Genomic DNA, 57671 nt, shown 5'->3' with positions numbered 1-57671 from the left:
CTAAAACATACCGTTATTTTCCACTCGTTATTATATACCATTCTTATTTAACTTTCTATACTCACTAATAGCATCTTGCAATTCATCTGTACCAGCAAACTGCCAGAACTTGTTGTGAGTACGCTCATGATAAGCTGTGCAAACGTAATCAATATTCTTCTGGAATTTTAGAAACTTAAACAGTTCCAAGCTATAGCAATAGAAGAAGTCATGCTTATTTAAAGTATTCATATATAATCCAACTCCTAATTATTAATCTTTTTCTGTAACTGGATTTCGTTTTAAGCTTCTTGAAGTTCAGGTGTAATCTCATACAACCTAAACTTTCAGGGCTGTATTATTGTTTTTTTATCCAAACGTCGCTGTAATCCCAGTAATACTACTACAGGCAAAATGGAGAGTATCTGCTGAAATCGTCATAGCATCACTTTTACATGTGATACCAGATGAATTTGTAAACTTAATTGATTTCAAACTTTGATCTAATGACTTTCCTACCGTTATTGTATTCCCAACTTTAATTCCATTCTCAACATCGATGTCTACTCCACTGATTATTCCGCCCTTGATGTAATTAGCACTAATCTTCCCAGCTCTAATCTGATCTGCTGTAAGGGATCCAGTATATATCCCATTAGCATCTATGTATGTCAACTTGGGCGAATTGTCCATTAATCCACCCAAATCAGATGCTCTCGGTTGACTGGTTACTTGCCCCCAGCTGATCGTTGCGTTCGGCCCCATTTTAACATTCTTACTCATTAACAATTTAAATCACCGCCTGATAAATACTAGTTCCTTGATTACTAATGACGTGCATTTTCATAACGCCACCAACAGAATTGTCTGATTCACTAACATACTTAAATGCGTCATACATCGGTTCACATGGTTCAGATCCATTGAAATGATCTAAGAAATAGCTCATCGCAAGATCTTGAGAGTATCCACTCGTCTGAACTGAGGAATCGATTATCTTATGTGGTGTGTAGCCATCAGATCTGCACAATTTAATGTAGCCGCTCTCATTTCTGTGTATGTCAAAGAAACCAATAATAGTTGCCATATCTGTGCGGTTATTCCCTTCAAAGTAATTAGGATACTTGAAATGGAAATCATTATTTATTCTTATACTTTCTTCTTGTGCGATCATCGCAATCTCATCTATGTTCTTATCTTTTGATTTTGAAGTTACAACTGTTCTTAATTCCTCTGCACACGTAACAATGCCTGACGTAAAGATCGATACATGTTCATTGATGAGCGTTAACTTTTTGAAGTCATCTCCAGCCACCTCACCATATTTAGTTATTCTTCCATCAGATGCTATCACTAAGTATTTCATATAAGGATTATTTGCTACAATACATAAGCTCATGATTGCCACTCCTCACATAACTCAATATATTTAATGAGCCGTTTCTTTGAAAAGTTGACTTTTCCATTCTCCCACCTGCTGACGTGTTCAAGCTCACACCCCAGATGGTCAGCTACTTCTCTCAGCTTGATCCGCATCTTAAGCCTTATCATCCGACATTCTTCCCGTACTAAACTCGTTTGTTCAAATTTCTTTTCATGTCTCACAGTTAAATCTCCTTTGTAAACAGCAGAAAAAGCCTGCTACAGATGTAGCAAGCTCACGCTATATTATTTGTCGTGGTTTCAATGTGACCTCTTTCACCACTATTATAGTATAACACAAAAAGTTATTTATGTCAAAAAATAGATATATTCAGTAAAGTATTATATTTCTGGACCCTCGTACTCACACAACCTAATTCAATCAACATCCAACCACTCAAAGCCGTTCACATAACAGCCAATACTTTTAATCCTATGTATGTTGAAGTTAAGTTTATTCCTTTTGACACTAGATCATGTAACACTCCATCATCAAACGGTCTATAACGACTTATATTACTCCTCTGCATCCTAATTATACATTTCCTCATTAAGTTCGTTACAAGAGCTTAAAATGCATACTAGAAGTTGCTATAAGCTATTATAGTGTTGCGTCCTCCTCAATAGCCAACCACTCACCTATCAACGACCTATTTCAGGTATTGGGGTTAGCATTTTGCTTTATCTTCAAAAGTTTTAATGGGCTATGAATACGTCCAATCTCTAGTATATCCTCTTGCTCTAATCCCCTTAAATACTTGGAAGTTATTTGCGTATCATAATGTCCCATCAGTCTACTCAAGCTGTAAATATCAATCCCATTCTTTAACTGCTTTTGTGCGAAAAAATGCCGACAATCATGAGGTGAGCATCTAACTTCTTTTCGTACTCCAGCATTAATACAATGCTCCTTTAAAATCTTATTGATACGTGAGCGGGATAACCTTACAGCCGATTGATCTAGGAAGTAGTAACCCTCTATTTCATCCTGTAGTCTTTTTTTGAATCGCTCCTTCTTTAATACCTCGTATTTCCTCATGTACTTCCGCATGATATTACTAATGTACACCAGACGCTGTTTAGAGCCTTTCCCATGAATTAATATATGTCGCCTAGCTATGTCACTGTCTTTAATGTCACACAGTTCAGAAACCCTTATACCTGTGTCAAAGAGCATAATAAGAATGAGTTTGTCTCGAACATTTGAATACGTCTCTTCTTTCAGATCATTAATGATACGTGATACTTCATCGTCATTGAACGTAACAATAACTGTCTTCTCTTCCTTGAGGTTACGAATCCTCCGCATTGGGTTATCCTGCTCATCAATAAACTCTTCGCTTACCAAGTATTGAAAAAACACCTTCAAAGTAGCGATAGTGTTGTTAATTGTTCTGTTAACTTCACTTCCGACACGTTGACGTTCCTGTATATATCTTTTGATATGAAGTGGTGTCACATCCTCAGTTTCTACAATACTTAACACATTTACTGTGAACTCTTCCCATCTCCACAATCGGAATAGACAAAGATCGATGTACTTCTTTTCTCTACCTAGAATTTCTTGGTTCAGCCTAAAGTCCTCGATTAGTTCATTTATTTTAGTCATAAAAAATACTCCCTTCTATTCGCTAAATAACGCAAATAAAAGAGAGTAATTTTTTGCACTCAATTGTTGCAGGTGTAAGTGGAATATCTCCGATGTCAACGCCGCTACGCCTTATGTAGCAAGGATTAACAAGCGTAGAACATCGTCAATATTTAAAGTCTATTCCCACTCAATCGTTGCAGGTGGTTTCGAAGTAACGTCGTAGACGATACGGTTTACGTTTTCTACTTCGTTTACGATACGAACAGAAATTTTCTCAAGCACATCCCATGGGATACGTGCCCAGTCAGCTGTCATACCGTCGATGGAAGTTACTGCGCGGATACCTACTGTGTAAGAATAGGTTCTAGCATCACCCATAACGCCTACACTCTTCATGTTCGGCAATGCGGTGAAATACTGCCAGATCTCACGATCAAGTCCTGCCTTAGCGATTTCTTCACGCAAAATGAAGTCAGAATCACGAACAATCGTAAGTTTCTCCTCTGTCACTTCGCCGAGTACACGAATCGCAAGTCCTGGACCTGGGAATGGTTGTCTCCAGACGATCGCATGTGGCATACCAAGCTCTTCGCCGACTTTACGTACTTCGTCTTTAAAGAGTGTGTTCAACGGCTCGATTAGACTGAATTTCATATCTTCAGGTAATCCGCCAACATTATGATGCGATTTGATCGTTTGTGCTGTCGCTGTTCCGCTCTCTACGATATCCGTATACAACGTACCTTGCGCTAGGAAATCAAAATCACCGATCTTAGCTGATTCTTCGTCGAAACAGTAAATGAATTCATTACCAATAATTTTACGTTTCTGCTCGGGATCATCCACACCTGCCAGCTTGCTGAGGAAACGCTCGCGTGCATCAATCTTCACGACATGGATATCAAACTTCCCAACAAATGTCTCCATGACACTCTCTGCTTCGCCTTTGCGTAGCAAACCATGATCAATAAACATACATGTCAACTGATCGCCAATCGCGCGGTGAATAAGCATCGCCACTACGGAGGAATCGACACCACCACTTAGTGCGCAAAGTACTTTTTTGTCGCCAACCTTATTACGAATATCTTGAATCGCATCCTCGATAAACGTCTCCATACTCCAGTCGCCTTTACAGCCACATACTTCAAACAGGAAATTAGAGATAATCTCATTACCATGCACTGAGTGCCGCACTTCAGGGTGGAACTGTAAACCAAACATCCGCCGTTCTTCATTAGCAAAACCTGCGATAGGTGCATGCTCAGTCGAAGCATCAATGCGAAATCCTGTCGGAAGTTCCACAACATGATCTCCGTGACTCATCCAGACAGTTTGTTTAGCATCCAGGCCTTTTGTCAGCACAGAATGATCTGCAAAATCCACATCAGCCTTTCCGTACTCACGCTTCGCTGCACGTTCTACCTTGCCGCCCAAATCCTGAGCCATTAGCTGCATACCGTAGCAAATCCCAAAGATAGGTACTCCAAGATCATAGATAGCTGGATCGATCTTCGGAGCATCCTCCGCATAAACGCTTGATGGTCCTCCAGAGAATACAATTCCTTTCGGAGCCAATTCACGCAGACGATCTGCTGTTGTGTTATATGGCAATAATTCGCTGTAAACCCCTAAATCCCGAATTCTTCTTGCAATTAGTTGATTGTATTGTCCACCAAAATCTAGGACAACAATAATTTCACTTGGCTTTTTCATTACCGAGCCTCCCTTAATTCATGACACTAATTATACGAAACGACAAAAGAGATCGTCAAGGAAGATCCATTTGAGATGTTATTCCTGCTGAATTGCCAAATTCCAACACTCTTTCAGGAAGGTCCTACTCCCCTTCCGATCTAGTCCATTTCCGCCATAATAAAGGGATTCCCAGACGGTTACAAAGCGTTCCAATGCTTCTCCTCTTTCACTATTTTCCCGAATGATGGATTGGGCATATTCCCTTGCAGTTATCATAAGTGGCTTTGGTCCATGGATCAAATACACTTCTCGCCATACTCGTTCCGCTGCGTATAGCAGCTCCATTCGATTGGGAAAGCGACGATAAGGCTTGATTACCAGCAACCATAAGAACACGATATTTTTGCGAAACATCATCTCCCTACGCATGAGTGAAACAAACCCAACTCCTAATACTATTGTAATCCCAGTTACCCCATATTTATGTAGCCACATCTGAAGTTTTGGGACAAACTCACTTATCCCATGATATATAGTCAATCCAATGTTTCTTATAAACGGAACCAGAGTCGATAACCAGGTGGTCTTTCCGTCATTATACGATGTATCAGACTCAGTAGGATCGTTATTATACCCAGGTGTAGGATCAAATGGCACCCACCCTTTCTCGGGAAAATACACCTCAACCCATGCATGCGCATCCGCATAACTTACATTGTATTGATGGTTATACTGCTCACTCGGTTCGCCTGGAGAGAATCCTTTTACCCACCGGCTCGGGATGCCTGCACTCCTCAGTAGTACAGCCATGGCAGTGGAGAAATGATCACAGTATCCAATACGATCTTCGAAGAGAAATTGATCTACGAAGTCATTGCCCTGCGGCGGTACCTCAGAAGTGAGGTTGTAGGTATAATGAGTCTTCAAATAGTCCATCACGGCTAGGACAGATTCATAACGGTTCTCTTTATCCTTGACCAAGCTGATACCAAGACTCCGCACCCGTTCTGGTAAAGTCTCAGGAATTTGTAAGTAACTCTGTGAAATTTCATCGGGATCCGTCCCTTGAATATTACGAAGTTGGTCACTTGGAACCGTCTGCAGTTCCACCGTCAGTTCATAACCATGAATGGGTTGTGAAGCTGGGACAGAATCAAGCAAAAAGGCATCCGCTCCATCGTCAAACTGAGGTATTATCTGGGATGATCCAGCCTGAACACTCCCCATATCAATCCCACCTACACTCACCGGGAGTCCGCCCCCCATAAGTACTACCTCGCCGCTCATAGGTTCAGCAAATGTAATACTTTGTTGGATTAATTCATTCCCAGTAGGGGAAATACTCCTAGGTAAAGTTGAAGCGATTCTCTCACCGTGGGCACTCCTCATTGATGGTGACTGTGTCCAACCACGTCCGTTGTACGTACTCTTACTCTCTCCGCGCCAATAAGTTGGAACGGGAGAGATCGCCGTGAAAAAAGGCTCCTGTCGCAAAGTCAAAGGAGCACCTAGTACAGTATCGTCACGACTATAGCCTGATACAGCAGAATTTGAACGCTGTTCCCCGCTTAAAGTCGTGCCACTCCACCCCTCAACAGCTTGGATTGCTTTGTACCACGGAATGTTCGCCATGGGACGAACGGGGATCACTGAACCGAGCAATACAGCACCGAGAACACAACCTATTGCAGTTGCACTCCCAACCATAATCCACGTTCTACGGGCACGAGATGCGGTAGCTATAAGTTTATTCTCCCCCTCCAGAAAAGGGGTCTCTGCAGGAATCATAAAGACTAAAACTTGTAAAACCAACCCCCAACAGGTCGCGCGGATTAATCCTTCATATATGGGCAACTCCAAAGCCAGATCAAGAGCTAACAAGTATAATAAGGTGGCTGAAAAGAATAACAGAATACTTCCCTTACTTATAGCTAACATCTGCACAGAGACAACCAGCAACGTCCAACCGATCAGTAATAGGAGCGCACGTGATTCCATACTAATTCCATACAATCTTCCTGACTGAAATATCTCAGCTACATCGTTAATCCCAACCTTTAAATAACCAGTAAACCAGGACAACCCCTTCTCTTGCCCGTAGAGGTAAAACATCGTTGCTATAATGAGCAGCGGTGGAAATGATACATGTACAACTACAGGGAGTCGTAAACAACCAATACACAATAAGACCCCCGTTAATACGAAGAAGGTGTTAATAATTATAGTTTCACCTTCTTCTATAAATGAATACAGCGGATAAAGCCATTCACTGAATAACCCAAATAGCAGTAGTGATACTACCATCCGTAGCCCCCACTTCTTCAGGGCACCATATTTATCTCTGCTAGTCTGGACATTTATAAGCGAGCGATCAGGGAATCCTTGCATCTTAGGCTTAGGCGCTAACATAACTTGTCCCTCCTGCCGTCCTAGAATGAGTCCCTCTACTTGGCGAAAGGTACCGAATGACTACGCCTGACTCCCGAAGCCGAGTACTCCACTCATTTACCTCCGTGCTGGCTGCTGCACTATAGACACACCATACTTCAGGTTGAACTCCGCTATACGTAAGCTTCAAAAGGCATTCAGCCAGTTCAGTGGTCATGATCCCAGTGACGACTGTCAGTAATGGATACCCTCCTGATCGATGTAGATTAACCCTCTGAAACATTTCAGAGATTGGTCTTAAGCCTTTACTATCCTGCAGAACGTCAGCTAGCATGTCCAATCCTTCGCTCAGTCCCCGGTTACCTGACAGCTGTAATGGATCTTCCATACCTCCGTGGCAGAAATAAATGTCTCCCTTCTCGGAAGCAACTTCCCTCTTAAGCCAGGCGGCCGCTGCTGATACAGCTAATTCAAACATCCGGTTTGTCCCTTGCAGATTTGACATTTCAGGAGTTCCATTCTCATTCGGAGGCTGGGTGTAAGATCGACTTCTTGTATCGAGAAGTAAGTAGTGCGGTGCTCTTCCTGTTTCATCTGGAATACGGGTCATTAATGTCCCCCGCTTGGCGGAACTCTTCCAATTTATGCGACGTAATGGATCTCCTGCTTCATACTCCCTTAAGCCTCCCCCCACCTGGGAAGAAGCTTTAGGTAAGGATGATATTTCTGCGTCATCATTTCCCTCTTCCATCCCCTCTACCAAGGAGGAGACAAACTTCAAAGAAGAAGGGTGGACAATAAGTACGTCTTGCCCTTCTATGTACAGACTTCTTTTAAACCAACCGAATGCATCTCCCCACGTTACTAATATAGGACCATCCACATAAATTCCACGAGGCAATTCCTTTAGGGAGTATGTACCGGTATATTCCCTTCTAAATCCAGCAAACCATAATAATCCTCTTTGCCCTTCTGAAATGCTCTTGCCACTACGCGAAGAGGATACAGCAAAGTTATCCCTAACTTCTAGCCATAAAGGTGGAAAACCACCTGAGACAGTAATAGATAAAGTAACTTCAACATCATCACCCACCGAGGGGGTGACTGGAGACCATGATCTCGTCACAACAGCTTCTTTGGGTCCACCAAGCTGGACTACTGCTCCTTGAAGAACAACAAAGAACAATGACAGCACTAAGAACAGCGAGGAATTTCCTCCCCGCCATCCATACAATGCCACTAGAAATCCCAAGCAAGCTCCAGCAATTATCCATATCCGAATACTACTTCTCATGAGGTCAATCCTTTGGCTCGACTGAACATCGGAACGGAAGTCTGGTTCAGTAGATCCATAACAACTTTATCCCCACTGGCACCCGACATTCTGGCTTCCGTTCTTGGCACAATCCGATGCGACAGAACAGCTTCCGCTACCGCCTTTACATCATCAGGAATCACATACATGCGTCCTTTGATATAAGCCATAGCCTGAGAGGCCCCCATCCATGCCAACGTTCCGCGCGGACTGATTCCAAGCAAAGTTTGTGGATGATTTCGCGAGACTTGCGCTACTTCAACCAAATACTTCTTGATAACCTCGTCCACAAATACCGACCTAACCTGGCGTTGCATCTGAACCATCTCTTCGGGTAGTAACACCGGTCTCAATTCCTCAACGGGCCGCGACTCTTGCAAACGTCCCAGCATTTCAACCTCCTGATCCGGCCCGGGATACCCAAGTGTAATCCGCATCAAGAAGCGGTCAAGCTGTGCTTCGGGCAATCGGTAGGTTCCCTCATACTCCAACGGATTCTGTGTCGCCAGTAATAGAAAAGGTTTAGGTAAAGTATGTGTTTCACCATCAACAGTGACTTTACGCTCTTCCATAGCTTCTAGTAGCGCCGACTGCGTTCGTGGAGCAGCACGGTTAATCTCGTCTGCTAGAACGATATTAGATATAATTGGTCCCGGTCGGAATTGAAATTGTCCATTATGATTATGGTACACCGTTACTCCTGTCACATCGGAAGGCATTAAGTCAGAAGTAAATTGAATCCGTCCAAACGTCCCCCCAAGACATGCAGCTAACGTGCGAACTAGTAGTGTTTTCCCCACACCAGGTACATCTTCCAATAATATATGACCACCATAAAGCATCGCTACGACGGCGAGCTCTATTTCTTTCCTCTTTCCTACGATCACAGTGTCCACTCTATTTACGAGTCGCTCTAGTAAATCACAAGCTTGATCGTGATTCATTTCATTTCCCCTCCATCTCCGCGTACTAATCTATTAATAGTTTCGCCAGAAGCTATCGAAAATAGACGTACAAGAGAGAGGATTTTTTCGGAAATATTTCTCTTACAATGCTTGGACTCGGTTCTCCTCCACACCAGAAATCACGGAGACTACATCATGACCCGTCGTCTCCAGTAGGGTCCGTAGTGGTAACCATAACGAGCCATTCTTCACTTCAAGCTTAACCCCATTCTGTTCCAGAAGTTGTCCTTGTACTTCTACGGCGAGTGTGTTCTTCTCTGTATCGAGAGTTACTGTAGCCTTCCCCCAACTTATTACAGCACTTCGTCCCTTGTGATTCCAGCTTACTTTAGCACCCAGTCGCTCCATCGTCGCACGTAGGGGAACTAGATACTGTCCATTACGAAGTTCATATTCTCCAGAATTAAGTTTCATTTCCACACCACCCGCTTCGACATATAGAGCTTTTGGTGGACCAAATAGAGCTGAATTCGGAACAATATGACTCTCCACCCATGCAACAGAAGGGTTGGTACGTCCTTTAGATTTCACCTTTGAATCAATCGTAAATTGCACAGGTTTCACTTCATCCGTTAAAGCACGAAACTCATACCCCTTATCTTTATAGAAGGCAATAATTTCGGGGAGAGCCTTCACCGTCTCACCATGCCCTGCACCATCATGCATAAGTACGATGACTTTATCTTTCTGTTTAGCTGAAGTAATATTTCGGATAATCTCTGCAGCCGGAACTCCTTTTCGTTTGGAATCTCCCGTATCGAGATCCCAATCGAACACTTTGTAGCCTCCTTGCTCCAAAAGATTGAAGTATGTGTCATCAAAATGACCGTAAGTTCCACCCGGTGCACGCACCAATTGTGGGCGGAAACCCGTAATCTCATTTACTACTTCCTCGGTCTGCTTGATTTGTCTCCAAAATTCGGTAAAATTGTGGTATAACTTATCGTATTCATGGTTGTATGTATGATTACCAAGGGCATGTCCTGCCTCTACAATCCTATTAATAATTTCAGGGGAGCGTTTGGCTTGTGCTCCTAGTACAAAGAAGGTCGATGGAGCTTTCGCTTCTTTCAGAATATCCAGCACCTGATCAGTTAAATCACTAGGTCCATCGTCAAAAGTGAGATATACTACCTTTTTCTTATCCTCTACTTTGGCTAATTCTTGTTTTATTGGCAAAGCTGTTAAAGAGACTCCAACAGAATCCCTTGTACCTGCTGTGTCTACTTTCTTTACTTTGTTCAACACTGCTTGAGACCCTATCCCAGAACGGGCGGTAGCTTCCGGCAAGATCACCTTCTCACTGTGAAACTGGGTAATCACGATCATTACCGCGATCAAGACCGCAGTGATCCGAAGTATCATTAAACCGGAAATCCCTTTTCTGCTCATATCACTTCTACCTCCACCGTTTATACGATTCATTTGGCTTTCTGGTAGATTGTATGAAGATAGAGAATGAAATAGACTAGCGTTACGAAGATGATTTGGAGCGTGATTGGATTAATGGAAGTTCTTGAGAGAATAGAAGCATTATTTAATGATTACGGATATTGGGTTGTTTTCGTAGGTTTATTGCTCGAATTCATTGCACTCCCTTTTCCAGGCGAGACATCAATGGCTTATGCGGGGTTTCTATCCTATAAAGGGGTATTGGACATACAATGGCTCATTCCGCTGTCCTTTTTGGGTACTACACTTGGTATGACCATCACCTATTGGATTGGACGGAAGGTAGGTCTTCCCTTCATCACAAAATACGGCAAATGGGTATTCCTCTCCCCTCAGAAGTTAGACAAAACGAAGTTTTGGTTTGAAAAATATGGCTATTCACTGATCTCCCTCGGTTATTTCATTCCGGGTATTCGTCACTTTACTGGCTATTTCTCCGGAATTATCGTTGTCCCTTTTCGTAAATTTGCGGCATATGCATACAGTGGTGCTTTAATATGGACGATTCTATTCCTTAGTATCGGCAAGGTATTTGGACCAGCATGGACTAAAGTATTCGAACTAGCAATCAAGTATTTATTATTGACATCACTTGCCATTGTAGCGCTTCTCCTTGGCTATATTTTGCTTCGCTATCGTAAGGGTATTTATACCTTCTACCTTAAACGCTTTAAGAAGCCACAAGCCGAACCTTCAAAATCACGGCGAAACTAAAAAAGAAGGAAATCAGATTCCTCCTTTTACTGCCTCCAGCACTTCATCTGTATGCCCCTTAACTCTCACACCTCGCCACTCTCTGAGCAGCCTTCCTTCCTCATCAATCAGAAAAGTGGAACGAACAATTCCTTCATATTCTCGTCCATATAACTTCTTGATCTGCCAGACACCGAACATGCGACATACCTCATGATCTACATCAGATAGTAGTGGAAAAGTTAACTCTTTCTTCATAATGAATTTATCATGCGAGGTTACTGTGTCACCGCTAATTCCAAATACCACGGTATTGTGCTCGGCAAATACACTACTCAGATCACGAAAGTCACAAGCTTCCTGCGTACAAGCCGGGGTCATATTTTTGGGATAAAAATAAATGACGACCTTTTGCCCACGGAATTGACTCAGCGAAATCTCTCCCCCTCCACTAGCGGGTAACTTAAATTCTGGTACAGGTTGTCCTATTTTAACTTGAATTTCTGACATGTCATATTCCTCCTCTTGGTTTGTGTAAAATAGAAAATTGATTGTATTTACAAAAGAAATTATAATGTAATGATATAATGCACTACATACTAAAACAAAACTTATCGTTTTTTGGTGAAAGGAACGAACATAATGACGAAACGCACAAAGCGAGCGATCATCTGGTCTGTTGTTGGAGTCTTGATCGCTATAGCCGGGCTCGCGGCTTATTATTTTATCGCCGTTTACAACCAGGTGGATAATTTCCAAAAGGAAGGTGAAAATTCTCCCTTTTATAATGTCCAGCCTCCTGAAGCCCAAATACCAGAGCCCCCTAAATGGGAAGGTACAGAGCGGGTTAACATCCTGCTAATGGGCGTTGATGCCCGTGGTTTGAAGAAAGGTGAGGTCCCTCGTTCGGATACAATGCTAGTTGCTTCTATTGATCCAGTATCCAAAAAAGGATATCTCTTCTCCATTATGCGTGATACTTATACTAAGATACCAGAGTACGGTAAAGATCGCATTAATACAGCGATAACACACGGTCCAAATACAGCGATGCAAGCTGTATCCGACTTACTCGGAATCCCCATCCAGTATTACGTGTACACTGATTTCCAAGGTTTCATCGCTTTGGTTGATGCTGTAGGTGGTGTTGATTTCTACGTTGAGAAAGACATGAAGTATAGTAGTAAAGCAGATAACCATGAATATGATATCGATTTGAAAGAGGGACAACAGCATTTGGACGGAACTACGGCTCTTCAATATGTAAGGTTCCGCCATGATGCCATGTCCGACTTTACACGAACAGAACGACAACGTAATTTCCTTAAAGCTTTTGCTTCAAAAATGAAGTCTACTACAGCTATCATGAGTTTGCCTTCTATACTTGAAAAAGTTAATCCTTACATCGACACCAATCTTTCCGTCAATGACATGTGGAAGCTTGCCACGGTGGGCTATGACAGCCAAATTATCGCCAGTGAGCAAATCCCACCCATGTCACTGCTAATTGAGCAGAATATCGGAGGATCCGATGTGCTTGGCGTTCGTAGTGAAGAGGAATTGAAGGCTTACGTACAGGAAGTACTTAATAAGACAACAGAAGTTCCAGAAGATAGCAGCACAAATACAACCAATACCGACACTGGGAATAGTTCAGAAAAGACGAGTACTGACACTCCTTCCTCCTCAGAGCCTTAAGCTCTGGGGAGCTTGTTTTGTCCCTCACCCTCATCTCTTTTGAACCTACTATCGAAAGGAAGTTTTAATTCATGAACCGTACCAAATCTGAATATTTATATGAAGAAGCACTCAAACATATTGTCGGTGGTGTCAATAGTCCCTCTCGCTCATTTAAAGCGGTCGGTGGCGGGGCACCTGTTTTTATGAGTAAAGGTCAAGGCGCACATTTCTGGGATGTTGATGGCAATAAATATGTCGACTACTTAGCTGCCTATGGGCCAATCATTACTGGACATGCACATCCGCATATTACACAAGCTATAACTGAAGCCGCTGCAAACGGTACTCTATACGGAACACCTACGGAGCTTGAAATCAAGCTTGCCAAGATGCTGAAGGAAGCTATTCCTTCCATGGACAAGGTGCGTTTCGTCAATTCAGGAACCGAAGCTGTTATGACGACGATTCGTGTGGCACGTGCTTATACGAAACGTAATAAAATCATCAAATTTGCGGGTTGTTATCATGGTCATTCGGACCTGGTTCTAGTCGCTGCAGGTTCAGGTCCCTCCACGCTTGGGATTCCAGATAGCGCTGGAATTCCTGCCAGTCTAGCGCAGGAGGTTATCACCGTACCATTTAACAATGCTGAAGCACTACATGCAGCTCTTGAGAAATGGGGAGACGACGTGGCAGCCGTCATGGTTGAACCGATCGTAGGTAACTTTGGTATGGTTATGCCCAAAGCAGGATTCCTCGAGGATCTCTGCCGTCTGGCTCGCCAATACGGAGCACTCGTCATTTATGATGAGGTCATCACCGCTTTCCGTTTCCATTATGGTTCAGCACAAACCTATGAAGGTCTTGCTAACCATGAGGCTATCAAGCCTGATCTTACTGCACTTGGCAAAATCATTGGTGGCGGCCTGCCGATTGGCGCTTATGGTGGTAGCAAAGAAGTTATGGAGCAGGTTGCTCCACTCGGCCCAACTTATCAAGCGGGTACGATGGCAGGTAATCCGGCTTCCATCTCCGCTGGTATCGCTTGCTTAGAAGTACTGCAGGGCGAAGGCGTATATGAAGAGATGGAACGCCTTACTATACGATTGACTGATGGTATCGCTGATTCAGCCAAGCGCCATGGAATCCCACTTACGATCAATCGCATCCGCGGCTCTTTCTCCACTCATTTCTGTGATCATCCTGTCACCGATTATGACGAGGCACAAGACACAGACGGTGAAGTGTTTGGCGCATTCTTCCGCAACATGCTGAACCGAGGTGTCAACCTGGCACCTTCAAAATATGAAGCCTGGTTCTTAACTACAGCCCATACGGATGAAGATATTGACTTCACGTTGGAAGCTGTTGAGGCATCGTTTAAAGAAATGGCATCTAAATAAGACATTTCAGAATAATATGATATACGCTATAACGAACAAGCCTTACAAGCGGGCGACCACTTGTAAGGCTTGTTTTTCGTATCCATTGATATCACTACATATTCGGATCCCAATTATTTTACGCTATAGGATAGGTTCTCAACCTCAAGCTCAAACCCATAAGAGAAGTACAAATTTTTAGCAACTGAGTTTGGATCATCCACAATTAAATACACAGATTTAATAGACTCATCACTAAATGCTTGCTTTAATGAATTGCTTAACAGCGCTTTACCGTAACCTTTACCACGGAATTGTTCATCCACAGCAAGAATCTCTACGCAGAGGTTGGAGCTCCCCTCATCGAGTCTTAGCACACCATACCCAACCATAACACCCTGTTCAAAGATGCAGTATGCTTGCCTATTTCTCCCTAGGGACTTAATAATATCCGTACCCGAGACATATGTGCCAGGGAATATGTTATCGTGCAGTTTTATTAATTCATCGCTATTCTCAGCAGAGATTAATTCAATATTCACTTCGATACTTTTAGGTATGTAATTTATACGTTCTAACTTAAGAGAGCACTCATTACCATTGTAATTTGCATTCAATAATTTCATTAGTTTTAAACAATCTGTGTTCCTTTGATCAAAATAAAAATTAAAGCGGGTGGATTCATTTAGGAGTGTTTTTGCAAAATCCAGTATATCTTTTGCTATATCAAGAAAACTAGCATCATCAATAAACGGTCCAACACAATCTGCCGTATGTTTGTCTACATCTACAAAAAAGCCCATAACACCAACTAACTTATCTGCTTCATAATAACCTACAACGGCATGTTCTTCATCACTTATCATATGTTCGAAATCTTTGCAGATAGAATCATATTTTTTACTGCAATAAGCTGAGCTACTTTCTGGTTTGCTGTTAAGCTTAAAGGCTAAATCGGCACAAGATTTAATTTCTTCTAGATTACATTCTTTTATCATTTGTTTACTCTTCTCCTTCCCTTTAGTTCTCTTCATCAACTGATCTAGATTTCCATAAATATACTACATGCCTACTAGCATAGGTATGACATACATCCCACAACAAAAAGACTGCCGATTCCTTAACAGGATCGGCAGTCTTCCTCACTACGGCTTTATTATTACTTTAAATAGTTCAGGATAAATTGAGCCGCTTCCGCTCTTGTTGCCAAATCATTTGGAGCAAATTGATTTCCAATACGTCCTTTTACCAACCCTAGAGCTACTGCTCTTTGAACGCTATCTTTTGCCCATGAAGCTATTTGCGCCTCATCGCTAAACTCAGTTGAACTATTATGAGGTTCATTACCATGTTCCATTGCATAAGCACGCATTAGAATCATAACGATCTCTTGTCGACTAATGTTAGCATTGGGTTCAAAATGATCAGATGTCCGTCCGCTTACAAGCCCGTATTTGACCATTTTGGCTAAATCCTCTTCGTACCAAGCACCCACAGCTACATCGCTAAACGCTAGTGTTGCTTTGTCTTTCAAGTTCAGTGCATTTGCTACAATCTTGATAAATTCTGCTCTCGTTATAGTACGGTTTGGTTGATATTGTCCCTCTGAAGCACCTTGAATCAAATGCTTCGCAGCCAATATCCGAATGCTATTCGCTGCCCAATGGCTCTCAGGAACATCTTCAAAATTCATTGTGTATTCAAGTAGAACATAAGTACCTAAGGTATCAACCTCTACTTCCATTGAATTAGCAACACGACTACCACCAAGATAAATTAATGAACCATTGTCTGCAATTTTATAAATGCCTAGTAAATCAGCATTCATGGTAGCATCAATTGGCAAACTCAATTTTACAGGCTTCACTAAGTTTGAAATACGGTGTACTGTACCATCTGTCGCTACAATGCTGATATCAAGCTCAACAGCGTTACCTTGAAGTGAAGTATGCGGTCCGCCATTTATAACATCTTCTTCTATCGATTTTTTAGGAGTCACTTTGACCTGAATCTTACCCCCAGCAAGTTGCTCCGTAGTTAATGTATCTCTCAATTGCTGTAACAATTCAGGTGCAATCCCTAGAGTTGCCCCCTCGAATTGAATCGTTAGTTGATTCTCTCCCAGTAGGTTTCCAGTATCAGCTGGAAGTTCCACTTCTATAACTTCAGAACCAATAGAAATAACTACGACTCCGTTATCTGACAATTTTCTTAACTCTCCAGCCGATACCACCACTTTATTCGGGTTAGATGGAACCGGAACTGGTGTTGGTGCAGGTGTCTCAACCGAAGCAGAGCCAGAGCCAGAACCTGTGTCTGTGTCTGAACCAGAGTCAGGAGGTGTTACAGGAACGAATACAACTAGAATCTCCTGTTTGGCATTAACCAAGTTAACATAAGCTTGTTTAATCAGTTCGATCGAAGAGTCTGGTGTTAATGATTTAGCCTCTGTATACGCATTGTGGGCTTTCAAGTCTGCGATAGATTTTGCGGTATACTGGTCATTATTCACCAAAGCATCGATACCGGTTAGAAGCCCAGATAAACGATTCCATTCCGATAAATCAGCTTTTGGGGTTACCGTAAGAGTCATTTCCGTACTCGTTCTTGTAGCAGGTTCGACTCCCTCTTTTCCTTGCAGTACCACACGGAACCCTTTACCGTTATCTTCAGATGTAGCCGTAAATGTATATACTGCTGAAGTCACTGTTTGTGCATTCCACGTTTCCTCATCCTGGGATTTCACTTCCCAAGTGATAGATTCTACATCTCCACTAGTAACAATAAACAGATTTGCCTCTTCACCTTCATTAACGATTTTACTAGCTTCGAGATCAGTCACGAAATCAGGTGCCACCCACTCTGTATCCGCAGGGAGTATGTTCAATGAAATCTCCGACTCACCTGTTAATCCTGTTTCATTAGTGACGACCACTTTGTATTTATAACCATTCATGTTTTCATCAACTACAGGTATTGTATAGCTGGACTCAGTTCCAAGCGAATCACCATAACCGCTACCATCATCCAAGTACCAAGCATAAGTTAATTCTCCTGTACCTGTAACTACAGTTGTAAGATTGGCAGTCGTTCCTGCTCGAAAAGTCCCATCTTCTAATATACTGACTGTTGGGGCATCAGTTGCCTTCTCAACCCACTGCGCTTTAAGTGTCATTCCACCTGTTACTGTATCTTCAGCGAAATTCCACTTTACATTATTGTTATACCAGCCCTCAAGCTCGTATCCATCCTTAACCACACCGGTTGGCTCTTCAATTTTTGCTCCAGCAATTGCCTTGATTACTGCTGGTACTGGCGTCCCTCCATCAGAATCAAATGAAATATTATAACTCTTCACTAGATCTACTTGTTCAGATAAATTTCCTGCATAGTCTTCCATTACAACATGTACATTGCTAGCAGTCGATTTGAAACTCAAGCTCGCTTTTGTTGTGCGTCCACGAAAAATTTTCTCGAAGTTTCCAGAACTATACGTAGTCGCAAATGATCTAGGTTTGCCGTCTTCATAGACATATAGATATCGCCAGTCTCTCGTATTAGGCATAGGCAAATTAAGTGTGTCGCCGTCCCATGACCATGCTTCAGCATAGGGTTCAACGATCTTGTCAATAAAGTTGCCGCTCATGCTTACCGAATTCGTATTGCCTGACGAGATCGTCACGATATAATCATCACCGTTTGCAGGCATTCCTGTGAATGTAGCTGTTCCTGAACCCGCAGGGACCACAACTTCCTCTGATACCGGTACTGGAGTTGTTATTTTGTTCACAGAGCGAACTTGTACTTTGATATCACCGGATGCAGCTTGACCATTACTCCAAGACACAGTGAAATCTCCGTTTTCTTCGGAATTAACACTAATATTTGATACAGCAGCAGTCAGATCAAAGTTTAGCGTTGCTGCATCACCCTCAAGACCGTCAGCACCTACAGGAACTACCTTCAATACTCCTGATTGTGCAGGAAGATTTTTGATATAAAATACTTCGTCATATTTGCCACCAACAAAGATGTCATTTACATATACATTGTATTGCTTCACTTTGGAATAATCCGTATCCATATTCCATTTAATGTTCATCTCATTTGTATCCGTAAAGGCTTCTGTAATACCTAAGCCTGTTGGAGCAGATGGTTTGACAGCAGAACCGTCATATACTCTGATCTGTCCAATATTCATTTGATAGTTTGCAACTTTGTCTTGTCCCGGGTCAAATACTAAGCCAAAAGCAGCTATGGATTTGCCGTCATATTGTCCTAATTCCACTTCTTTTGTTAACCAGCCTGCCGTTTTGTTTCCACTATCTGAGATAGGAAGTTTAACAACCTCAGTCGGATTATCTTCGAAAACTAATCCGATAGACATATTGGATTGATCATCTACAGAAGGTTTATTATAGGAAATCGACAATTTAGAATTTCCGTTAACTTGTAGATCAGTCTTGTACAAACGCAGGAAGTTTTCCGCATCCAATTCTCCATTCACTACAAGTGAGCTACCACCATTAAATCCACCGATTTGCTCATAGTTATAACGGGCAGTGTCCGCAATACTATATTTTGAACCATAATCAAAATCAACGGTAAGCTGTTTACCTGCTGTCTCCTGCCACCACTGCCAAGTTACAGGTATATCTTGTAAACTCATATTTGACCATTCGCTAGTACTAGATTCAGTACCGTTCACATAGTAAGACAAACCATGACCAGTGTTGAAGTTCGTATAAAAGTTTGAGTCTCCCACTACTGATCGTTCCGTAATAACCGAGGCAATCCCTGGCCAGTATCTGTTATCAGCGTATACGTCACTAACCGTGTTTGTAGCGCTCACTGATACATTTGCAGGGTTTACATTCGGTCCAGACCACCACAATTGATCACGCAAGTTAGTCATCCATTGATAATCATTGTCTGATCTGTTACTAATAGGCCAAGATTTATTCATATCCTCATCAAGACCAGCATGAACAAAATCTGCCCCTAATGTAGCAACGCTTAATTGTGGTACTCCATTACTAAGTAATTTGTTGATAGCAGTTCCATTTGCTTGTTTAAATCTGTCTCGCCCCCCTTCAAGTCCTGCGAAACCGATATCATAAATGTTATAGTTTGTTCCATAAGTACTATTCAAATTATTAATGTAGGTTTTTGCGCTGTTAATTTGAGTACTCCCCACACCATAATCAAAGAAAAAGGATTGCGATACTTTCTCACCGGTATTCTTGTCATACAAGAATGAAATATTATTATCATTAAAGGTTCTGGCAAATGTATTGGCGCCATTCGCGATACTTAGTGAATCGTACCATTGTACATATAACCCTGACTTTTGTAGCGCTTTCATAAATGCGATGTAATCTGGGATATCCCCTACCGCAACGTTAGGACTAACTTCCTCTTGGTTGATGAAATATCCATCGTAGCCAAAGTAGTTGGCCATCTCGGCCATTTTTTCCGCTACAGGAAAGTTACCATTCTCATCCTTAACGATCATTTGTTTATACGTTTGTTGTCCACGGTCATTGTTAGAGAAGAAAATTCCCGCTAAAGACAATACACCATTTTTATGAGCTGCGTCCGTATAGGTCGGGTTCGGGATATTCAACATACCGAATTCGAACCATTTCTGCTGCCAATTACTTTGAGCCAAGTCGTCGTAATATTCTGCTGGTGTATAAGCCGTAGCTGTACCATGCCAAGGAGAATAATAATCAACATATTGCCAGAAATTGAAATGATACTGTGCAAATTTATTTGTATAGGCTGCATTCTCGATAAAAGCGTTTCCATAATCGCCCGAGACATTAGTCATTTTCACATCTGGAGATAAATTAGGATTTGCTTGTGTCGCTGTAAATGCATCAATTCGATTTTGTAGAGGTACGTGGGCTCTTAACTTTTCAGCATCCGGATCAGTTTCTGGACTCCATTCCATAATTTGTCCACTGGTGTATCCATGTACATTTGGCTGGTTCTGCCCATGCGCACTTTCTTCCTTAAATGGCCATGTATCACCTGCATACACAGTAAGTGGCAAACCCGAAACCACCAATGTAACTACCAACACTATAGCTGTAAGCCTTGGATATGATTTTCTCATAGTGTGAATATTCAAGTTAAATTCTCCCCTTTAAGTTATAGAATGAATTGCAAATCACCATGAACTTGTACAGGCGTAAGTCCGTCTTCAGATCACCCGTTAACTTGATCCTCCCCTCATACTAAATTCTTCCACTATAACTCAATTTACCTGATGAAAGCCCTTACTTATAGTGGTGAAAATAAAGATTAACTAGACTAACTAAAGATACAAATTTTCAATAAATACATAACTAAATGTTTTTGTTTCAAGAACATTCCATTATCTAACTCATATATCCTAGTGTTAACAAGCAAAAAAACACCCCCTAGAATGAGCATGATCGAGAAGTAGATTCTCAATATGCATTCTAAGGGGTGCTTTTCAATTTATATTATTTCTGTGCCACTTTATCAAAGAAAGTCTCTTGTACATATTTCGCTGCTACGTCCAATTGAGATTTAGAATCCGTTCCTTTTTTGGAGAACGATTCTTGTACCACGTTGGACATTGTTGCATAGTAATCTTGAGTATTATATTGTGCTTCAATCTTACCCTCTAGCAATGTGAAAAGTTGTGGATCATATTTGTATACATTATCGTATTTAGCTTGAATGGCTTCAACTTTCTTACCGTATTCGGAATCCCAACTGAAGTATTCCATTGGGTTAGGAATATAGTATTTGTTATCGGCTTTTCGAGCAGCAATTGTATCCTCTACCGCTTTCAATGCATCATCGCTGAAGTAATCAAAAGTGATGTAACGGAATGCCATTTCTTGCTCATCTTTTGTTGAGTTAGGGTTGATAACCAAGTAGTTACCGCCAAGGATACCGTAGTGTTTACCGCCCTTTTCTGCAGCAGGCATCGGATATGCAACTACGTCTTCAGGCTTCATTCCGCCTTCGTTCAATGCAGCGTTAATTACATCAAATGCTCCTGCAATAACCATTGCTGTACGTCCTTGTTGGAATGAACCAACCGCGTCCGACCATCCCAATGCCCAGTCTTGCGGGATTGCTTCTGCTTCCCATCTTAATTTCTTGTAGAAATCCAGCGCCTTCACGCCAGCCTCAGAGTTAAATACTGCTGTAACTTTTCCATTTTCGTTAGATTGGATTTCACCGCCAGCTTCGAACAAGAAGTTCGTCCAGTTCCATCCTGATTCGTTACCTTTACCCATTGGCGCGATCCCCGAAATACCTTTTTTCGCATCCGCAGATGCTTTAGCCGTATTCAGCATATCATCCCAAGTCCAATCAAGGGATGGTGCTTCTACTCCTTTGTCAGCCAACAACTTCTTGTTAACAACGGTGGAAGTAATATAACCATTTTGAGTTACCCCGTAAACTTTACCATCTCTAATAAATTGCTGTTGAATGACAGGATTGATCTCATCTTTGTATTCCCAATTGTTCCACAGATCCGTAATGTCTGCTACCCAACCGCGTTCAATCAGAAGGCTAGCTTCAGTAGCCCAAGTGTTATAGAAAGTAGGGGCTTCGTTGGAAGCCATTTTTACTCCGATCTCATCAACGGAATATCTCCAGTCGTCTTTCACGATGGTTACATTCGGATATTTCTTTTGGAAACGAGCGATTTTATCATCTTCTGTTGCCTTAAGTGTAGTTTCGTCTGGAAGTGGGTAGTGAATTTTGAGTGTAATTTTTTTGTCGGCAATATCTTCTGGTGCGGCAGCATCCGTGGAAGTATTTCCTCCGGCACTAGCATTATTTGTTGCTTTGTTTCCTTCATTCTTTGTGTTGTCTGCTGCTTTTTCCTTACCACCACATGCTGCGAGCAGCGAACCGAACAGCAAGATACACATCATTACTGCTGAGAACTTACGCATTGAAACTCCCCTTTTCCATAAATGTTGTTTTTGCTTACATTTCCATCTTAAAAGAGGAACCGTCAAGAGACGATGTGCATTCTTATGGCGATCATGTGCAAGGCTACGATAAATGAAAACGCTATCCTTTAACTGCCGATAAGTTAACACTACGCATAATAAACTTTTGGAAGCCCAAGAATACGAAAATTGGCGGAATCATGACCATAAACAAAATACTGAATTTTACGCTGCTATCCAGATAACGTGCTTGAATTACATATTTGTAGATGGCTGTAGCCAAAGTGAACTTATCCTCAGTATGCATAACCAGAGAAGGCCAAAACCAGTCATTCCAGGCCGTTGAGAAAATAAAGATCGCTAGGGTCGCAAAGATCGGAACCGACAATGGTATCGCAATACGAATATAGCTGGTTAATTCGGAAGCCCCATCAATTCTGGCAGCTTCGAATATTTCTGGATGAATACCATCAAAGAAGTTTTTCATTAATAGGAAATAGTAAGCATTAGCCCCCGCTGGAAGCCAGAAAGCCCAGTACGAATTTAACAATCCTAATTCCTTCAGATTCACAAAGTTCGGAATCATGTAGCTAGAAGCCGGAATAAACAATGTCATCAGAATGAAGAAATAAACTACCTTGCTGTAAGGAACTCGAATACGCGATATACTGAACGAAGCTAGTCCAAGTACTACAATAGTTACAACAAGATTACCTACGAAAATAAGCAGTGTATTCTTCAAAAACATAGGTAAGTTAATGTAATTCCAACCTTCCTTGAAATTCTCCCAATGTAATACCGTAGGGAAAAAGGTAGGCGGGAATGTATTCACTTCTTGATTGCTCTTAAATCCGTTAAACATCGTCATTAGAATCGGATATAACATAGTACAGGCCATAACCCCAAGACATAAAACCATAACACCATAAACAATTTTATTTAACGGTTTATTCAAATCAGAATCCGACAATATACCTCTTTCTTTCATATCAGTATTCCTCCCTGTTCATTCTGAATTGAAGTATTCCCAGTACACTCAGCACAATGAACATGAGCACCCCGAGTGCCGTACCGGCTCCATAATTCAATTGAGTAAACGCATATTTTACAGTGAGGAGAGCATAGGTCATAGTGACTTTGTTCGGACCACCATCAAGCATGGCTAGTTGCGATTGGTAAGCTTGAGAAGTTCCGATAATTTGGAGTATTAACATTAATATAATCAAGCTTTTTAATGAAGGAATGGTTATATAGCGAATACGATTCCATACACCCGCACCATCGATTTCAGCAGCTTCATACCAATCCTTTGGAATACTTAATACACCCGCCAGATAAATTAGCATCGCCGAACCAAACTGCTGCCACGTCTCCATAGTAACCAAGGAAATCATAGAGAACCTGCTGTCTGAAACAAAGGACACCGACTCCACTCCAAACAATCCCAAAAAGGCATTGATCGGACCCACGGGATCGTACATCCATCTCCACAATCCATACAAAACTACGCCCGGAACTACATAAGGCAAGTAGGCGGCAATCCGGACAAAGCCTTGGAAAAATCGCAGTTCAGATATGGCAATAGAAGCAGCAATTGGTACCCAGAACCCAATGATCAACGCTAATAACATGTAGTATAAAGTGTTCTTTATGGAAAGCATCAAATCCGGATTACTAAGAATGGTTTTATAGTTTTCTAATCCGACAAACGTGTTGCCCTTTACAAAATCAATGTTATAAAAGCTGTATACGATCCCTTTGAAGATAGGAACCCACAAAAATATGATAAAAATAACGACCACCGGAACTAGAAAAAGATAACCCCACATATACTTTTTAAAGTTTGATGTTCTTTTAAGACTGTTACCTGCTTTCCTTTTAGGTTCCTTTTGTATCTTCCCCACTGAAACCATCGTTTCTTCCATCAGTTTCCCTCATTCCTCTTAGTGTCTATATAACATTTTAAGAAAGTAAAGGATCTGCGAACATGTCTAAAACTATTTGAAGTATAGTCGTTCTTACTTCTTCAGTTCACTAGGGCTGACACCGAAATATTTCTTGAAAATTTTACTGAAATGTTCTGGTGATTCGTATCCTACTCGTTCAGCTATTTCGTATCTGCGCATATCCGTATTCAGAATGAGAGATTTACTCTCCTCCATGCGGAGTTTAATCACATATTCCCATAAGTTATAACCTGTGTTTTTCTTAAATAAATAACTTAAATAATTGGGGCTGACATGATTCTTCTTAGCAACGTCATGAATGGTGAGCCCTTTTTGGTTATAATTCATATCGATGTATTGTCTAGTGTTCTCGACAATCTGATTGCTTTGCTTCGTCAGTTCTTCTGGAGAAGGATCCTGCGAATAATTATGCCAATTGAAATCTCCGTAATAGAACACATGATAATCTCCTTGCTCTTCGCCCCACTGCATGGCTTTGTCCGCTTGCCGACTTAAAACATTCAGAAATTCTACACCTTTCAAAATCTGACTAAATCCAACGATAGTAGAAATACCTAAGTATTTGGAGACATGATAGTGTAGACTTCGTCCGATCATTTCTAGTTGGTTAATCTTGTTCATGTCGAGTTCCGCATACTCCTCCTCATTCCATTGGATTAGAATGTTAATCTCACCTTTTGCAGAATAGAAGGCAAGAGCGTTCCAATCCTCATGTAACAGTTCTTTAGCCACGTTCAGTGCAGCATAACGAAGCAACCGGTTATCTCGGTCAGTAATGACCTTATTTCTATCTTCAAATTGAGTTCCAAGTTTCATTCTCATCAAGGAGAAGTAGCAGCCCGTGATCCCCAACTCTTCAAGCAATCCCACGAGCTCGTCTTCACTCATAGTTGGGGTAAAGGGATCTTCCAACAAACGGTTTAACCGTTCATTCTTCTCAGGACGGAGCTCTTCCATATGGAAGTGTTCTGGACTTCGGGTCAAAAAATCATCCATTTGTGTTACTGGCTTATCCATTTTCAACAATGCATTACGTACCGAATCAAGGAACTGCTCGCTGTTCAGCGGCTTGATTAAATAATCCTTAGCACCCAGCCTTATAGCCATCTGGGCATATTGAAACGTCTCATGCGCCGAAATAATAATCGTCTGCACCCACGGTTTGATCATTTTGGCTTGTTGCATCAATTCCATTCCATTCATCTCACCCATCTGGATGTCCGTAACGAGTAGGTCAATGTCCTCTATCCGAACATAATCCAAGGCTTCGTGCCCACTATAAGCCGTATAAATCTGTCCAATTCCTAGGCCAGAAGATGTCAACAGTCCTGCCAAACCTTTACATATCAACGGCTCATCATCAACAACCAATATATTGTACATAGAAAACTCCCCCTGCCTTCTTATTCGTATGTCTGTACAGATTTAGGAAGATTAATGATTACCTTGGTCCCGCCTTCCGGACGCTCTGCATAAACAAGACCATATTCATGTCCAAAATGAAGCCGGATCCGCTGTTGAATATTTCTTATTCCATATCCAAACTGCGGATTATGCTTCTCATCGTTCAGTAGTTTGTCGATCGCTTCATAATCCACTGGTTTGTATCCGTTATCCTCGATCTGAATATATATCCGTTCTTCATCCTGGGTTGCGCTAATGCAGATTTCACCGTCTTCTCCCATATGCTTGACCCCGTGGATTATGGCATTTTCTATTAATGGCTGTAATGTGATCTTAGGAATAATGATTGAGAGTAATTCATCAGGTATATTCCTGGAAACTTGGAATAAGTAATCGTACCTATGTTGCTGCAATTTGATATAAGCACTGGCATGTTCTAGCTCTTCCTCTAAAGTAATTAACTCTCTTCCCCGGCTAAGACTGATTTTCATCAATTTAGACAATTCCTTGATCATCTCGGCAGAAGCGGTATTCCCCTCCATCGTGCTCTTCCAATAAATACTTTCCAGCGTGTTGTATAGTAAATGTGGATTAATTTGCTGATACAAAATTTGCAATTGAGACTCTTTTTGTTTCAGATCCATATGGTACTTATAATGGATCAATCCATTCAGTCTCCTGGCCATATCATATATCGTAAAGATTAGGACACTGACCTCGTCTTTTCTCCCTCGATGCGGGGTCTCAGGCACTACATTACCGGGTTCATACCTTCTGACGAAATACACCAGCTTTTGCAGTGGAGTCATTAAAGACCTCCAAAAATACAGCATAACCAGAAGTCCTACCACAAGATAAACAACCGTCATTAGCTGTATGACTCGTTTAATTTCATTCTGCTGCGCTAGAAGGGCTTGAACCGGTACTCTATATATAAGTTTCTGCTGAAGAACATGGTTATAATTAATGACATAAATAAAGTCATTCGTGATGACATCCTTAACTCCGATCATTGATTCTCCGAGATCCGCTTCTGGTGGTAGATCTAGGAAAGGACCATGTTCTGGTGCTCTAGCCGTAAGAATCCGGTTATTCCAATCTGTAAAATACAATTCACCTTCTGGAAGTGATACTGTTTGCATTGATTCGCCTATTCGAGCGTCCATGTTAGAAACGACAAGAACTCCTATTGTCCCATTCTTATAGATGTTGTTGATCGCCCTAACGTAGGCTAGTGTACTCTGATTTCCTTGGCCTTTGGACTCAGGGGCTAGATGTTCAATTAACTTTAAGTACCCGTTTCCTTTTCTAGATACCACTTCGTCAAACCATTCCGGCTTCTCATCACTAGAAAAAAAATAGACTCCTGCTTTCTTCGGGTTGGGATAGAATGGAGCGAAAAAATAAGTGTTCTCCGGATCATATACATATAGAGAATAATAAAGTGGCTCTCGCTGATCCGTTTCCTGAGAGTATGTACCTAGCAGAATCTCCAGCTTTTCATAGCTTTTGACCCGCGTAAAGACGGTCTCTTCCGAAGAAACAGGATTGAGTCCCTGTACTAACGAATTCTGAAACACCGTTGATGTCACCTTGTTGATCGATTCTATATCGCGATTAATCAGTCTGAAATTTTGTTTGTTCAATTCAATATAAGCATTGGTCACATGTCGCTTTAGAATTTGCCCAGCTTTGTAATTGCCATAAGAGTTTAATATGAACATAGGAATAACTAGTACGAGAAATAACAGGACCATCTGTTGCTTCACATTTAATTTATTCAGTGGATTCTTCAAACCTAACTTCAATTGTCATGCACCCCCGGCACTTTAAATATATCAGTAAAAAAAAACTATCAGTATGTGCATTTCTACTAACATCATGAGCATTTCTACAATTGCTACTCTGCGCATACTGCCCCTACCGTAAGACAACTATTACTTTATCGTCATTATATAGGGAGATGTAGATACCAGTACAGAAACTAAAAAAAGGCCTCAATCCTGCAAATTAGCCAGGATCGAGACCCATCTTCAATTTCTATTGTGCTAACAGTTCATATAAACCTGCGATAACAATATCCGCTTCTTTCAAGATATCAGGACTGCCAATCCCGACGACTTTGGAACCCGCCGCTTTACCTGCCTGAACACCTGCTTCCGCATCTTCAAACACAACGCAATCTAAAGGATTTAACTGCAATGCCGCACTCGCAGCAAGGAACACTTCTGGATCTGGCTTAGCCTTAGATACTTTAGTGCCGTCAATTACGGCATCGAATAAATCGGTAATGCTCAATCTCGACAGAATAAATTCTGCATTTTTACTTGCGGATCCCAAGGCGATCTTTACTCCCTGGCTTCTAAGTAGTTCTAAGTACTCTTTAGCTCCGGGAAGAATCTCTGAGGGGTCTAACTGTGATATATAGTTTATATATTCCTTATTCTTGGTATCTGCCATTTCCAGACGCTCTTCTTCCGTAGCTTCTACCCCGCCAACCTCTAGCAGAATCCGTAGTGATTCAACCCGGCTAACTCCTTTTAAACGTTCATTATGTGCTTCTGTAAATTCGAAACCAAGTCTTTCAGCCAATGACCTCCAGGCTAAGTAATGATATTTCGCTGTATCAACGATTACTCCATCTAAATCAAATATCGCACCTTTCATTCCACTTAGCATGTCTTCTCTCCTTCTTCAGAATCATTTCGCTCTCTCCGCTATGTCGCTTTGTTTACCTAGGTTTGAATTATACAATTGTAAGGGGCGGTAATTTCTTGTCCGCCTGGGACGGTGATTGATTGTCCACAGATTGTGAACAGCATCGTATTTGTGTTATTTATATGCGATGTAATGTGGACTTCTTCCTTACTTACACATACTTTATAACTCTGACCTCGGACGCACAGCGGGAACTCAATCGCTGTCCATTTCTCTGGTAGTGCTGGTGAGATGATAACATCATCTCCTTGATAACGTAGACCCGCGAAGCCAAGCACTGCAGCCATCCATGCCCCGCCATTTGCTGCTGGATGTGTTCCACCGATATACAAATCTCCGACGTACTGCTTGGATTCACCCGTCAGGTCAATCGTCGCCGTACGCATGAAGTATGGATAAGCCCAATCCGGTGATCCAATATCTGAAGCCACCAATGCATAAATACATGAGCTCAAACTGGATCCATGTTCTGTACGTGGCTCGTAAAATTTCCAATTGGCCTGCTTCGTCTCTTGATCAAAACGATCTTTGAATAGATGCAGCATGAGGATGACATCGGCTTGCTTCAATATTTGGGTAGTCGTTGCGAGACCATTTCCCCCGCCAAGATATTCATTCTTGTTCATTATTCTTGATTTCAACTCGGTTAACGAGACGTCCTCCAATTTAAAATATCCGTCAAATTGTGAAATCAGTTTATTATCTTGATCTGGTTGCGGCACGTATAGATGGTCGTACATATGGGAGATTTGTTCTAAGGTTATTCCATCCTGTTCCTTGCTTAGTATGATTTCATAACGTTCAGGATTTTTATTCTGTAAATACTTCATCACTTCTATCGTAACAAATAGCGTCTGTTTCACTAGCATATTTGTGAATGCATTGTTGTTCACCCGTTCGTGATACTCATCGGGCCCAGTCACATCTAGTACCTCATATCGTTCTTTACGCGAGTTGTAGTATGCATAAGAATAGAAGAACTTTGCACATTCCCAGATTACTTCTGCACCTCCGTCTAACAAGATGCTCTCATCACCTGTGAAGGTATAGTACTGCCAAATTCCGTGTACTACATCCGCGCTAATATGAACTTGCTTGTCACGGAAATAGGTACGCATCGGACGACCTGTAAACACATCATTGACGTTAAATAGCGTACAGGCATCATCTCCTGTCTCTTGGCTCTCCCATGCATAAAATGCACCCTCAAAACCATATTCAGCAGCCTTTCTACGAGCTCCGTCTAGCGTATGAACCCTATACATCATCAGGTTACGAGCTACTTCAGGCTGAGTATACAGAAAGAAAGGAAGCATGAACATTTCGGTATCCCAGAATACCGCACCCTTGTAAACCTGTCCCGATAATCCCCTAGCAGGGATCGATACCTTCTCCGACTGTTCTGGAGCGATAATATGCAATTGATACATACTGTAACGCAGTGCATGTTGTGCTTCCTTGTCACCTTCAATGGTGACATCCGACATTTCCCATTTACGATTCCAAATCACAGCTTGCTCTAAAAAAAGTTGGGCATATCCGACTCTTAAAGCTTCCAAGCTAGATTGCACAGCTGCTAAGCTTATATTCTCTACTTCATCCATTCCTGTGTATACCGAAACATATTTAGTGAAGGTATACTTTTCCCCCGCTCGGTACTGAACTACAATTTGTCTGTAGATGGATTGTTCCTCAGTAATGATCGTCTTCTCACCAAAATTACATTCAATTGCTTCTACTACTGATACGGGTTGGTTCAATTCATGCGTCCAGCCTTTCATTACCAAGCAGTTGTCTTCCACTTGACCAACCATACGCTCCAAATGAGGACCATTAATATCCCAGACATCCCCATCGATCCCTGTAGTAATCAGCAACTCACAATCCTTACTACAATGAATCGTGATTCTATTTACGATCAAATGCAGTCGTTCTGCACTACAGAATCGTTCTGATAATACCGTTACTCGGTTATCTCCCTTTGCACTAAAAGTTGTCTTACGACGATGGAGCCCATGCTGCATATCTAATTCCTGCTCATGCTCCAGCGGCTCGGCCTCTAATACACTTAGTACGCTTCCATCACATTGTATCCTCGTAAACAAGCCATTCGGGGCATTTACCGGCTCACGCCACTTATCCCCTACTTTGTCATACAAACCAGCCAGTGTCGTTGCCGTTAATTCCGACTTCGTAAATTCCTCCATCGTTCCTCGATAACCCATGTATCCGTTACCGATCATGAATTTGTTGCTATTCGTCGTTATCCGTTCCTTACGGAACCCATCCTCTCGTACGATCCAGCTCACTTATCGTCCCACCTCTTCCAGAGCAATCTCAATGCCGGAATGATCCACGTTATAAGTGTGATTGTATATCACAAGTTCTACAGCTTCCCCAGACAATGCCCGAATGAAAGCACGGCTTTTGTTTACCTCGACTACTAATTTCGTCCCCTTAAAAGTGATAGGGAAGCTGTATCCTTCCCAACGTTCAGGAATACTTGGACTGAATACTAGTCGATCCCCGTCTGAACGCATCCCGCCGAATCCATAAACGATATTCATCCAAGCAGCCGAAATAGATGTCGTATGGAGTCCCTCACGAGTATTGCGGTTATAGTTGTCGAGATCCAGTCTTGTAGCAAATTCAAAAAATTTGTAAGCCTCTTCCGGTTTGCCGATTTCCGCTGCAATGATCGAGTGAATCGACGGAGAGAGTGAAGATTCGTGAATACATCTCGGTTCGTAGTAATCATAGTTGGCGCGTTTCTCTTCCACGGAAAATTGCCCGCTATATAAGAACATGAACATCAGCACATCAGGTTGTTTAATCATGTCATACCGGTATAACCGATCGTAAGACCAATGGGAATAGAGCGGAAATTCTGTAACAGGAATAGAATGAATATCGAGATGCGGCATATCGAAGAACCCATCATGTTCTTCATAAATACTCGTCTCATCATCTTTTGGAATCCGCATATGCTCAGCACAATTTCTCCAATTAGCCTGTTCTTGCTCAGTAAGATTGAGGCGCTGAACCAACTCACTGAACGACGTACCCTCCGCTTCATGCATATTGTCGATTACATCCAACGTATATTCGAACAATTTTTTCGCCATGAGATTAATGTAGCAATTATTGTTAACCATGAGTTGGAACTCATCCGGACCCATGACTCCATAGTATCCAAATTGCCCTGTCTTCTGCCCCCATTGACCCCGAGTAGCGTAGAAACGACTAATTTGAATGAGCATCTCCAGACCTTTTTCATATAGAAAAGATTTGTCTCCGGTTATATTGACATAATGGCGAATGCCATAAGCAACCGCCGTACCCACATGCAATTGCAAGTTAGAGTGCTGCCATAGATCACAACTCTCCGTCCCGTCAATGGTCGCAATCGGATAGAACGCTCCTTCACAATCTAACTCTCGCGCACGTTGTAACGCGTAAGGTAGTGATTTATATCTGAATTCAAGCAAGCTCTTTGCTGCCTTCGGATTGTTAAAAATATAAAACGGCAAGCAATACGATTCCGTATCCCAGAATGCTAGTCCTCGATAGGCTTCACCAGTCAAACCTTTAGCCCCGATGTTAAACCCAGGATTATCACCGTGATAGGTCTGATACATTTGAAAAATACAAAAACGGATTCCCTGTTGATTCTCAGGATCCCCTTCAATCTTGATATCAGAGTCCGCCCACACACCACTCCAGTAGTTAACTTGCTCTCTAGCTAATGAATCAAAGCTTACACTCGGGTGAATGTGTTGTGCCGCTAACTCAAGCCCCTTATTCCACAGAGTATCCTGATCTGTTGCCACATCTTTCTCTGCATAGTTAATCACAAATTTATCGAAAGTTGACTTCACGCCTTGTTCCAAGGGTAATCTTACGTCCAACCCTATGAATCGATCACCTTCTATGGCCGTTGTCTCCAACGCCTTTGGGGCATCAATCTGGAAACCAGAGAATAGGCGATTCTTCGTATGAGTAGTTTCCCCGAGGATTCCTATCACCCCATTCTCTTGCCCTTGCTGAAGGACCTCCCAATAACAACGACCCTGGTCTTCATGGATCACTGAGAAATCCAGTCCAGTCCGTACCTCAACTGTGCCAGAGAAATTCAGTGGTTCAAACACGATACGCTGACAACCAAGATTAGATACATCCATACTAACGAACCGTTCAAATGATAACTTTAACGATTTTCCATTCTTTAATTTCCATATGAATTCTCGGCTGTAACTGCCACTCTTGAAATCTAGTTCTCTTCGATAATCGCTGAATTGGCATTGCGCCATATCTAACGTTTCACCATCAACTGTAATCCGTGTATACAACCAATCCACTGCATTCACCATGAATCGCAGCGACTTAATAATACCTTTGTAGTGTGCGTTGACTTTGCTCTCTTCGAACAAACCGTTGAAATAACTACCCAGCAGCGTATCCCCACCATACCCTTCCTCAGGATATCCTCTGACTCCCATATATTCATTACCTAGTGAGAAAATAGATTCGGACACTCGATTACGTTCTGGATCGAACCCCTCTTCAACAATCTTCCATGGATCCACTTTTAGGTATTTGTCAGCAATTTTCGCCATGGTCCGCCCTCTCCTTATGTATATTTAATAGGTTCTCATAACACGCTTCCAACTGTTCCTATCCAGATTATCCAAAACATGACCTCCTTGAAATGTCCAACTCTAATTACCTTATGTGCGTTTGTACGAATTTCTATTTACGGACCTGGTGTGGATAGGAATAACCTATAATCTCTATTCAATCTATATATTTAAACAATCGATATTCTTATGCCACAATAGACTCAATCTAAATGTAGAAGGAGTGATTGGAAGATGGGATCAAGTCATGTTTGGAAGCCAACATTGTATGATGAGAAATTGGGGTTTGTTTCTAAGTACGGTAAAGGTGTAGTGGAACTGCTGAATGCACAGCAGGGAGAACAAATTCTCGATTTGGGATGTGGAACGGGGGATCTAAGTCATGAAATTGCCCAATCAGGAGCCTATGTTCTGGGGATGGATTATTCAGCACAAATGATTGAACAGGCGAGTAACAAATATCCTGAGAATGATTTCAGAGTTGGCAACGCTGAACAGTTTACGCTTGATCAACCCGTGGATTCCGTCTTCTCAAATGCTGCCTTACATTGGGTGAAGAATGCCTCGAGTGTGGTAGCTTCTATATGGAATGCACTAAAGCCTGGTGGACGTTTTGTAGCTGAATTCGGAGGTCAGGGAAACTGTGATACCATCGTTAAGTCCATCTATGGGGTACTAGGAGAGTACGGGGTCGATGCGGAAGGGTTGAATCCGTGGTATTTCCCAAGTATTGGTGAGTACAGTAGCTTATTAGAACAACAAGGATTTCGTGTAACCTACGCGGTTCATTTTGATCGTCCAACATTACTACAAGACGGAGAAAATGGTCTCTTGCACTGGCTCTCAGGATTAGCAGCTGATGAGTTCTTTCAGGGATTCAATGCAACGGAGAAAGCGTTCATTTTTGATAAAATAAGCCATGCATGCCGAACCTCGTTATTCCGAGACGGAGCTTGGTATGCAGATTACAAACGGTTAAGGATCGTAGCGATAAAATAAAAAACGCCCCGAAAATTCGGGACGCCTTCATGCTAGTGGGACTATGGGCCTCGACTATTCGGAGCCCTTGTCCTCATGTTTGGTTTTCTTTAAATAGTTATCATAGCGATCGTCTATTTCTTTCGCCATGCTTCGATATTTGAGTGTTTCTTCTACAATAGGATCCAACTGCGTCTGGATCCGTATCTCATATTTAGGAGATAAGAGCCTCCGCTCTTCCTCCCGGCGTTCTTCCACACTACGGTTATCCCCATCCGCCAGCATCTCGCTGAGCTCTCTTTCCAGTTCTTTCTCTTCGCTCATCTTATCTGCCACTCCTTCTGGTTCTAATCTTTTCATGTGTCACTTGCCTAAATACTTATAATCCCGTTGCGTCTGCTGCGCTTAGAGTTTCCAGCAATTCCGCATGAATTTTACCATTGGTAGCTACCAAGTTACGTACCCCAAGATGATACGGATTACCAGCAGTATCACTTACGACGCCTCCTGATTCTGTAACAAGCAGTACACCTGCCGCTACATCCCAAGAGTTCAGTCCTACTTCATAATAGCCACTAACGCGCCCTGTCGCTACATAAGCGAGATGTAGAGCCGCGGAACCAACTGCGCGAAGGCTACGAACTTCCCCTGACAACGCCGTGATTCCTTTCATATTTACCGGAAGTGCAAAATCCCGGTCAGGATTAAACCCAATCGCAAGGATACTATCGCTTAGGCTGCCATCGTTAGATACTTCGGACTTTTTACCATGAATATAGGCGCCTTTGCCCTTCTCTGCTACGAATAGTTCGTCCCGAATCGGGTCATAAATTACTCCAACTATGACTTCCCCTTTATATGCCAACGCGATCGATACACAGAAATATGGGAATCCGTGAACGAAATTGGTTGTCCCGTCAATCGGATCTACAATCCATAAATATTCAGAATCTCTCACCTCAGACAATGCCTTCACCGCAGCCGCAGCTCCTGGTGCTACATCTTCCTCTCCCAGAATATCGTGATCTGGAAAATGCGTAAGGATAAGCTTACGAATCATCAGTTCGGCTCCCTTGTCAACATCGGTGACCAAATCCTGCGCGGAGAGCTTCGTATCTAATTCTTTAACCAATCCAAGCCTACTCTTAATCCACTCTCCCGCCTTTGACGCACAATTAATCGCCACGGCTGTTGGACTTTTACTGCCTACCACATAAGGAACTTTCGTTTTAGAATCCAATGGTTTCACTCCACCTTCTATACTATACTTTTCCCTCAGATATTATCCTTTTTAAAACTATACGCCCCATGACAAGCAAAGTTGCGTCGTTTTCCCCCTGTTCAGTCATAAACAGGCCGCCCTTATTCCTACCTTATCTAAACAAAAAGTCCGTAACCAGGGACTTTCCTCCCCCATGTAAACGAACTTCATCTCTATGCTTAGCTTATTATACACCTACAATATTAAATCCACCGTCAACGAAGATAACTTCACCGGTAATACCGCGCGAGAGATGACTCATTAAGAACATCGCCGTATCGCCTACTTCTGCCGTATCTGTTGTCTTTCGCAAAGGTGCCTTCTCTTCAACCATCTTCAGAATGGAGTTGAATTCGCTGATCCCTTTTGCTGCCAACGTGCGGATCGGTCCTGCAGATATCGCATTATCTCGGATGTTATTAGGTCCAAGATCGTTCGCAAGATAACGAACCGAGGCTTCAAGCGCTGCTTTGGCTACACCCATGACATTATAGTTACGCATAACGCGTTCAGCGCCCATGTAAGTCATTGTCACAATACTGCCGCCTTCGGTCATGAGTGGAGCAAGTCGCTGCGATACCGCCACAAGTGAGAATACACTAATGTCATGCGCTAAAGCGAATCCATCCCGGGACGTCTCTACAAATCCTCCAGCCAAATCATCGACTTTAGCATAGGCTATGCTATGCACTAGTCCGTGCAACACACCGAATTCGCTTCGAAGAGTTTCCGCAAGCTTATCGATTTCCTCATCCATCGCTACATTACATGGCAGAATGAGTGCATTCGGGATATTCTCTGCTAGTTTACGAACCCGACTCTCCACTCGTTCACTCTCATATGTAAATGCCAGGCGTGCGCCTTGCGCTGCCAAACTTTGTGCAATCGCCCATGCAATGCTGCGCTCATTGGCTACGCCCATAACGATAATATTCTTTCCAGCTAATAAATCACCCATGAATGAACCTCCTCAAATTAACACCTTCATTTTGTACAACTTACCGTATTTCCCTTTATTTTTCAAGATAAAGGCTGTGCTAAGGTGTAATTCGAACACTGGCTTCATCCACAATCTCCACGCCATCTCCTTGATATTTGGCCAGATCTCCCATCAAGGCGAACAACGCACCATCTTTCAGCTTCGCTTCCAGCATCACATCCACACGCTCTGTCATTGGGGCGATCTGTCGAAGAAACTGCAGTAGAGGTCCAACGATAACATGATCTGCATGTCCACGCGGGTCACTTGCACTCTTGGGACTAGAAGCATGAATCTTCGGTGGTAGAGGATCATTCATGGGTGAATCCGCCTGTGCATATGGAGTGCTCCATGTTTTTAAGATCCTCGGCCACAAATCACCGGGATCTTCCCCTTCGTTGTTAACCCATTGATGATGTATATCGAGTACCATCGGAATACCTAAATCCTCACATACCTTAAGCGTTTCCGGGGCATTAAAGGTTTTGTCATCGTTCTCAAATGTGAGCTGTTGTTTCATCTTCTCCGGAAGATTCCTCACAACTTCCCTAAACCGCTCTGCTGCTAAGGGCTTGTCCCCGTAAGCACCACCGATATGGATATTGTTTTTCGCTCGTCCATCCAAGCCCATAGCAGCAAACATCGCCATATGATGTTCTAAATCGCGTATTGAACTCTTCAGAACCTCCGGGCGCGGGGTGCTGAGTACAGTGAAATGATCTGGATGAAAGGATACTCTCATCCCATGTTTCTTAACAAAATCCCCGACCTTAGCAAAAGGCTCCCGTAATGCCTCAAATGGGTTCCAATCCACAAGTGACAAATGAGTTGCTAATGGAACCAATTTGGACGAGAAACGATAAACTTGAATATCATGAGCAAGACTATGCCTAAGCAGCCGCAGCGTATTGTGTAAATTCTCCGTGGATATAGTCTCTAGTCGGCGCAATCCGGCTTCCCGGTCGGCCAGTCCACTGAACGTCTTAAACGTCATCGTCTTAGATGGTGAAGCATTCCCCACTACTGTAGACATCGCGACATACCCAAAACGGACAATCACTCAGCGTCCACGTCCCCAAAGAACATCTCATACGCAAGTGCCGTCTGCATCGCAGATTCTTCTTCCGTCAATTGACGAACAAGTTGTAGTTCCACCGAAGTTACTTCTTTACCATTAAAATTAATCTCCGCAACACTAGCTGTTATTTTTACGATAGCCACAGCCTTATTTTCTGGAGTATACGCAATTACTTTTTGTCCCGTAGGGAAAACACGCAGTCCATCCTTCAGCATTTTGCCGCGTCCATATTCTAGTAGTTCATAAAGTTCTTGCTCGTTTTTAAATTTACATACCGAGTTGAATTCCGTCTGAAAGCCCATGATCATCGCTTCCTTTCTCTCTTGGGATAGAACTACCTATTTTACACCATTCTCGAAATCAAGATTCTGACGAGACTCATAACGTTCAAGCGCTAACCCAATAAGCCGGTCAAGCAAAGCTTCGTAAGAAAGCCCTGTTTCACGCCAAAGCAGCGGATACATGCTAAATGGGGTGAATCCCGGCATCGTGTTCACTTCATTAATCCAAATCTTCTGATCCGTCTTGGTCACAAAGAAATCAGCGCGGCACAAACCACTCCCTGCGACCGCTTTAAAAGCTGTGATTGCCAGATCACGTACACGATCCGCCAGTTCTGTATCCAGTGGTGCCGGAATCAACATCTGTGATTTGCCATCGAGATATTTAGCCTGATAATCATAGTATTCCCCAGAAGTTACGATTTCCCCAGGAACAGACGCCTGCGGCTCATCGTTACCAAGCACGCCTACCTCAACCTCACGAGCGTCAACGAATTCTTCGACTAGAACTTTTACATCATAACGGAAGGCAAGCGCGATCGAGTTCAACAATTCCTCTCTAGTTCTTGCTTTGGAGATACCAACACTTGAACCTAGATTGGCCGGCTTCACGAAGCAAGGATACCCTAGTTTCTGTTCGATGTCTTGTATCAAAGCATGACTACCATTTTTCCATTCTGAAGCGGTGAAATAGCAATACTTACATTGTTCAAGTCCTGCGTCGGCGAACAATTTCTTCATGACAACTTTGTCCATACCCGCTGCGGAGGATAATACACCTGCCCCTACATACGGCAAGTCTGCCATTTCGAATAATCCTTGAATCGTGCCATCTTCTCCATAAGTTCCATGCAGCAGCGGAAAAGCTACATCAATCGCAGCTTTACCAGACGCTAGCTTTCCAAATAATGATTGAATAGCAGCCGTAGTATCACCAGCGCCCTCTTCTAGCTTTAGTTCTTCTAATGCAGCGAATGGCCCGGATAATTTGGTCCCTACTCTCCATTCTCCCCGCTTTGTGATGTAAAATGGAATGAGTTCATATTTATCATAATTAAACGCTTTGGAAACCGCAAAAGCCGTCTGTAGTGACACTTCATGCTCTCCCGATTTGCCGCCGTAAATCAACCCTACGTTCAATTTGTCCTGTACCATGGGTAACATCTCTCTTCTATATAATAGTCAGAACCAGTCCGCGATATGGAAAAAACGGTATACGGTGTTCTCGGTCCACGCATAAGAATCCTTGTAATCCCAGTAACGATGTCTACTTGGTGTAGTATGAGCGTTTACTAGAGGCATTCCTCCTGCGTCAAATGCAGTGACGATTGTACTGTGCTGGTATGCGCCGTCTCCATCCCAATCATAAATAATAACGTCTCCTAGCTGAAGCTGTTCCGGTCGATCCACCACTTCTGCCCGCAACCCAGATCTGCTGTGTGTCAAATGACGTTCTAACCCACCGGCAACGGCCCAACTGAAGCTCCAAGCTTCTTTACCGTTAACATATCCCTTGTACCACCAGCCCGATTCTCTTTTTCCAGTATAGTTTATTGGGGCACCGCCTGCAAAGAGGCATTGCGAGATAAAATGGGTACAATCCACTTCAAATGTGGAGAATTCTGGATTGAAATCATTCCACCATTTATCCGCGTACTGAACCGCATCTTTCCGTCGATATGCTGTACTTCGAGCCACCCCACCTAATAGCTCTTTATTTAAAAAGGGACTACTTGGGCCATTTTTCGAATCTACGTTCTCAGTTTGATAGCGCGGCAATATAAATGAAGCATGTCTCTCCGGTACACGATGTTCGATCCGAGTTATGAACCAATCTTCTTCATCTCGCACCAGCGTCAATCGTTGTTCTTCGACCCGCTCCTCCTGATGCCTAGCACCACCTTTGTTGTAGTATGTTGTCCGAAAAAACTGTAATTCAACTTCAATCTCACCTTCACGGTTTTGTATTTCACGAATGAGTTTGGCCCGTGTCTCATTCCGTAACGGTACGGCTCTTCTCTCTTTGTACCATTGATCCAACCTATGTTTCCGTCCACCACGACTCATCAAATATTCTAGATCGGTAACTACTGTACTTTGGCTCCGAGTTCCATAGTCGATCTCATCTTGATTGTACTGGTTCACATATATAGACAGTGTATTTCTCCAACCATCCATCAACGACCGCCTCCTTTACTATCTTCCAAATTATATGAGCACGGAGGGCTCGGTATGTTCCTTAGCACTGCGAAAACGGATGGGAGTGAATTGTCTTGAAAGCCTATTTATTAGCGACAATTGGATCATTTTAGAGGTTACTATGAGTCAAAAAGTTCTTTACTCACCGACAGGAGGACGGTATACTGAATATAGTGAGTTTTTTGAAATTGTGTTTCACGTAGTGAAACAAGGAGGTTCGTTTATGTCAACCAAAGATTTCTTCTCCAATTGCCGCACGCTAGAAGTAGGCGGGAAAAACTACCGCTATTACGACCTGCAAGCTCTGGAAGAACAAGGGCTCGGTAAAATTTCTAAATTGCCTTTCTCTATTAAAGTACTGCTTGAAGCTGCTGTTCGCCAATTTGATGGTAGAGCCATCACCCACGAGCATGTGAAGCAAATTGCCGGCTGGGGTGAAGGTCAAGATCAAGACGATAGCAAAGAGATTCCATTTATCCCCGCTCGAATCGTGCTTCAAGACTTCACAGGAGTTCCGGTCGTTGTAGATTTAGCTGCAATGCGCGATACCGTGAAGAAAGCTGGCGGAGATCCAAAACAGATTAATCCTTTGGTTCCTGTTGATCTCGTAATCGATCACTCTGTCATGGTCGATGCTTTCGGTACTTCGGAAGCATTGGATTATAATATGAATATTGAATTTGAACGGAATGAAGAGCGTTATCGTTTTCTTCGTTGGGCACAGACTGCATTTAATAATTTCCGTGCCGTACCTCCGGCTACAGGTATCGTTCACCAAGTTAACCTAGAGTATCTAGCATCCGTAGCTGCAACTAAGACGGTAGACGGAGAAACTGTAGTATTCCCTGATTCACTCGTTGGAACGGATTCTCACACAACGATGATCAACGGTTTGGGCGTTGTAGGCTGGGGTGTAGGAGGAATTGAAGCCGAGGCTGGTATGTTAGGACAACCATTGTACTTTGTAGCACCTGAGGTCATTGGTTTTAAATTGGTAGGTAGTCTTACTGAGGGCGCAACAGCAACTGACCTTGCTCTTACCGTAACGGAAATGTTACGTAAGAAAGGTGTTGTCGGTAAATTCGTAGAGTTCTACGGACCAGGCCTTGCTAATATCGGTCTAGCTGACCGTGCTACGGTTGCTAATATGGCACCAGAATACGGCGCTACAATGGGTTATTTCCCAGTAGATGATGAGACACTGGCTTATCTTCGTAGCACAGGTCGTACAGACGAGCAAATTGCTCTCGTGGAAGCCTATTACCGTGCACAAGGTATGTTCCGTACAAATGATACAGAAGATCCACAATTCACCGACTTGATCGAACTAGATCTTGCTTCGGTTGTACCAAGTCTTGCAGGACCTAAGCGTCCACAAGACCGCATTGAACTTACTCAAATGAAAGAAAACTTTAACTCAATTATCCGCACACCAGTTGAAAAAGGTGGATATGGTCTCACTGATGAGAAAATAGCCCAAAAAGTAACTGTGAAACACCCGAATGGTAATACGAGTGAATTCGGTGCGGGTGCAGTTGTCATCGCCGCTATTACAAGTTGTACGAATACATCTAACCCTAGTGTTATGGTGGGTGCTGGACTACTGGCGAAGAAAGCTGTAGAACGTGGACTGAAAAAACCAGACTATGTGAAGAGTAGTTTGACACCTGGTTCCCTTGTCGTAACGGAATACCTGAACAAAGCAGGACTCATTAAGCCGCTCGAAGAGCTTGGCTTCCATGTGGCTGGCTACGGTTGCGCTACCTGTATCGGTAACTCAGGTCCACTTCCAGACGAAGTTAATGCAGCTATCGCAGACAACGATCTTACTGTCGCCGCTGTCCTCTCCGGTAACCGGAATTTTGAGGGACGCGTTCACGCACAGGTGAAAGCCAACTATTTGGCCTCTCCTCCACTCGTTGTTGCTTATGCGTTAGCAGGTACAGTCAACATTGATTTGCAAAATGATCCTATCGGCTATGATAACAATGAACAGCCGGTATATTTGAAGGATATCTGGCCTTCTTCTGCTGAGATTAAAGAAGCTATTAACCAATCGCTCAGCCCGGAAATGTTCCGCAGCAAATATGAGAATGTATTCACTCAAAATGAGCGTTGGAATTCCATTCCCGTTCCCGAAGGTGAACTGTACGAGTGGGATGAGAACTCTACCTACATTCAAAATCCGCCGTTCTTCGAGAAAATCGGTGAAGGATTACAAGATATTGCCGACATTCGCGGAGCACGCGTTCTTGCCCTACTTAGCGATTCCGTAACCACTGACCATATCTCTCCAGCCGGTAGCATTACGCCAACTAGCCCTGCTGGTACTTATCTGAATGATCACGGGGTTGCTCGTAAAGACTTCAATTCCTATGGCTCACGTCGTGGTAACCATGAGGTGATGATGCGCGGTACCTTCGCGAACATTCGTATTCGGAACCAAGTCGCTCCAGGTACAGAAGGTGGCATCACGAAATACTTACCTACGGATGCGCTAATGTCGATCTACGACGCTTCGATGAAATATCAGGAAGATGGACAGAACCTAGTAGTTATCGCTGGTAAAGAATACGGCACAGGCAGTTCCCGTGACTGGGCAGCCAAAGGAACTTATCTGCTTGGCGTAAAAGCCGTCATTGCAGAAAGCTTCGAACGTATTCACCGGAGTAACCTCGTTGGTATGGGCGTTCTTCCGCTCCAATTCCAAGAGGGCCATGGTTGGAAAACCCTTGGCATCGATGGCACAGAGACTTTCGATATTGTCGGTCTCAGCAACGATGTGAAGCCAGGTCAAGTTCTGACTGTTATCGCTACCCGTGAGGATGGCACACAGTTTGAATTCCCAGCAATCGCTCGTCTCGACAGCATGGTCGATGTGGATTACTACTACAACGGTGGTATTCTACAAACCGTACTCCGTCAAATGATTCAGGGTGTAGTGAACTAATTACAGTTCAGAGGCTAATTAAACAATAAAAATGTCCCATAGGCCATGATAAGGCTTATGGGACATTTTGTTATTCCAATTCTATTCTACTACTCCAGTAACTACGGTTACGATACTTTCCTGCAAAGCCTTAGCATTTTGCGACTTATATGGATCAGCATCAAAGATAATCGCATCTGCTGTGAAATTCTCTTCTATACGTCCCAGACTGTTCCCATATCCCAAAACTTCGGCGGCAAACTCCGTAGCAGCTTGCCATGCCTCTTTACGAGTTAATCCACAATCGATTAGTGTCTCTAACTCTTCAAGGTTGCATCCATGAAGCGCAGGTGTAGCATAATCCGTACCGAATGCAATTCGTGCTCCTGCTCTCTTGGCATAATTAATGGCTTTAGGGTGAGCTTCGGCGGCACGAGCGGCACGATCACAAATTTCTTGGTTCAAGGAAAGAACTCCAGATGGATCTGCTGCTATACGATAAATGGAAGCCGTAGGCACAAAGGCTGTCTTGGATTGAGCAAGTCGATTGGCTTGAGCCTCGGTTAAATACATTCCATGCTCAATAGATTCCACACCAGCATTAATAGCCCAGTCAATAGTAATCCCGCCCCAAGTATGAACCAATACTTTTATGTTCCGTGCGTGGGCGCTACGCACTATGAAAGTGAATTCTTCCTCTGAAAAAATCGGGTTCAATACGGTATCTGATGGTGAACCCAATCCCCCCGTTGCAAGGATCTTAATCCAGCTTGCCCCCGAATTAATAATTTCTGTGACCCGTGATTCCAAATACTTAATCCCTCGTGCATCATGAGCTCCAAGCATATCACCGCAGGTGTGAACTCTTAACGGCTGGTTGTAATGCTGACCTATATGCTGTACAGTACTTGGCTGAAGTCCACCCGCATCACGCACTGTAGTGACTCCGGCCCGTAGCGTTGCCTCAAAAGCTTGTGCTTGCAAGACTTCTACTTCCAGATCAGCACGCTTTAACTGATCAGCATGATCAAAATCCGTCCATGCCAAATGCGTATGAAGATCAATTATACCCGGAGAAATCCATACATCCTTGGCTAGATTATTGGGTTGATCGGTCGAGGTTATAGACTCACGAATGGACGAAAACCGACCATTACTTATCGTTATATCGAATCGCTTATCAGCTATCCCCGCAATATATATTTTTTCAAATGTTTGATCTTGTTGAAATTCAGCGCCCATCTTCATTCCCCCAGATTGACCTTTGGACAGCAATTGCATTTGCAGGGTCTTGATGCACTAGTTCTGCTAGCGTTGTGATAGCTTGTTCAATGCTTTGCTGGTTAGCATTCGCACCAAAATGATTAATGCGTAAGAGCTTACCATACAGTTCTCCATCTCCGGGAGCCACAATGCCTATAGGTTCATTGATACGGAGATTGCTATCGCCTTGAGGAATCCGCACAGTTGTAGTCAGCGGTGAGTAGCCACTTTCTTTCCGTTGCCATGGTTCAAGGCCTAAGGCTGTAATCCCCGCAATTGCAGTAGTCGATGCTAACTGATGACGATGGTTAACTACTTCTAAGCCTTCCTGCTCCACAAGTGTTAATGCTTCTATAAGTGCCCGGGCTTCTAACACAGGGATATTGGCGGGAACTCTCAGTGGAGCCGAACTAGTATGGGGACATCTTAAGTCAAGCAAGGATAGAATGGAATTACGTGGTGCATGTTCGTTGGAAGCTAGAAACTCCCAGCCACGCGAGGAAATCCCCACAGCGCTAATCCCGTTGGGACCGGCTAGCGCTTTTTGTGCACCAATAGCTACAAAATCAATGCCCCACTCGTCCATAAGCACCGGCTCTCCCCCGATTGCCGAAACGGAATCTGCCACGGTTATGAGGTTTGATCGGCGTGCGATATCCAGTATTTCCTTTGTCGGATTAGTGCCCCCTGTGACCGCTTCTCCCTGCACGAAAGAAAGCGCACATGGATTATAACGTTCTATCGCTGCAGTAACTACTTCTACCGTTATTACTTCATCAAAGGGCACTTTAACCTCAATGACCTCTGCTCCACCACGTTCAAGCCATTTTCCGAAAATATCTCCATAGGGACCTGTCACTATATTGAGAATCTTGCGACCGGGAGCGGATATGCCTGCTGCTATGGCCTCAATTCCCAGGATTGCCTCGCCCGGAATAATTACCGGGGATTGTTGAGTTGATAAAAGTTTAGAGAGCAAGTGAGTGAGTGTATCAAACTCCGATAGAGTAAGAGGTCGAAATCCTTTATTATCTTGACTCATTATGAAATACCTCCTTCGATGTTGGATGTTGGCATTCTTGTAACAGCCGCCAAAAGCTCGCGGCTATAAGACGTCTCCGGGTGAGTAAAGAATTGTTCCTTAGGGTTAATCTCAAGAACCTTTCCATGACGCATTACCGCAACAGTATCACTTATCGCATTTATAACTCCTAGGTCATGAGAGATAAACAGCAGCGTTAGATTAAGCTCCGATTTGAGATGGTTAAAGAGTTCAAGCACACTCAGCTGTACCGAAACATCCAATGCGCTCGTTGGTTCATCCGCAATAAGTATACTTGGCTCAACGCTTAAGGCGCGAGCAATTGCAATCCGCTGGCGCTGACCGCCGGAAAATTCATGAGGGTATCTGTCAAGGGATCTTTCGTCGATATGAACACGCGCCAGAAGCTCCTTACATCTTTTATCCACCCCAGAACGTTCAACAATTTTATGAAACAGCAGCGCTTCGGCAAGAATTTGCCTAATTGTATGTTTTGGATTAAGCGATGAATCCGGATTTTGAAATATCATTTGGATCATTTTATGCTGTTCCCGGCTTCGCTTCTTCCCTAGTGTTTGAGAACCCAGCACGACTTGTCCCTCATCAGGGGTAATCAGTCCGGCTATTACTCGAGCAAGAGTTGATTTACCTGAACCAGATTCGCCCACGAGGCCAAGTGTAGTATGCTGCTGTAGCTCCAAGCTTACGTTGTCCAAGGCAGTAAATTTACCATAATGAACTGACAAATTTTCTATCCGCAATGCTGTCTTCATACACCTGCACTCCTTTCAAACTCTGGTAAAGGAAGTACCGCATTAATAAGCATCTGCGTATAGGGGTCCTGTGGGTTTTGCAGAAGGCTTAAGGAGTCACCACGTTCAACGATCTTACCCTCTTTCATAACACAAAGCTTGGAGCACATCGCAGCAGCAATGGCAAGATTGTGAGTTACAAACACGATGGCAAATCCAAGTTCGCTTTGAAGTCGTGTAATTGTCTCGATTATCTGCTGCTGAACCGTAACGTCAAGCGCTGTGGTCGGTTCATCACAAAGAAGTATACCCGGCTTGCACGCTAAAGCTATGGCGATTACAATACGTTGACATTGTCCCCCTGAAAGTTGGCTAGGGTATCGATCCGTATGCTTTAAAGAATCAGGAAGACCAAGCATTTCAAGCAGTTCCAAAGCTATGGTTCGTGAAGCCCTCCGGCTTACATTCTGTCTGTAGTACACTACCTCAGCAAGCTGCCGGACAACCGGACATAGAGGATCAAGCGCTCCTCTCGGGTCTTGAAAGATCATAGCAGCTCTACCATCACATTTGATGACCCCACTGACTTGTTCTACACCACGTGGGAGCAAACCAAGGATGGAACGCAAAGTAAGCGATTTCCCTGATCCGGATTCGCCTACAATCCCCAAGCTTTCGCCCGCTCCAACCGAAAGACTTACATTGGTGACTAGTTGTTTTTTAGATTTTGCAGCAAGCGACAGTCCTTCTATTTCCAAAATCGGATTCATAGAAATCATTTTCTCCTCCATAAGTCTGCCAGACCATCACCCACAAGGGATAACGCTATTCCCGTGTATACGACGGCGAGTCCCGGAACTGCTGAAAGCCACCAAGCTGTGGTTATAAAGGATTGACCATCAGAAATCATAGTTCCCCAATCCGGAGTAGGCGGCGCGATGCCGATACCGAGATAACCCAGCGTAACAATAGCCACAAGCAAACCAACCATATCCGTCATAAGTACTACCACTGCTTGGGGAAGTACATTAGGCAGTAGATGCCGCAGTATGATTTTTACCCCTGGTATCCCAAGGGTTTGAGCCGAAGCTACCCATTCCTGCTTGCGAAACGATGCACTAAGGCCTTTAATTACACGTGCATATACAATCCAGCCCACCAAGATAAAGGTGATATATAACCCCCGTTGACCTGCGCCACTGGCAAAGGCCACTATAATTACAATCAGATAGAAGGGAAAGGCAATAAAAGTATCGGTCACTAATGTAATAAGCGTATCTATCCATTTACCGTAATATCCAGCAAGCATCCCCAGAAACACACCCGTGCAAAAAGGTATAATCTCTGCCAACACCATGATTTTCAAATCCGTCCGCGCGGCATAAATGAGCCTCGTAAATAAATCACGTCCCAGTTGATCAGTCCCCAGCCAATGCTCAGATGATGGGGGCTGCAAGATAGCATACAGATTCTGGTCGGAAGGATGGTAAGGGCTTATAAACGGCGCCAGCACAGCCAAGCCTACCAAGATTATTAGCATGATACTTCCCACTAATAGAGATGGAGTATTAAGTATTCTATTGATGATACGTTTATTCTTATCGTCCGCTTGCAATGGAAGGTCTAATAGTGTGGGTTTCATTATTTTCCTTTCGTTCTGGGATCAAGCCGCCAGGAAGCGATTTCGATCAGGAGGCTGATGATTACTACAGATATCGCACAGTAAAGAGCTATACCTTGTATAACCGGGAAATCCCGTTTTGAAATGGATGAAAAAAGTAAACTTCCTATACCTTTGATGCCAAATACCTGTTCAACAACCAACGTACCACCAATCAGGTAGGAGATGTTTACGCCAAGGAGCATAAGGGTAGGAAGCGCGGAATTACGCAGAACATGCTTCATTAGAATAACCCTATTCGGTATTCCCGCCGCCTTCAAGGTGACGACAAAATCCGATTCTAGCACTTCCAACATTTGTGCCCTTAGAGAACGAATTAGTGTAGGAATTTGTGAAAATGCGACAGTTATCGCAGGTAGAATAAGACTGTGTAGTGTTCCAGTCACACCTTCACCGACTCCCCCCACGGGAAACCACCCTAGCCGAACGCTAAAAATCAAAATAAGTAACAAGCCCACCCAAAAAACTGGCATACCAAGTGTTATAGTAGGAAAAATCCGTATCATATGATCAAGCAGTCTATCTTTATGAGTTGCTGCAAGCGTGGCAAGCACAAGTGAAATAAGTATTGCCAAAAGGCTAGCCATCGCAATAAGCAGTAACGTAACGGGAGCTCGCTCTGCAATAAGTTCTCTTGAGGAGGTACCCGAAATAATCGAAGATCCGGTATCTCCGTTTATGAGGAGATTTTGCACAAATCGCACGAACTGTTCCCAAAGAGGAAGATCCAGCCCGAGAGTATGGTGCATACTCTCGATAGCCTCAGGCGTGCTGTACTCTCCCAAGATCATTTTGGCGGGGTCTCCCGGCACAATCCTTATAATGAAAAAGACTGCCGTCACTACACAGATGATCACTACTGCTGCTCTTATAAGAGCAAGCAGTAGCCATCTGCGCGGTGAATCTATATCTACGAATTTTCTTAGCAGGTTGCTAGACTTAATCATTTTTAATATGAACATCCTCAAAACGAATGCTGCCGTTAGGAAGTACAACTATCCCATCAATATTAGAACGGACACCTTTCAAAATATCTGGGTAATAAAGCGGAATATAGGGAACTTCATCAGCAAGAGTCTGTTGAAGCTTGGCGTAAATATCCCCACGCTCTGTCCCATCCAGCGTTTTCTGTCCCTCGTACAAGAGCTTAGTAACTTCATCGTTCGTGTAATGAGTCCAGTACGACTTACTGAAGCCTTCTGGATCTGTCTGGAAAGCAAGGATCGAATTCGCTTCTGGAGAATCTGCCTGCCCACTGTTAATCATCGCTGAGAAATCATAAGCAAAGAAACGCTCACGGAATGAGGCCAACTCTATGGATTCAATCTCAATATTTATACCAATACTTTTGGCAGCTGCTTGAATGATCTGTGCCTCTTGAGCTCTTGCACTGTTTCCGGATGCGATAAGCAATTTCGTCGAGAACCCACTAGGAAATGATGATTTTGCAAGTTCTTCCTTGGCTGCAGTTGTATCGAAGCCCAGCGCTTTGATCGAATCGTTTGTGTTGTAGGGGATTGCCGGTGGCAACAAAGAGTTTGCAACCTGGGCATAACCAAAGGTAAGCGCATTGGTCAATCCTTCACGGTCAATTGCTAGTGCCAGCGCACGACGAACATGTACATCAGAGAAATGCTCATCCAGCGTATTGAAGAATAACTGTTCTGTTACCCAACTACCATTGGTAACCACAGTAGTGTCTGCCCCTTGCTTAATTTCATTAGCATTCCCAAGAGCTACTGACTCGATAGCGTCTACCTCACCAGCCTTGAGCTGATTGATAGCTTGGCTGTCATCTTCAATGAGTTTGTAGACAAGTTTATCGATATAAGGCTTACCTTCCTGCCAATAGTTAGGGTTCTTGGTGAAAGTAAGATCACCCGCCTTATCCCATGTCTCAACGACAAAAGGTCCAGTACCTACGGGATTCTTAAAGAATTCCTCTTCGGAGACGCCGCCAAAATTGTTCGGAATTATACCATTAGAGAAATTACTTAGCTCTGAAATGAATGGTGTGTAAGGTTCTTTAAGCGTAATCACCAAGGTTGCAGCGTCTTGAGCCTTAAGTGACGCGACCTGCGCTGCTATAGCCAAAGGACCTCCAACATCCAAATGCCTTTGAAGTGAGAACACTGCGTCCTCAGCAGTAACTTCAGTTCCGTTAGAGAACTTCAGACCATCACGTAATACAAAAGTATAAGTTAAACCATCTGTACTAACAGTATGGGACTTTGCAAGCCAATCTACAATTTCACCCTTACTATTAAATGAAATTAGCGGTTCAAATACTTTATCAATTGCAAAAGCATTATTTGACGTAATTTGATTATGTAAATCCAATGAGTTTACAGAAGCCGGACGACCATACGTAAAAGTGCCACCTTCTGCAGGTTGATCGGCAACTTTGCTTTGGTTAGTTCCTTGATTTACGGTTTGATTTGCATCTTTATTTTGGCCCTGATCATTCTTTGATCCGGAGCATCCTGCCACAAAAACCAATAAAAGAATCAATAAAGGTCCAACCAAGAACGACTTCCTACGAAATGCGCTAAATTTTGACATGCCAGATCCCCCTCTTATCTAATTAATCTTATATGTTTAGTATGGGTATCATTATGAATCAATGTACCTCTCCCGTCAATCGAAATTAATTAACGAGTTGATTAATCTACCTTACGAGGGGAGTCGTTTTTTTGCAATAGTCCATTAGAAAAGAACTCTATTGCATTTGAATATTCTAGCTGTTATAGTATGACTATAACAGCTAGAATAAAGGAGGTGCCCACTTGATTATTGAACTTGATATGCAATCAGAGGTTCCAATCTATACACAATTAGTGAATCAAATCATCGAAGGGATCGCGAGCGGGCGCTTACAGCTTGGAGAACCACTTCCATCCGTTCGCAGTCTCGCAGCAGACATCGGTGTCAACCTTCATACGGTTAACAAGGCATATACCTTACTAAAGCAAGATGGATTTATTCAAGTTCACCGCCAGAAAGGTGTTGTTATCCATCCGGATGGTATGCCTCCGGTAACGGCCGAATACAGTGATAAGCAGCGCCAAGAACTCAAGCCCATCGTTGCTGAAGCCATCTGCCGAGGCATGAGCAAGGAAGAATTACTTCAGATTGTCGAACTTATTCACGAAGAAATAACACATAGTGGAAAGGAGACTTCATAATGCAACTACTCTCTGCTTTTATCTTGATAATGCTTTTTCTTCCCATAGCTGCCGTCCTGGCTTTTACTCCCTATTTCACCAGGGAAACGATCAGCTTCGGAGTTTCGGTTAGTGAAGAGCATTACCGTAGTGATCTTCTACGCAAGATGCGTAAGAAGTTTGCTTCTATCAGTGTCGTGATCTATAGTATTTTGCTCCTAGCTAGTCTCATCGTACTGGTGCAAATAGGAGATCTGGGTCAATCGATAACTGTAGGTGCTTGTGTGATCGTTATGATCATCGTATCTGTTGTTATGAACCTCACCTTTTATTTTAAAATGAAAAAACTCAAACCTTCCCTTCCACCTGGTCCCACCGGTGGCAAGACAATCCTAGCTATTGATACTAGTTTTCGCCAGCATAAGCTCATACTTTCGAACAAATGGTTTCTGGTTCATTTCGCTATCACCGTAATTTGTACGATCTTTGTCTTTGCCAATTACGACCGAATTCCAGCAACAATTGCAATGAAATTTGATTTCCAGGGTAACGTCATAAGTAGTGCTGCCAAGTCCTATTGGTCCGTCTTGTTCCCGAATATCATGCAAGTGATCATGCTCTTAGTGTTCCTGATGGTCAACCATAGTATTTCGAGCAGTAAACAACAGATCCATGCTGGGGATCCTGAACGCTCCATCAGACGAAACATCGTATTTCGCCGTAAATGGTCTCTGTTTACGCTGTTATCCGCATTTGCAATAACATTCCTATTCGCCTTTATTCAGTTGAACATGATTTATCCCATGAAGGTAGAGATCTTAGCATTCGTGAGTATTCTGGTTCCGGTCTTCATTGTCCTATTTGCCATAATCCTCGCCTTTACTACCGGACAGGGCGGTAGCCGAATCGAACGTTCAGAGATTGGTTCCCCCATACAGCCCGTGAATGATGATGCTTATTGGAAGCTTGGAGTCATATATTTCAACCCCAAGGACCCCGCAATATGGGTGGAAAAAAGGTCAGGTATCGGATGGACAATTAATACAGCAAATCCCATGTCCTGGATTATCTTTATTGGCCTTATCGGCATCATTACTCTGGTCACCGAATTTGCAAAATAACTGCAAATTCAGTAGATAGATAACTATTAATTCAGATTCTTAGGAGGAACCCCCATGTCCAAGAAAAACAAGAAGTTCCATGTAGTTGCAACAACTGCTCTGGCACTCACACTTACCTTACCAGCACTCTCAACCTCTGCTGCATCTGTACAGAATGGGTCAAAGCTAACTCCCATACGGGATGTAGCAGCTAAGATTGGTGCAGAGATCAAATGGAATCAGAGTACGCAAAGTGTTACCCTTACTAACAACAATCATGTAATTACCTTTAAAATCGGCGAAAAAAAGGCATTAATTGACGGGAAGTCTGTCGCTTTAAACCAACCATTCCGTCTCGTATCCGGTCACACCTTAGTTGATGCAGACTTTATTACCAAAGCAATGACGTCTCAGGAAGCCGCTGAAGTTGCTGATACCGCTGATATATTCCTTGAGTTGCTGAAATCCGGGGACGGAACCAACGCTGCCAAATACATTAGTTCAACATCGTCCACTTCCCTCCCTGAAGCTTTCCTTAATACAGCATGGAGTAGTTTCGCAGCTCAGTTCGGTGGTGTTAAAGGAGATCCCATCAAGAACGAGAGCAGTAATGCTATTCACCGGAATGTAACCTATACGTTCCAGGGTGCCATTCCCTTTGACCTAACGCTAAGACTAAATCTTGCGGGTCAAATTGACGACATGTTCATTGCCGTTTCTTCCGCTTCAAATTATCAAAAGCCATCCTATGATATTGCCTCTTCCTACATTGAACAGGAAGTTGTCGTGGGTGAAGGTGCGCTCGCCCTACCCGGAACGCTCACTACTCCAGTTGGCAAAGGGCCATTTCCAGTCGTTGTGTTAGTTCACGGTTCAGGTATGCATAACCGTGACTCCGCTATCGGCGGGTCAAAGCCGTTCCGTGACCTTGCTGTAGGTCTTGCATCCAAAGGTATTGCAGTACTTAGATACGACAAAGTAACCTACGAGCATACATTCAAAGTGGCTTCACAGCCTAAATTTACATTAAAAAAAGAAACTGTTGATGACGCTATTTCAGCCGTGGAGTTACTTAAAGCAAATCCCAATATCGATGCTTCCCGCATCTTTGTCGCAGGACATAGTCAAGGCGGTCTCGCTATGCCACTTATTCTGGACGCCGATAAGAACGGCGATATAGCTGGTAGCATTCTGCTGGCTGGACCTAGTGACACATTCATTAATGTTATGGCAGAGCAGCAAGTGGAGCTAGTATCCCGTCTTAAAGGGTTGGGTCAAGATACGACACCTTATGAGCAAAGTGCCGCATTAATTAAGAGCATGTCCGATATGTTAAACGATCCGCAGTATTCAGTGGATAACCTCCCAGCTCAATTCCCATTCCAACCTTCTTATTGGTGGTTTGAGCAAAAAGGGTATAAACCATCTGAGCTTGCCAAGAAACAATCCGGACAAATGTTAATCTTACAGGGGGAGAACGATGTCCAAGTATCGATTAATCAATTCGACGGATGGAAAACAGCGCTGAAGGACCGCAAAGATGTCCAATATAAATCGTATCCTAAAGTGAATCACTTACTAGCTGAATACGATGGGGTATCAGTGGCTGCAGAATATGCCCTACCATCCAATGTATCCAAAGCCATTATTGACGATATCGCCGCATGGGTTCAAAACATAAAATAAAGATCATTCTTCCCTATCAAATATCGTAAATTAAAAACGGGGCTATTCCATTAGTAGATTTATCTACTAAGGATAGTCCCTTATCTATTTATTCTACTTTCTATGCTCTCATCCAATCACCCTTCTACTATTCATCATATAGTGTTTTCAGAAGGGAGATGATAACATTGCCATTATCAAAAGAAGTAAGTATATCTCAGGTTTTTCCACGGCTCACTATATTCTCCGAAGAAAATTTCCGTGGCTCAAGCAGAATTCTCAGAGGGAATCTAGGAATTCGGAATACAGATAGTATCCTTGATGGAATTGAAAGTCTTCGTTTCTTCTCCACAAGTTCTAATGCAACATTAGTTCTATTTACTAGAACAAGATTTCGTGGAAACTTCCGTGTCCTTCGTGGAAACCACAATATTGCAGACCTAGATGATTTTATCTCAGGTCAAGATGTCGAATCCTTAATCTCAACTAATCAAAGATTAACACTAACTCAAATTCGAAATATTCGTGACCGTGGAACCCTACCGTCTGGATACAGTACATTCTAAAAAGTTTGTCTTCATGCGTAAATAAAATGACCGACCAAGGCTAACCTCCTTGATCGGTCATTTTGTATTAGTTAAGGAATTTTCCCACTTAAGAAGAATGTATCATCATACCCATTTCTCGTGCCGCTTCAATCAACACAGGACTAAATTCGATTAGCGTTTGTGGTGACAGTCGACTCACGGGTCCTGATAGCGATAAAGCCGCTGCTATCTTTCCCGTTCGATCAAAGATGGGTGCAGAAACCGCAGCCGCCCCAGGCTCCCGCTCCTCATAGCTTGTAGCATACCCAATCTTACGTATCTCCTCTAATTGAGACACATAAGCCTGCCGATCGATTGTAGGAGGCCACTCACGATCCTCCAGCACAGCATTTAATACTGCCTCGTCGGCATAGGCAACCAGCACCTTACTAGATGCGCCCACATATAACGGCAACCTTGCACCCACGACGGCAACCCGTCTAATCGCCTGATTGCTCTGGACAGCTCCAATTCTCAACCGATCAATTCCATCACGTAGGTATAAGCTAACTGTCTCGCCTAAGCGGTCACGGAGCTGTTCCATTTGTGGTAATAATAGAATCGCTGGATCATCATTCTGGGATAAGTGAGCCGATAGCTCCCAAACTTTCATCCCAAGACGGTATTTCTCTGTTGATGTATCACGTATAACAAAACCCTTATCCTCTAGTGTAGCTAAGAGCCTATGCACAGTACTTTTGTGTATACCAATCCTTGCGGAGATTTCAGTAAGTCCAAGATCGCTCCCCTTGGTGAAGCACATCAATATATCAAGCGCTCGTTCAACAGCACGAACCGTTAATTTGCGGTCTTCCATTCAGTCTACCCCCTCCGGTTTCACTACATGAAACGTGGTTACATAAATTATATGGAAAACACTCCATTCCGTCAATTATTGACTTTATAGAGTGCTAGTCTTACGATAGTTTCATAGTGAACCGCCTTTATTCGACAAAACTTGATTGAATTTTCATTCGATCTACTCATATAATTTAAATATAATATTAAAATTGTTTAGGAGGAGAGACCATGAGCCAAACGAGCCAAAGCCACCTCTCCCTAAAATCCGAGATGAATGAAGCTACGCCTTCTGTGATATCAGCTCGGCATATCAGTATCAAGCATATCGTTGTTGCTTTTCTACTATCCATCCTATTCTTTCTAATATTCTGTTTTGTTTCCTTACACGGATACATTGCCTGGGTTCTATCCAATCCGACAGTAGCCCCTCTGTACTCGAATCCAAAGCTTTCTAAAGATTTAGAGTATCAGGATGTCATTTTTCCCGCAGCTGACGGAAGTCGGATCATGCAAGGTTGGTATATTCCCGCAGATCAATCTAAGAAAACGATCATATTTAGTCACGGATATGGAGCAAATCGCGAAGAAACCTGGGTTCCAATGTACGATCTGGCCCACTTCGCTCATAGCTTGAACTACAATGTGCTGATGTTTGATTATGGATTTGCTGCTCAGAACAGCAAGGAAGTAGCTACCGGTGGCAAGAAAGAAAAGGAACAACTCCTTGGAGCAATTCAATTATCCAAACAACTTGGTGCGCAAGAGCTCGTCATTTGGGGCTTCTCCATGGGGGCTGGGACTGCACTGCAGGCTGCCTTGACCAGCCAAGATATCGACGGAATGATACTCGATAGCACCTTTCTGTTGGAACCAGATACGATGTATCACAACATCCGGCAGAATATCAATCTACCAAGGCATCCCTCTTTGGAAATTATCGGTCTTTTACTTCCGGCACTCAATGGCACAAGTTTTCGACAAATCCCATATTCTGAGGTGAAATCGAAAGACTATCCTTTCCCAACCCTATTCATTCATGGAACTGAGGACGAGAAGGCTCCTTATCCGATCGCTGAGCAATTGGCTGAGAATCAGACTAATCCTGCATCTGGGGTATGGATTTCCGAAGGTGCACATCATGAAATGATTTTCCGCGAGCATCCGAAAGAGTATTTACGCAAAGTATCCAACTTCCTTAGCAATATTGAATTATCATCTACCGATTAATTAATTCACCTGTTGCACTCAAGGGGGCCATTTAACGATAGCATAGTCCAAACCTTCTCTCGAATAGGTATTTAATAGCGATGAGAACTTTAGGAGGTTAGCTATGCTATTCGTTTATGGCCCTTATTTGCCTGTCCGAATTTTAGAAGAAATTCGCTTTTGGAAGGAGCAGGAGAAAGAACACACTGATGTCATTAAAGCAATCATCCCTAGTTTAGAAGTTTGTTACGTAAACCTACTTAGTGAGTGGCAAAAGGTCTTTGCTGAGGTAGAGCAGTCCGCCCATATTTTGCTACAATATGCCCTATCTTCAGAACAAGCCGCTTGTGACCCTCTGTTAATACAGCAAACCGAACAACTCCTCGAAGTAGCTTGTCGGCAATCGCATGAATTCATAAGACAGTTGTATTGTATTTTGGAGCAAAGTATCGCTGTAAGAGAAGTTCCGCTTGCAAAAACAGTGCTGCTGCATATCATTCGCGAATCGGAATATTTCCTCTGCGTGCTTGAAACCCTCAACCGCCCTGGAGAACTCGCCAGCAATGTTAACAATGCCCCAGCTATTCTAGACCCTCACTACCAAACTATTGTCGGTTCTCATACCATGATAAGCAGGGACATTCCCCTCTCTGAAGATATTCTAGAAGAAGAGCTCAGCGAACTGAACACTGATCTGCCTACACCCGAGGTGCGTAAGGACAGTAATATAAGAGAACCCAATCGTTCCGTACCGATCGGGGGACATACCCTGCCCCCACTACCTTACGCTTACAATGCACTTGAACCTTACATTGATGAGAAGACCATGCGCATCCACCACGACAAACACCATAAAGCCTATGTAGATGATTTAAATGTTGCTGAGAAGAAACTCCAGGAGGCCCGGAAATCAGGTAATTTTGATCTGGTGAAACACTGGGAACGAGAACTAGCATTTAACGGGGCGGGGCACTACCTACATACGATATTCTGGGATACGATGAGCCCTGAAGGTGGTGGCAAACCTGAAGGTGAATTACTGGAACAAATCAAATCGGATTTTGGCAGTTATGATGCTTTCCATAATCAATTCTCCAAAGCCGCTGAAAAGGTTGAAGGCGGTGGCTGGGCCGTTCTTGTCTGGAGTCCACGTAGTCATCGTCTGGAAATACTGACAGCAGAGAAGCATCAGAACCTATCACAGTGGGACATCGTACCACTTCTCCCACTGGACGTATGGGAACACGCCTACTATTTGAAACACCAGAACCAACGTAAGGACTATATTGCCGATTGGTGGAATGTCGTTTATTGGCCCGAGGTGGCAAAGCGTTACAATGAAGCGAAGAAGCTCAAATGGCAACCTTTCTGATTCTGGCACTCTATCTATATCTATAAAAAATAGGCTGACGTTGGTTAATTGATCTTACCCCTGTCAAGTAGACATTAATAAAACTGAAGT

At 43.1% G+C, this 57671-nt stretch carries 47 protein-coding genes; 11 read left to right on the top strand and 36 right to left on the bottom strand.

Annotated elements, in window-relative coordinates:
* Positions 1–30 precede the first annotated feature (30 nt).
* The 10 genes from EJP82_RS20790 to EJP82_RS20745 all read right to left on the bottom strand — a co-directional run bounded on the left by EJP82_RS20790 (position 31) and on the right by EJP82_RS20745 (position 10750).
* Positions 31–231: a hypothetical protein gene (locus tag EJP82_RS20790; RefSeq protein ID WP_127193988.1), complete on the bottom strand. Its 201-nt coding sequence runs from the start codon at positions 229–231 to the stop codon at positions 31–33.
* Positions 232–348: 117 nt separating this feature from the next.
* Entirely contained in the window at positions 349–762 is a 414-nt protein-coding gene (locus EJP82_RS20785) for a hypothetical protein (protein WP_127193987.1), read from the bottom strand.
* Positions 763–769: 7 nt separating this feature from the next.
* Positions 770–1378 carry a hypothetical protein gene (locus EJP82_RS20780; RefSeq protein WP_127193986.1) on the bottom strand — a complete coding sequence of 203 codons (609 nt, stop codon included), beginning with the start codon at positions 1376–1378 and terminating at the stop codon, positions 770–772.
* Positions 1375–1584: a helix-turn-helix domain-containing protein gene (locus EJP82_RS20775; protein ID WP_127193985.1), complete on the bottom strand. Its 210-nt coding sequence runs from the start codon at positions 1582–1584 to the stop codon at positions 1375–1377. The genes EJP82_RS20780 and EJP82_RS20775 overlap by 4 nt, the downstream gene beginning before the upstream one ends.
* Before the next feature lie 472 nt (positions 1585–2056).
* A complete protein-coding gene (locus tag EJP82_RS20770; RefSeq protein ID WP_127193984.1) occupies positions 2057–3010 on the bottom strand; it encodes a tyrosine-type recombinase/integrase in 954 nt (317 codons plus the stop codon).
* A 159-nt stretch (positions 3011–3169) separates the two neighbouring features.
* The gene (guaA, locus tag EJP82_RS20765) at positions 3170–4708 is read right to left on the bottom strand and encodes a glutamine-hydrolyzing GMP synthase (protein WP_127193983.1); all 1539 of its coding nucleotides are present in this window, start codon (positions 4706–4708) and stop codon (positions 3170–3172) included.
* Positions 4709–4786: 78 nt separating this feature from the next.
* Positions 4787–7099, bottom strand: a complete 2313-nt coding sequence (locus tag EJP82_RS20760; RefSeq protein ID WP_127193982.1) for a transglutaminase TgpA family protein — start codon at positions 7097–7099, stop codon at positions 4787–4789.
* Positions 7086–8372: a DUF58 domain-containing protein gene (locus EJP82_RS20755; protein ID WP_127193981.1), complete on the bottom strand. Its 1287-nt coding sequence runs from the start codon at positions 8370–8372 to the stop codon at positions 7086–7088. Before EJP82_RS20755 ends, EJP82_RS20760 begins: the two co-directional genes overlap by 14 nt.
* Positions 8369–9337, bottom strand: a complete 969-nt coding sequence (locus EJP82_RS20750; RefSeq protein ID WP_127193980.1) for an AAA family ATPase — start codon at positions 9335–9337, stop codon at positions 8369–8371. The genes EJP82_RS20755 and EJP82_RS20750 overlap by 4 nt, the downstream gene beginning before the upstream one ends.
* A gap of 102 nt (positions 9338–9439) precedes the next feature.
* Positions 9440–10750: a polysaccharide deacetylase family protein gene (locus EJP82_RS20745; RefSeq protein ID WP_246054349.1), complete on the bottom strand. Its 1311-nt coding sequence runs from the start codon at positions 10748–10750 to the stop codon at positions 9440–9442.
* A gap of 114 nt (positions 10751–10864) precedes the next feature.
* On the opposite strand from EJP82_RS20745, the gene EJP82_RS20740 reads away from it, so the two are divergent.
* Positions 10865–11524, top strand: a complete 660-nt coding sequence (locus tag EJP82_RS20740; protein WP_127193978.1) for a DedA family protein — start codon at positions 10865–10867, stop codon at positions 11522–11524.
* A gap of 12 nt (positions 11525–11536) precedes the next feature.
* On the opposite strand, the gene bcp is transcribed toward EJP82_RS20740, so the two are convergent.
* Positions 11537–12013 (bottom strand): thioredoxin-dependent thiol peroxidase, encoded by a 477-nt coding sequence (gene bcp, locus EJP82_RS20735; RefSeq protein WP_127193977.1) that lies wholly within the window; start codon positions 12011–12013, stop codon positions 11537–11539.
* 132 nt (positions 12014–12145) lie between these two features.
* Here bcp and EJP82_RS20730 point away from each other — a divergent pair, with 132 nt between their 5' ends.
* Both EJP82_RS20730 and EJP82_RS20725 read left to right on the top strand, forming a co-directional pair.
* Positions 12146–13201, top strand: a complete 1056-nt coding sequence (locus EJP82_RS20730; protein WP_127193976.1) for an LCP family protein — start codon at positions 12146–12148, stop codon at positions 13199–13201.
* 71 nt (positions 13202–13272) lie between these two features.
* Positions 13273–14586 carry a glutamate-1-semialdehyde 2,1-aminomutase gene (locus EJP82_RS20725; protein WP_127193975.1) on the top strand — a complete coding sequence of 438 codons (1314 nt, stop codon included), beginning with the start codon at positions 13273–13275 and terminating at the stop codon, positions 14584–14586.
* A gap of 113 nt (positions 14587–14699) precedes the next feature.
* On the opposite strand, the gene EJP82_RS20720 is transcribed toward EJP82_RS20725, so the two are convergent.
* The 10 genes from EJP82_RS20720 to EJP82_RS20675 all read right to left on the bottom strand — a co-directional run bounded on the left by EJP82_RS20720 (position 14700) and on the right by EJP82_RS20675 (position 33222).
* Positions 14700–15563 carry a GNAT family N-acetyltransferase gene (locus tag EJP82_RS20720; protein WP_170220254.1) on the bottom strand — a complete coding sequence of 288 codons (864 nt, stop codon included), beginning with the start codon at positions 15561–15563 and terminating at the stop codon, positions 14700–14702.
* 161 nt (positions 15564–15724) lie between these two features.
* Positions 15725–20701, bottom strand: coding sequence for an endo-beta-N-acetylglucosaminidase (locus tag EJP82_RS20715; protein ID WP_127193973.1), 4977 nt, complete (start codon positions 20699–20701; stop codon positions 15725–15727).
* A 358-nt stretch (positions 20702–21059) separates the two neighbouring features.
* Positions 21060–22517: an ABC transporter substrate-binding protein gene (locus tag EJP82_RS20710; protein WP_127193972.1), complete on the bottom strand. Its 1458-nt coding sequence runs from the start codon at positions 22515–22517 to the stop codon at positions 21060–21062.
* Positions 22518–22638: 121 nt separating this feature from the next.
* Positions 22639–23505, bottom strand: a complete 867-nt coding sequence (locus tag EJP82_RS20705) for a carbohydrate ABC transporter permease (RefSeq protein ID WP_127193971.1) — start codon at positions 23503–23505, stop codon at positions 22639–22641.
* A gap of 1 nt (position 23506) precedes the next feature.
* Complete coding sequence (locus tag EJP82_RS20700; protein WP_127193970.1) at positions 23507–24442, bottom strand: carbohydrate ABC transporter permease; 936 nt, start codon at positions 24440–24442, stop codon at positions 23507–23509.
* Between the two features lie 93 nt (positions 24443–24535).
* A complete protein-coding gene (locus EJP82_RS20695; RefSeq protein WP_127193969.1) occupies positions 24536–25867 on the bottom strand; it encodes a response regulator transcription factor in 1332 nt (443 codons plus the stop codon).
* A 20-nt stretch (positions 25868–25887) separates the two neighbouring features.
* The gene (locus EJP82_RS20690; protein WP_127193968.1) at positions 25888–27696 is read right to left on the bottom strand and encodes a sensor histidine kinase; all 1809 of its coding nucleotides are present in this window, start codon (positions 27694–27696) and stop codon (positions 25888–25890) included.
* Between the two features lie 232 nt (positions 27697–27928).
* Positions 27929–28567, bottom strand: a complete 639-nt coding sequence (gene pgmB, locus EJP82_RS20685; protein ID WP_127193967.1) for a beta-phosphoglucomutase — start codon at positions 28565–28567, stop codon at positions 27929–27931.
* A gap of 56 nt (positions 28568–28623) precedes the next feature.
* Positions 28624–30915: a glycoside hydrolase family 65 protein gene (locus tag EJP82_RS20680; RefSeq protein WP_127193966.1), complete on the bottom strand. Its 2292-nt coding sequence runs from the start codon at positions 30913–30915 to the stop codon at positions 28624–28626.
* Positions 30916–33222, bottom strand: coding sequence for a glycoside hydrolase family 65 protein (locus tag EJP82_RS20675; RefSeq protein ID WP_127193965.1), 2307 nt, complete (start codon positions 33220–33222; stop codon positions 30916–30918).
* A gap of 255 nt (positions 33223–33477) precedes the next feature.
* On the opposite strand from EJP82_RS20675, the gene EJP82_RS20670 reads away from it, so the two are divergent.
* Positions 33478–34242, top strand: a complete 765-nt coding sequence (locus EJP82_RS20670) for a class I SAM-dependent methyltransferase (protein ID WP_127193964.1) — start codon at positions 33478–33480, stop codon at positions 34240–34242.
* Between the two features lie 54 nt (positions 34243–34296).
* On the opposite strand, the gene EJP82_RS20665 is transcribed toward EJP82_RS20670, so the two are convergent.
* The 7 genes from EJP82_RS20665 to EJP82_RS20635 all read right to left on the bottom strand — a co-directional run bounded on the left by EJP82_RS20665 (position 34297) and on the right by EJP82_RS20635 (position 39998).
* Positions 34297–34545, bottom strand: a complete 249-nt coding sequence (locus EJP82_RS20665) for a hypothetical protein (protein ID WP_127193963.1) — start codon at positions 34543–34545, stop codon at positions 34297–34299.
* 55 nt (positions 34546–34600) lie between these two features.
* Positions 34601–35461 carry an inositol monophosphatase family protein gene (locus EJP82_RS20660; protein ID WP_425464359.1) on the bottom strand — a complete coding sequence of 287 codons (861 nt, stop codon included), beginning with the start codon at positions 35459–35461 and terminating at the stop codon, positions 34601–34603.
* Positions 35462–35669: 208 nt separating this feature from the next.
* Positions 35670–36440, bottom strand: coding sequence for an enoyl-ACP reductase FabI (fabI, locus tag EJP82_RS20655; protein ID WP_127193961.1), 771 nt, complete (start codon positions 36438–36440; stop codon positions 35670–35672).
* A gap of 79 nt (positions 36441–36519) precedes the next feature.
* A complete protein-coding gene (uvsE, locus tag EJP82_RS20650) occupies positions 36520–37521 on the bottom strand; it encodes a UV DNA damage repair endonuclease UvsE (RefSeq protein WP_127193960.1) in 1002 nt (333 codons plus the stop codon).
* Positions 37518–37841 carry a hypothetical protein gene (locus EJP82_RS20645; protein WP_127193959.1) on the bottom strand — a complete coding sequence of 108 codons (324 nt, stop codon included), beginning with the start codon at positions 37839–37841 and terminating at the stop codon, positions 37518–37520. Before EJP82_RS20645 ends, uvsE begins: the two co-directional genes overlap by 4 nt.
* Before the next feature lie 36 nt (positions 37842–37877).
* Positions 37878–38975: a D-alanine--D-alanine ligase gene (locus EJP82_RS20640; RefSeq protein ID WP_127193958.1), complete on the bottom strand. Its 1098-nt coding sequence runs from the start codon at positions 38973–38975 to the stop codon at positions 37878–37880.
* A 27-nt stretch (positions 38976–39002) separates the two neighbouring features.
* Positions 39003–39998 (bottom strand): amidase domain-containing protein, encoded by a 996-nt coding sequence (locus tag EJP82_RS20635; RefSeq protein ID WP_127193957.1) that lies wholly within the window; start codon positions 39996–39998, stop codon positions 39003–39005.
* Between the two features lie 244 nt (positions 39999–40242).
* Between EJP82_RS20635 and acnA the strand changes: the two genes are divergently transcribed.
* Entirely contained in the window at positions 40243–42969 is a 2727-nt protein-coding gene (gene acnA, locus EJP82_RS20630) for an aconitate hydratase AcnA (RefSeq protein ID WP_127193956.1), read from the top strand.
* An 81-nt stretch (positions 42970–43050) separates the two neighbouring features.
* On the opposite strand, the gene EJP82_RS20625 is transcribed toward acnA, so the two are convergent.
* Genes EJP82_RS20625 through EJP82_RS20595 form a run of 7 tightly spaced genes read right to left on the bottom strand, consistent with a single transcriptional unit; the run spans position 43051 to position 50248 of the window.
* Positions 43051–44190: an amidohydrolase family protein gene (locus tag EJP82_RS20625; protein ID WP_127193955.1), complete on the bottom strand. Its 1140-nt coding sequence runs from the start codon at positions 44188–44190 to the stop codon at positions 43051–43053.
* A complete protein-coding gene (locus EJP82_RS20620; RefSeq protein ID WP_127193954.1) occupies positions 44180–45253 on the bottom strand; it encodes a pyridoxal-phosphate-dependent aminotransferase family protein in 1074 nt (357 codons plus the stop codon). The genes EJP82_RS20625 and EJP82_RS20620 overlap by 11 nt, the downstream gene beginning before the upstream one ends.
* Positions 45253–46026, bottom strand: coding sequence for an ABC transporter ATP-binding protein (locus EJP82_RS20615; RefSeq protein ID WP_127193953.1), 774 nt, complete (start codon positions 46024–46026; stop codon positions 45253–45255). The genes EJP82_RS20620 and EJP82_RS20615 overlap by 1 nt, the downstream gene beginning before the upstream one ends.
* A complete protein-coding gene (locus tag EJP82_RS20610; RefSeq protein WP_246054345.1) occupies positions 46023–46775 on the bottom strand; it encodes an ABC transporter ATP-binding protein in 753 nt (250 codons plus the stop codon). Before EJP82_RS20610 ends, EJP82_RS20615 begins: the two co-directional genes overlap by 4 nt.
* Before the next feature lie 5 nt (positions 46776–46780).
* Positions 46781–47647: an ABC transporter permease gene (locus EJP82_RS20605; RefSeq protein WP_127193951.1), complete on the bottom strand. Its 867-nt coding sequence runs from the start codon at positions 47645–47647 to the stop codon at positions 46781–46783.
* Positions 47647–48633 (bottom strand): ABC transporter permease, encoded by a 987-nt coding sequence (locus tag EJP82_RS20600; protein WP_246054341.1) that lies wholly within the window; start codon positions 48631–48633, stop codon positions 47647–47649. Before EJP82_RS20600 ends, EJP82_RS20605 begins: the two co-directional genes overlap by 1 nt.
* Complete coding sequence (locus tag EJP82_RS20595; RefSeq protein ID WP_127193950.1) at positions 48626–50248, bottom strand: ABC transporter substrate-binding protein; 1623 nt, start codon at positions 50246–50248, stop codon at positions 48626–48628. Before EJP82_RS20595 ends, EJP82_RS20600 begins: the two co-directional genes overlap by 8 nt.
* Before the next feature lie 224 nt (positions 50249–50472).
* On the opposite strand from EJP82_RS20595, the gene EJP82_RS20590 reads away from it, so the two are divergent.
* The 4 genes from EJP82_RS20590 to EJP82_RS20575 all read left to right on the top strand — a co-directional run bounded on the left by EJP82_RS20590 (position 50473) and on the right by EJP82_RS20575 (position 54181).
* Entirely contained in the window at positions 50473–50871 is a 399-nt protein-coding gene (locus tag EJP82_RS20590) for a GntR family transcriptional regulator (RefSeq protein ID WP_127193949.1), read from the top strand.
* Positions 50871–51971 (top strand): DUF1648 domain-containing protein, encoded by a 1101-nt coding sequence (locus EJP82_RS20585; RefSeq protein ID WP_127193948.1) that lies wholly within the window; start codon positions 50871–50873, stop codon positions 51969–51971. Before EJP82_RS20590 ends, EJP82_RS20585 begins: the two co-directional genes overlap by 1 nt.
* A gap of 54 nt (positions 51972–52025) precedes the next feature.
* Positions 52026–53636 (top strand): alpha/beta hydrolase family protein, encoded by a 1611-nt coding sequence (locus tag EJP82_RS20580; protein WP_127193947.1) that lies wholly within the window; start codon positions 52026–52028, stop codon positions 53634–53636.
* A 167-nt stretch (positions 53637–53803) separates the two neighbouring features.
* Entirely contained in the window at positions 53804–54181 is a 378-nt protein-coding gene (locus EJP82_RS20575; protein WP_246054338.1) for a hypothetical protein, read from the top strand.
* Between the two features lie 88 nt (positions 54182–54269).
* Here EJP82_RS20575 and EJP82_RS20570 read toward each other — a convergent pair whose 3' ends face one another.
* Positions 54270–55019, bottom strand: coding sequence for an IclR family transcriptional regulator (locus EJP82_RS20570; protein ID WP_127193945.1), 750 nt, complete (start codon positions 55017–55019; stop codon positions 54270–54272).
* A gap of 254 nt (positions 55020–55273) precedes the next feature.
* On the opposite strand from EJP82_RS20570, the gene EJP82_RS20565 reads away from it, so the two are divergent.
* Both EJP82_RS20565 and EJP82_RS20560 read left to right on the top strand, forming a co-directional pair.
* Complete coding sequence (locus EJP82_RS20565) at positions 55274–56230, top strand: alpha/beta hydrolase (RefSeq protein WP_425464360.1); 957 nt, start codon at positions 55274–55276, stop codon at positions 56228–56230.
* A 103-nt stretch (positions 56231–56333) separates the two neighbouring features.
* Positions 56334–57581: a Fe-Mn family superoxide dismutase gene (locus EJP82_RS20560; protein ID WP_127193943.1), complete on the top strand. Its 1248-nt coding sequence runs from the start codon at positions 56334–56336 to the stop codon at positions 57579–57581.
* The last annotated feature ends 90 nt before the right edge of the window (positions 57582–57671 follow it).

Origin of the sequence: Paenibacillus anaericanus, from assembly GCF_003994475.1 — a bacterium.
GTDB classification, from domain to species: domain Bacteria; phylum Bacillota; class Bacilli; order Paenibacillales; family Paenibacillaceae; genus Fontibacillus; species Fontibacillus anaericanus.
The sequence above is the reverse complement of the archived record's forward strand: the minus strand, read 5'-3'. Positions and strand labels throughout refer to the sequence as shown.

Bases quoted from the DNA above. Each gene is read 5' to 3' on its own strand.
- EJP82_RS20790 (WP_127193988.1), bottom strand. From the start codon at position 231: ATGAATACTTTAAATAAGCATGACTTCTTCTATTGCTATAGCTTGGAA.
- EJP82_RS20785 (WP_127193987.1), bottom strand. From the start codon at position 762: ATGAGTAAGAATGTTAAAATGGGGCCGAACGCAACGATCAGCTGGGGG.
- EJP82_RS20780 (WP_127193986.1), bottom strand. From the start codon at position 1,378: ATGAGCTTATGTATTGTAGCAAATAATCCTTATATGAAATACTTAGTG.
- EJP82_RS20770 (WP_127193984.1), bottom strand. From the start codon at position 3,010: ATGACTAAAATAAATGAACTAATCGAGGACTTTAGGCTGAACCAAGAA.
- guaA (WP_127193983.1), bottom strand. From the start codon at position 4,708: ATGAAAAAGCCAAGTGAAATTATTGTTGTCCTAGATTTTGGTGGACAA.
- EJP82_RS20760 (WP_127193982.1), bottom strand. From the start codon at position 7,099: ATGTTAGCGCCTAAGCCTAAGATGCAAGGATTCCCTGATCGCTCGCTT.
- EJP82_RS20755 (WP_127193981.1), bottom strand. From the start codon at position 8,372: ATGAGAAGTAGTATTCGGATATGGATAATTGCTGGAGCTTGCTTGGGA.
- EJP82_RS20750 (WP_127193980.1), bottom strand. From the start codon at position 9,337: ATGAATCACGATCAAGCTTGTGATTTACTAGAGCGACTCGTAAATAGA.
- EJP82_RS20745 (WP_246054349.1), bottom strand. From the start codon at position 10,750: ATGAGCAGAAAAGGGATTTCCGGTTTAATGATACTTCGGATCACTGCG.
- EJP82_RS20740 (WP_127193978.1), top strand. From the start codon at position 10,865: ATGGAAGTTCTTGAGAGAATAGAAGCATTATTTAATGATTACGGATAT.
- bcp (WP_127193977.1), bottom strand. From the start codon at position 12,013: ATGTCAGAAATTCAAGTTAAAATAGGACAACCTGTACCAGAATTTAAG.
- EJP82_RS20730 (WP_127193976.1), top strand. From the start codon at position 12,146: ATGACGAAACGCACAAAGCGAGCGATCATCTGGTCTGTTGTTGGAGTC.
- EJP82_RS20725 (WP_127193975.1), top strand. From the start codon at position 13,273: ATGAACCGTACCAAATCTGAATATTTATATGAAGAAGCACTCAAACAT.
- EJP82_RS20720 (WP_170220254.1), bottom strand. From the start codon at position 15,563: ATGATAAAAGAATGTAATCTAGAAGAAATTAAATCTTGTGCCGATTTA.
- EJP82_RS20710 (WP_127193972.1), bottom strand. From the start codon at position 22,517: ATGCGTAAGTTCTCAGCAGTAATGATGTGTATCTTGCTGTTCGGTTCG.
- EJP82_RS20705 (WP_127193971.1), bottom strand. From the start codon at position 23,505: ATGAAAGAAAGAGGTATATTGTCGGATTCTGATTTGAATAAACCGTTA.
- EJP82_RS20700 (WP_127193970.1), bottom strand. From the start codon at position 24,442: ATGGAAGAAACGATGGTTTCAGTGGGGAAGATACAAAAGGAACCTAAA.
- EJP82_RS20695 (WP_127193969.1), bottom strand. From the start codon at position 25,867: ATGTACAATATATTGGTTGTTGATGATGAGCCGTTGATATGTAAAGGT.
- pgmB (WP_127193967.1), bottom strand. From the start codon at position 28,567: ATGCTAAGTGGAATGAAAGGTGCGATATTTGATTTAGATGGAGTAATC.
- EJP82_RS20675 (WP_127193965.1), bottom strand. From the start codon at position 33,222: ATGGCGAAAATTGCTGACAAATACCTAAAAGTGGATCCATGGAAGATT.
- EJP82_RS20670 (WP_127193964.1), top strand. From the start codon at position 33,478: ATGGGATCAAGTCATGTTTGGAAGCCAACATTGTATGATGAGAAATTG.
- EJP82_RS20665 (WP_127193963.1), bottom strand. From the start codon at position 34,545: ATGAGCGAAGAGAAAGAACTGGAAAGAGAGCTCAGCGAGATGCTGGCG.
- fabI (WP_127193961.1), bottom strand. From the start codon at position 36,440: ATGGGTGATTTATTAGCTGGAAAGAATATTATCGTTATGGGCGTAGCC.
- EJP82_RS20645 (WP_127193959.1), bottom strand. From the start codon at position 37,841: ATGGGCTTTCAGACGGAATTCAACTCGGTATGTAAATTTAAAAACGAG.
- EJP82_RS20640 (WP_127193958.1), bottom strand. From the start codon at position 38,975: ATGGTACAGGACAAATTGAACGTAGGGTTGATTTACGGCGGCAAATCG.
- EJP82_RS20635 (WP_127193957.1), bottom strand. From the start codon at position 39,998: ATGGATGGTTGGAGAAATACACTGTCTATATATGTGAACCAGTACAAT.
- acnA (WP_127193956.1), top strand. From the start codon at position 40,243: ATGTCAACCAAAGATTTCTTCTCCAATTGCCGCACGCTAGAAGTAGGC.
- EJP82_RS20625 (WP_127193955.1), bottom strand. From the start codon at position 44,190: ATGGGCGCTGAATTTCAACAAGATCAAACATTTGAAAAAATATATATT.
- EJP82_RS20620 (WP_127193954.1), bottom strand. From the start codon at position 45,253: ATGAGTCAAGATAATAAAGGATTTCGACCTCTTACTCTATCGGAGTTT.
- EJP82_RS20615 (WP_127193953.1), bottom strand. From the start codon at position 46,026: ATGAAGACAGCATTGCGGATAGAAAATTTGTCAGTTCATTATGGTAAA.
- EJP82_RS20610 (WP_246054345.1), bottom strand. From the start codon at position 46,775: ATGAATCCGATTTTGGAAATAGAAGGACTGTCGCTTGCTGCAAAATCT.
- EJP82_RS20605 (WP_127193951.1), bottom strand. From the start codon at position 47,647: ATGAAACCCACACTATTAGACCTTCCATTGCAAGCGGACGATAAGAAT.
- EJP82_RS20600 (WP_246054341.1), bottom strand. From the start codon at position 48,633: ATGATTAAGTCTAGCAACCTGCTAAGAAAATTCGTAGATATAGATTCA.
- EJP82_RS20595 (WP_127193950.1), bottom strand. From the start codon at position 50,248: ATGTCAAAATTTAGCGCATTTCGTAGGAAGTCGTTCTTGGTTGGACCT.
- EJP82_RS20585 (WP_127193948.1), top strand. From the start codon at position 50,871: ATGCAACTACTCTCTGCTTTTATCTTGATAATGCTTTTTCTTCCCATA.
- EJP82_RS20580 (WP_127193947.1), top strand. From the start codon at position 52,026: ATGTCCAAGAAAAACAAGAAGTTCCATGTAGTTGCAACAACTGCTCTG.
- EJP82_RS20570 (WP_127193945.1), bottom strand. From the start codon at position 55,019: ATGGAAGACCGCAAATTAACGGTTCGTGCTGTTGAACGAGCGCTTGAT.
- EJP82_RS20565 (WP_425464360.1), top strand. From the start codon at position 55,274: ATGAATGAAGCTACGCCTTCTGTGATATCAGCTCGGCATATCAGTATC.
- EJP82_RS20560 (WP_127193943.1), top strand. From the start codon at position 56,334: ATGCTATTCGTTTATGGCCCTTATTTGCCTGTCCGAATTTTAGAAGAA.